Annotated in this window: 51 protein-coding genes, 2 tRNA genes and 2 pseudogenes (1 of these 55 only partly in view); 31 read left to right on the forward strand and 24 right to left on the reverse strand. The window is 58.3% G+C overall.

The genetic code is table 11. The features are described 5' to 3' along the window. Window positions 1–156: pseudogene (locus ACQZ5G_RS09780) on the forward strand (dihydrodipicolinate synthase family protein); the annotation flags it as partial. A 197-nt stretch (window positions 157–353) separates the two neighbouring features. Beyond that, window positions 354–443 (forward strand) — tRNA-Ser (locus ACQZ5G_RS09785). Between the two features lie 153 nt (window positions 444–596). Here the strand turns inward: ACQZ5G_RS09785 and ACQZ5G_RS09790 are convergent. Next, the gene (locus ACQZ5G_RS09790; protein ID WP_209089756.1) at window positions 597–1,295 is read right to left on the reverse strand and encodes a hypothetical protein; all 699 of its coding nucleotides are present in this window, start codon (window positions 1,293–1,295) and stop codon (window positions 597–599) included. Window positions 1,296–1,932: 637 nt separating this feature from the next. Between ACQZ5G_RS09790 and ACQZ5G_RS09795 the strand changes: the two genes are divergently transcribed. From ACQZ5G_RS09795 to ACQZ5G_RS09805, 3 genes and pseudogenes are all read left to right on the forward strand, one after another. Continuing rightward, entirely contained in the window at window positions 1,933–2,850 is a 918-nt protein-coding gene (locus ACQZ5G_RS09795; RefSeq protein ID WP_448737807.1) for a retron St85 family effector protein, read from the forward strand. Further along, window positions 2,847–3,794 (forward strand): retron St85 family RNA-directed DNA polymerase, encoded by a 948-nt coding sequence (locus ACQZ5G_RS09800; RefSeq protein WP_448737806.1) that lies wholly within the window; start codon window positions 2,847–2,849, stop codon window positions 3,792–3,794. The genes ACQZ5G_RS09795 and ACQZ5G_RS09800 overlap by 4 nt, the downstream gene beginning before the upstream one ends. A gap of 147 nt (window positions 3,795–3,941) precedes the next feature. Next, a pseudogene (locus tag ACQZ5G_RS09805) lies at window positions 3,942–4,136 on the forward strand (site-specific integrase); the annotation flags it as partial. A gap of 352 nt (window positions 4,137–4,488) precedes the next feature. On the opposite strand, the gene ACQZ5G_RS09810 reads toward ACQZ5G_RS09805, so the two are convergent. After that, entirely contained in the window at window positions 4,489–5,265 is a 777-nt protein-coding gene (locus tag ACQZ5G_RS09810) for a DUF3800 domain-containing protein (protein WP_448737805.1), read from the reverse strand. Between the two features lie 154 nt (window positions 5,266–5,419). Between ACQZ5G_RS09810 and ACQZ5G_RS09815 the strand changes: the two genes are divergently transcribed. After that, window positions 5,420–6,412 carry a tyrosine-type recombinase/integrase gene (locus ACQZ5G_RS09815; protein ID WP_448737804.1) on the forward strand — a complete coding sequence of 331 codons (993 nt, stop codon included), beginning with the start codon at window positions 5,420–5,422 and terminating at the stop codon, window positions 6,410–6,412. Window positions 6,413–7,010: 598 nt separating this feature from the next. Continuing rightward, window positions 7,011–8,231, forward strand: coding sequence for a hypothetical protein (locus ACQZ5G_RS09820; RefSeq protein WP_448737898.1), 1,221 nt, complete (start codon window positions 7,011–7,013; stop codon window positions 8,229–8,231). A gap of 322 nt (window positions 8,232–8,553) precedes the next feature. Here ACQZ5G_RS09820 and ACQZ5G_RS09825 read toward each other — a convergent pair whose 3' ends face one another. Next, window positions 8,554–9,126, reverse strand: a complete 573-nt coding sequence (locus tag ACQZ5G_RS09825) for a recombinase family protein (protein WP_448737803.1) — start codon at window positions 9,124–9,126, stop codon at window positions 8,554–8,556. 222 nt (window positions 9,127–9,348) lie between these two features. Between ACQZ5G_RS09825 and ACQZ5G_RS09830 the strand changes: the two genes are divergently transcribed. Beyond that, a complete protein-coding gene (locus ACQZ5G_RS09830; RefSeq protein WP_448737802.1) occupies window positions 9,349–9,777 on the forward strand; it encodes a hypothetical protein in 429 nt (142 codons plus the stop codon). A gap of 821 nt (window positions 9,778–10,598) precedes the next feature. Here ACQZ5G_RS09830 and ACQZ5G_RS09835 read toward each other — a convergent pair. From ACQZ5G_RS09835 to ACQZ5G_RS09855, 5 genes are read right to left on the reverse strand one after another with little or no spacing between them, the layout of a single operon-like run. Continuing rightward, window positions 10,599–11,366: a DUF429 domain-containing protein gene (locus tag ACQZ5G_RS09835; RefSeq protein WP_448737801.1), complete on the reverse strand. Its 768-nt coding sequence runs from the start codon at window positions 11,364–11,366 to the stop codon at window positions 10,599–10,601. Between the two features lie 37 nt (window positions 11,367–11,403). Continuing rightward, window positions 11,404–12,147: a M48 family metallopeptidase gene (locus ACQZ5G_RS09840; protein ID WP_448737800.1), complete on the reverse strand. Its 744-nt coding sequence runs from the start codon at window positions 12,145–12,147 to the stop codon at window positions 11,404–11,406. A 1-nt stretch (window position 12,148) separates the two neighbouring features. Continuing rightward, the gene (locus ACQZ5G_RS09845; protein WP_448737799.1) at window positions 12,149–15,163 is read right to left on the reverse strand and encodes a type I restriction endonuclease subunit R; all 3,015 of its coding nucleotides are present in this window, start codon (window positions 15,161–15,163) and stop codon (window positions 12,149–12,151) included. 7 nt (window positions 15,164–15,170) lie between these two features. Then, entirely contained in the window at window positions 15,171–16,406 is a 1,236-nt protein-coding gene (locus tag ACQZ5G_RS09850; RefSeq protein WP_448737798.1) for a restriction endonuclease subunit S, read from the reverse strand. Further along, on the reverse strand, window positions 16,396–17,886 hold the full coding sequence (locus ACQZ5G_RS09855) for a type I restriction-modification system subunit M (protein ID WP_448737797.1): 1,491 nt from the start codon (window positions 17,884–17,886) through the stop codon (window positions 16,396–16,398). The genes ACQZ5G_RS09850 and ACQZ5G_RS09855 overlap by 11 nt, the downstream gene beginning before the upstream one ends. Window positions 17,887–18,014: 128 nt before the next feature. On the opposite strand from ACQZ5G_RS09855, the gene ACQZ5G_RS09860 reads away from it, so the two are divergent. Both ACQZ5G_RS09860 and ACQZ5G_RS09865 read left to right on the forward strand, forming a co-directional pair. Beyond that, window positions 18,015–18,965 (forward strand): DUF5655 domain-containing protein, encoded by a 951-nt coding sequence (locus ACQZ5G_RS09860; RefSeq protein WP_448737796.1) that lies wholly within the window; start codon window positions 18,015–18,017, stop codon window positions 18,963–18,965. Window positions 18,966–19,109: 144 nt separating this feature from the next. Beyond that, window positions 19,110–19,199: transfer RNA gene (locus ACQZ5G_RS09865), tRNA-Ser, on the forward strand. 110 nt (window positions 19,200–19,309) lie between these two features. Here ACQZ5G_RS09865 and ACQZ5G_RS09870 read toward each other — a convergent pair. The 7 genes from ACQZ5G_RS09870 to ACQZ5G_RS09900 all read right to left on the reverse strand — a co-directional run bounded on the left by ACQZ5G_RS09870 (window position 19,310) and on the right by ACQZ5G_RS09900 (window position 26,405). Beyond that, complete coding sequence (locus ACQZ5G_RS09870; protein ID WP_448737795.1) at window positions 19,310–20,239, reverse strand: sugar phosphate isomerase/epimerase family protein; 930 nt, start codon at window positions 20,237–20,239, stop codon at window positions 19,310–19,312. Window positions 20,240–20,294: 55 nt separating this feature from the next. Further along, complete coding sequence (locus ACQZ5G_RS09875; RefSeq protein ID WP_448737794.1) at window positions 20,295–21,236, reverse strand: sugar phosphate isomerase/epimerase family protein; 942 nt, start codon at window positions 21,234–21,236, stop codon at window positions 20,295–20,297. Window positions 21,237–21,317: 81 nt separating this feature from the next. Beyond that, complete coding sequence (locus ACQZ5G_RS09880; protein ID WP_448737793.1) at window positions 21,318–22,490, reverse strand: Gfo/Idh/MocA family protein; 1,173 nt, start codon at window positions 22,488–22,490, stop codon at window positions 21,318–21,320. 82 nt (window positions 22,491–22,572) lie between these two features. Beyond that, window positions 22,573–23,475: a sugar phosphate isomerase/epimerase family protein gene (locus ACQZ5G_RS09885; RefSeq protein ID WP_448737792.1), complete on the reverse strand. Its 903-nt coding sequence runs from the start codon at window positions 23,473–23,475 to the stop codon at window positions 22,573–22,575. 23 nt (window positions 23,476–23,498) lie between these two features. After that, entirely contained in the window at window positions 23,499–24,320 is an 822-nt protein-coding gene (locus tag ACQZ5G_RS09890; RefSeq protein ID WP_448737791.1) for an ATP-binding cassette domain-containing protein, read from the reverse strand. 9 nt (window positions 24,321–24,329) lie between these two features. After that, window positions 24,330–25,334, reverse strand: coding sequence for an ABC transporter permease (locus tag ACQZ5G_RS09895; protein ID WP_448737790.1), 1,005 nt, complete (start codon window positions 25,332–25,334; stop codon window positions 24,330–24,332). Between the two features lie 105 nt (window positions 25,335–25,439). Next, the gene (locus ACQZ5G_RS09900; RefSeq protein WP_448737789.1) at window positions 25,440–26,405 is read right to left on the reverse strand and encodes a substrate-binding domain-containing protein; all 966 of its coding nucleotides are present in this window, start codon (window positions 26,403–26,405) and stop codon (window positions 25,440–25,442) included. A 148-nt stretch (window positions 26,406–26,553) separates the two neighbouring features. Here ACQZ5G_RS09900 and ACQZ5G_RS09905 point away from each other — a divergent pair, with 148 nt between their 5' ends. Continuing rightward, the gene (locus ACQZ5G_RS09905) at window positions 26,554–27,594 is read left to right on the forward strand and encodes a LacI family DNA-binding transcriptional regulator (RefSeq protein ID WP_448737788.1); all 1,041 of its coding nucleotides are present in this window, start codon (window positions 26,554–26,556) and stop codon (window positions 27,592–27,594) included. Window positions 27,595–27,604: 10 nt separating this feature from the next. Here the strand turns inward: ACQZ5G_RS09905 and soxG are convergent, their stop codons facing one another. The 4 genes from soxG to ACQZ5G_RS09925 all read right to left on the reverse strand — a co-directional run bounded on the left by soxG (window position 27,605) and on the right by ACQZ5G_RS09925 (window position 32,705). Then, on the reverse strand, window positions 27,605–28,153 hold the full coding sequence (soxG, locus tag ACQZ5G_RS09910; protein ID WP_448737787.1) for a sarcosine oxidase subunit gamma family protein: 549 nt from the start codon (window positions 28,151–28,153) through the stop codon (window positions 27,605–27,607). Continuing rightward, window positions 28,146–31,109 (reverse strand): sarcosine oxidase subunit alpha, encoded by a 2,964-nt coding sequence (locus tag ACQZ5G_RS09915; protein ID WP_448737786.1) that lies wholly within the window; start codon window positions 31,107–31,109, stop codon window positions 28,146–28,148. The genes soxG and ACQZ5G_RS09915 overlap by 8 nt, the downstream gene beginning before the upstream one ends. Next, complete coding sequence (locus ACQZ5G_RS09920) at window positions 31,106–31,381, reverse strand: sarcosine oxidase subunit delta family protein (RefSeq protein ID WP_065656564.1); 276 nt, start codon at window positions 31,379–31,381, stop codon at window positions 31,106–31,108. Before ACQZ5G_RS09920 ends, ACQZ5G_RS09915 begins: the two co-directional genes overlap by 4 nt. Window positions 31,382–31,454: 73 nt before the next feature. Continuing rightward, the gene (locus ACQZ5G_RS09925) at window positions 31,455–32,705 is read right to left on the reverse strand and encodes a sarcosine oxidase subunit beta family protein (protein ID WP_196378509.1); all 1,251 of its coding nucleotides are present in this window, start codon (window positions 32,703–32,705) and stop codon (window positions 31,455–31,457) included. Between the two features lie 89 nt (window positions 32,706–32,794). Here ACQZ5G_RS09925 and ACQZ5G_RS09930 point away from each other — a divergent pair, with 89 nt between their 5' ends. The 8 genes from ACQZ5G_RS09930 (at window position 32,795) to ACQZ5G_RS09965 (ending at window position 40,869) form a co-directional block, all read left to right on the forward strand. After that, the gene (locus ACQZ5G_RS09930; protein WP_448737785.1) at window positions 32,795–33,769 is read left to right on the forward strand and encodes a GlxA family transcriptional regulator; all 975 of its coding nucleotides are present in this window, start codon (window positions 32,795–32,797) and stop codon (window positions 33,767–33,769) included. A 34-nt stretch (window positions 33,770–33,803) separates the two neighbouring features. Beyond that, window positions 33,804–34,484 (forward strand): helix-turn-helix domain-containing protein, encoded by a 681-nt coding sequence (locus tag ACQZ5G_RS09935; protein ID WP_003519605.1) that lies wholly within the window; start codon window positions 33,804–33,806, stop codon window positions 34,482–34,484. A 96-nt stretch (window positions 34,485–34,580) separates the two neighbouring features. Further along, a complete protein-coding gene (locus tag ACQZ5G_RS09940; RefSeq protein ID WP_448737784.1) occupies window positions 34,581–35,486 on the forward strand; it encodes a class II glutamine amidotransferase in 906 nt (301 codons plus the stop codon). Between the two features lie 37 nt (window positions 35,487–35,523). Continuing rightward, on the forward strand, window positions 35,524–36,210 hold the full coding sequence (locus ACQZ5G_RS09945) for a GltB/FmdC/FwdC-like GXGXG domain-containing protein (protein ID WP_142856368.1): 687 nt from the start codon (window positions 35,524–35,526) through the stop codon (window positions 36,208–36,210). Between the two features lie 16 nt (window positions 36,211–36,226). Next, window positions 36,227–37,555, forward strand: coding sequence for an FMN-binding glutamate synthase family protein (locus ACQZ5G_RS09950; RefSeq protein WP_078052083.1), 1,329 nt, complete (start codon window positions 36,227–36,229; stop codon window positions 37,553–37,555). An 86-nt stretch (window positions 37,556–37,641) separates the two neighbouring features. Continuing rightward, window positions 37,642–38,949, forward strand: a complete 1,308-nt coding sequence (gene glnT / locus ACQZ5G_RS09955; protein ID WP_149743296.1) for a type III glutamate--ammonia ligase — start codon at window positions 37,642–37,644, stop codon at window positions 38,947–38,949. Window positions 38,950–39,142: 193 nt separating this feature from the next. Then, window positions 39,143–40,027, forward strand: coding sequence for a formyltetrahydrofolate deformylase (purU, locus tag ACQZ5G_RS09960; protein ID WP_448737783.1), 885 nt, complete (start codon window positions 39,143–39,145; stop codon window positions 40,025–40,027). A 143-nt stretch (window positions 40,028–40,170) separates the two neighbouring features. Then, window positions 40,171–40,869, forward strand: coding sequence for a GntR family transcriptional regulator (locus tag ACQZ5G_RS09965; RefSeq protein ID WP_448737782.1), 699 nt, complete (start codon window positions 40,171–40,173; stop codon window positions 40,867–40,869). A 42-nt stretch (window positions 40,870–40,911) separates the two neighbouring features. Here ACQZ5G_RS09965 and ACQZ5G_RS09970 read toward each other — a convergent pair whose 3' ends face one another. The 5 genes from ACQZ5G_RS09970 to ACQZ5G_RS09990 all read right to left on the reverse strand — a co-directional run bounded on the left by ACQZ5G_RS09970 (window position 40,912) and on the right by ACQZ5G_RS09990 (window position 45,669). Next, window positions 40,912–42,420 (reverse strand): HAL/PAL/TAL family ammonia-lyase, encoded by a 1,509-nt coding sequence (locus ACQZ5G_RS09970; RefSeq protein WP_448737781.1) that lies wholly within the window; start codon window positions 42,418–42,420, stop codon window positions 40,912–40,914. Then, window positions 42,413–43,243: a quaternary amine ABC transporter ATP-binding protein gene (locus ACQZ5G_RS09975; protein ID WP_448737780.1), complete on the reverse strand. Its 831-nt coding sequence runs from the start codon at window positions 43,241–43,243 to the stop codon at window positions 42,413–42,415. Before ACQZ5G_RS09975 ends, ACQZ5G_RS09970 begins: the two co-directional genes overlap by 8 nt. Further along, entirely contained in the window at window positions 43,236–44,093 is an 858-nt protein-coding gene (locus ACQZ5G_RS09980; RefSeq protein ID WP_448737779.1) for an ABC transporter permease, read from the reverse strand. The genes ACQZ5G_RS09975 and ACQZ5G_RS09980 overlap by 8 nt, the downstream gene beginning before the upstream one ends. A 95-nt stretch (window positions 44,094–44,188) precedes the next feature. After that, window positions 44,189–45,226, reverse strand: coding sequence for an ABC transporter substrate-binding protein (locus tag ACQZ5G_RS09985; protein WP_078052080.1), 1,038 nt, complete (start codon window positions 45,224–45,226; stop codon window positions 44,189–44,191). 101 nt (window positions 45,227–45,327) lie between these two features. Further along, window positions 45,328–45,669: a hypothetical protein gene (locus ACQZ5G_RS09990; RefSeq protein WP_448737778.1), complete on the reverse strand. Its 342-nt coding sequence runs from the start codon at window positions 45,667–45,669 to the stop codon at window positions 45,328–45,330. 130 nt (window positions 45,670–45,799) lie between these two features. On the opposite strand from ACQZ5G_RS09990, the gene hutC reads away from it, so the two are divergent. From hutC to ACQZ5G_RS10050, 12 genes are all read left to right on the forward strand, one after another. Continuing rightward, window positions 45,800–46,540 carry a histidine utilization repressor gene (gene hutC, locus ACQZ5G_RS09995; RefSeq protein WP_003519590.1) on the forward strand — a complete coding sequence of 247 codons (741 nt, stop codon included), beginning with the start codon at window positions 45,800–45,802 and terminating at the stop codon, window positions 46,538–46,540. Window positions 46,541–46,817: 277 nt separating this feature from the next. Then, window positions 46,818–47,420 (forward strand): amino acid synthesis family protein, encoded by a 603-nt coding sequence (locus tag ACQZ5G_RS10000; RefSeq protein WP_003519589.1) that lies wholly within the window; start codon window positions 46,818–46,820, stop codon window positions 47,418–47,420. An 11-nt stretch (window positions 47,421–47,431) separates the two neighbouring features. Then, window positions 47,432–48,277 carry an alpha/beta fold hydrolase gene (locus tag ACQZ5G_RS10005; RefSeq protein WP_448737777.1) on the forward strand — a complete coding sequence of 282 codons (846 nt, stop codon included), beginning with the start codon at window positions 47,432–47,434 and terminating at the stop codon, window positions 48,275–48,277. Next, complete coding sequence (locus ACQZ5G_RS10010; RefSeq protein ID WP_448737776.1) at window positions 48,274–49,212, forward strand: flavin reductase; 939 nt, start codon at window positions 48,274–48,276, stop codon at window positions 49,210–49,212. The genes ACQZ5G_RS10005 and ACQZ5G_RS10010 overlap by 4 nt, the downstream gene beginning before the upstream one ends. After that, complete coding sequence (locus ACQZ5G_RS10015) at window positions 49,209–50,249, forward strand: LLM class flavin-dependent oxidoreductase (RefSeq protein WP_448737775.1); 1,041 nt, start codon at window positions 49,209–49,211, stop codon at window positions 50,247–50,249. Before ACQZ5G_RS10010 ends, ACQZ5G_RS10015 begins: the two co-directional genes overlap by 4 nt. Window positions 50,250–50,253: 4 nt before the next feature. Further along, window positions 50,254–51,720, forward strand: coding sequence for an aldehyde dehydrogenase (locus ACQZ5G_RS10020; RefSeq protein WP_448737774.1), 1,467 nt, complete (start codon window positions 50,254–50,256; stop codon window positions 51,718–51,720). Window positions 51,721–51,724: 4 nt separating this feature from the next. Continuing rightward, complete coding sequence (locus tag ACQZ5G_RS10025; RefSeq protein WP_020813480.1) at window positions 51,725–52,039, forward strand: NIPSNAP family protein; 315 nt, start codon at window positions 51,725–51,727, stop codon at window positions 52,037–52,039. 57 nt (window positions 52,040–52,096) lie between these two features. Further along, complete coding sequence (locus ACQZ5G_RS10030) at window positions 52,097–53,107, forward strand: ABC transporter substrate-binding protein (RefSeq protein ID WP_003519582.1); 1,011 nt, start codon at window positions 52,097–52,099, stop codon at window positions 53,105–53,107. 109 nt (window positions 53,108–53,216) lie between these two features. Next, window positions 53,217–54,044 carry an ABC transporter permease gene (locus ACQZ5G_RS10035; protein WP_425646577.1) on the forward strand — a complete coding sequence of 276 codons (828 nt, stop codon included), beginning with the start codon at window positions 53,217–53,219 and terminating at the stop codon, window positions 54,042–54,044. Window position 54,045: 1 nt separating this feature from the next. Beyond that, a complete protein-coding gene (locus ACQZ5G_RS10040; protein WP_448737773.1) occupies window positions 54,046–54,846 on the forward strand; it encodes an ABC transporter permease in 801 nt (266 codons plus the stop codon). Then, window positions 54,843–55,925 carry an ABC transporter ATP-binding protein gene (locus ACQZ5G_RS10045; RefSeq protein WP_448737772.1) on the forward strand — a complete coding sequence of 361 codons (1,083 nt, stop codon included), beginning with the start codon at window positions 54,843–54,845 and terminating at the stop codon, window positions 55,923–55,925. Before ACQZ5G_RS10040 ends, ACQZ5G_RS10045 begins: the two co-directional genes overlap by 4 nt. Before the next feature lie 10 nt (window positions 55,926–55,935). Continuing rightward, window positions 55,936–57,318 carry the 5' portion of an NAD-dependent succinate-semialdehyde dehydrogenase gene (locus ACQZ5G_RS10050; RefSeq protein WP_448737771.1) on the forward strand. The gene runs 72 nt beyond the window's last position, so the window shows 1,383 of its 1,455 coding nt (coding positions 1–1,383); the start codon lies at window positions 55,936–55,938; the stop codon falls past the right edge of the window.

The raw sequence follows: 57,318 nt of genomic DNA on the forward strand, positions 1-57,318 counted from the left end.
GATCTCTACACCCTCGGTTTCGCACCGGCCATGGTCAAACGCTCGCTTTATCTCCAGGACTCTTCCGTCGGCGCCAGCCGCCAACCGGCCCTTCTGCCCGATAGGGAGCAGGATGAAAAAATCCTGGAAATCTTGCGGCGTTATCAACGGATCTGACGCTGCTATCGAATGTGACGCGCACCCCTGCGGATCGTGCGCGTCACCTTAAAAATATCTGCGAAAACGGCCAGAAGCCGATGCATTTCCCGAGCCTCAGCCATGACGAATAATTTGTGACACAAACACGAAATTCCCCTTGTCAGCCCGGCCATTGATGTTTAAGAGGAGCGCGCAACGCAAGCGTTCGCGCATGCGGAGAGGTGGCAGAGTGGTCGAATGCACCGCACTCGAAATGCGGCATACCTGCAAGGGTATCGTGGGTTCGAATCCCACCCTCTCCGCCATAAAACTCTGGGACCGTAGTGGCTTTCCCACATATCTTTTTGATTAACTGGATGTCATATAGTGCAATCTAAGACGCCGTGGGCCACACTTCAGGCACATCTACACTAAATTTTTCTGAGACAAGGCTAGTGGCGTGGTTGTGACGATTGCATTTAAGCCTTGGTGGTCAGTTTTGATCTGAACTTTTCCCGGCTTGTCAGAAGAGTGGCTTCATATCTGGAATAGCTTTCATTAAGTAGTGACCGCTTCGCGTTTTCCAGTTTAACATAATGACTCTCGAAATCTCGTTCAAAAGCAACTGGGCTCACAATCAAATCATGGATCAAACTCGATAGGTGTTTGATCATATCTTGCTTGAACTGAAGAGACATTAAATTCTCTTTGTTGATTAGAGTGTATTTTTTACTCTCAATTTTCGTGCCGTCATTGCTGAGCGGAAAATGCCATTGGCCGTGTGCTAACTTATTTCGTATTTCAATGATAATCCGTAGATCGGATTCAATTATTTCATGAATCACATCCCGTCGAGCTGATCCAGCAACGCCTAGTGTAGAACGATTTAGCTTCGCTCTGGGCTTTCCGATGTTCTTTCGGAAAGCGACATCGACAGCCTTTTTCCATCGCTCGATTTGCGCGTCTTCTTCAAGTATTTTATCTCGTTGAGCATCGGAAAAGCCGAATTCTTCATGGAGTAGTTTATTAAGTCTTGTTTCAGCCCATGCGCCTGTGAGGAAGGCTAGCAATCGCACGAGTGAATTCAGTGAATGCTCCGGGTCTTTACGGGCTATTGCGGATCGTGCTTGCCGCCGCACAACTGCAATGGCTATATCAAGCTCTTTGAGGTTGGCCACGTGGGCTTTGTAAAGCTTGCTCGGATTGTATGCCAAAAATTCCTACCACCAAAAAACATAAGCTCATGTCTTTTGGTGGTAGGAATTCGAATCCTACAAATCCTCTCCGAAGAGCGTGCTTCCCCTTACACCATCACCCAGTTTTTCGGATAGCACACGCATTCAGAGGATGGCAAGTGGGCGTGTAACGATGCTGGCCCAACTGTCCTCTTGTAATTATCGCCCTTAACAGCACAAATTGATGTCACCATTGAGCGCGGGATATGCCCTTGCCCCATCTTCAGGGCATTCTACGCATGATCGACAATAAACGTTGGAGGTCACATGGTGACTATCGGAAAGCTCAGGGGAACGCTGGGAAAAATTTAAGCGCGTCGCCCGAGGATATGGCGCTCATCGCATGCAAGCCACATTGACATTTCGCTTCGTCCGGCTATCGTTACTCGGCTTACGTGTATTGAGTGCGTCGTTTAGCACTTGGTCTAGCGTTTCGCTGGACCTCATTATATTGCGGAATTTTGGTGCCCTGTAAGGTAGTGATTGAACATCGCCCTTCGGGACGCTCCGCTCGATAATCAATCCCTACCTTACAGGGCTTTAAGGGTAAGCTATGTTGCTATTCGCAGAGGAGATGGATGTGGACAAAATCCATGTCCAGTCTCCTTCTGCGGTGGTGTTCCTTTGCGGGGGGCCATACTCAAACATCGACGAGCCAGTTGCGCTTTCGTTGCGCGATGGATTTCTCAAGATACTCGATAATCCTGCGATCAAAGGAAAGGCGATAATCCAGGCGGAAGATATTACAAAGCTTCATGTCTTCGCTGATGCATACGAGGATGTCCTCCAGTTTGAGACCGATTTGGCGGAAATATCCGATCTCGTTCTGCTTTTCTGTGAGAGCGAAGGGAGCATGGCGGAGCTCGGAGCATTTTGCGTAATCCAAGAGATCGCTTCAAGGCTCCTTGTCGTAGTTCGAGATAGACACTGGCGGGGAAAAGGCGAAACCTCTTTTATTCGGCTTGGTCCGCTGCGCTCTCTGGAACGCAAGCACGGGAATACTTCAATCTTCGTAATTGATGATGCCGACGTCGGTGACGTGAGTGCGCCTGGGGGCATAAAAATCGGGGTCCTGAAAGACCAACTGCAGGCGCCATTAAAATTGAGATTGGCCACCACGCGGGATCCTACAACTTTCAACGTTGACCGGCCAGGGCACATCATAAAACTAATTGTTGGCTTGATACAAGAATACGGCGCGCTGACTTTCAGTGAAATAGACGAATTGCTTTTGACTGTGGGGGTCTATGTTTCCACTTCGGACTTGAAGAGATATCTTCTATGCGCCGAGTCTGTTGAATGGATCGTTCGACGTAAAAAGGGTCTTGACGAGTTTTTCATTGCGACCCCACTTCCTGATGCCGCTGTCATCACAACCAAAGCAGGTAGATCCCTTCAAAACAAGGGCCGGCGTCGCTTCGCAATACGCGAACATTGGAAAGACCATGAGCCACTCCGCTACAGCGTTATTACCCAATTTTACGGCAGCGTCGCATGAGTGAGATTTTAAGAGCACTGTCCGAGGCTACAGGTCTAAGTGACTGGGACCTCCGCGCGATTATAGGCAACGCACCGGATAGATATAAAGTTTATCACATCGACAAGCGCCGGGGGGGTCGGCGAGAAATAGCGCAGCCAGCTCGCGAGCTAAAGGTTCTGCAGCGAGCCCTGCACGATATTTTTCTCGCTAGACTGCCGGTGCACCCGGCTGCGATGGCTTATCGTCCTGGCATCGGCCTGAGACAGAATGCTCTGGCCCACTCCCACAATGGTCCGATCCTGAAGTTTGACTTTCAAGATTTTTTTCCATCACTTCGGGCTGAGGACTGGGAGGAATATTGCCATCGACATGATGTTTTTAACAATAAAGAGGATGTAGCGTTAAGCTCAAAAATAATCTTCAGAAGAAAAAACCGTCATTCATCCGTTTTACGGTTGGCTATAGGGGCTCCATCATCGCCGCATGTATCTAATATACTTATGTTTGAGTTCGACGATGCGATTCAAACTTATTGTGCGTCCCAGAAGGTGACTTATACAAGATATGCAGATGACTTAACCTTTTCAGCGCAAAGAACTGGTTTTCTTACAGGTGTTCCGAAAGCGTTAGAGCGCATAGTAAAGGATCTAACGTCTCCGCGACTTAAAATTAACTATGAAAAAACTGTCCTTGCGACTAAAAAGTATAAGCGTATGGTGACTGGGTTAATATTAACAAACGATGGGAGTGTTTCTTTGGGACAGCTTAGAAAGCGAAACCTCAGAGCTGGCGTTCATCGGTGGATGTTGGGGGTGCTGTCCAATGCAGACACCTGCCGGTTAGCAGGTCAGTTGTCATTTGCCGAGGATATCGAGCCTGATTTTGTTGCCCGTCTCGCTAGCAAGTATGGAGCGCAGGCTATAGCTGACATAAAAAAAGCTTACCGCCAGCACGGCTCTTAGTAGTTACAAAGTCTATAAAGCTTCAACCTGACATGGTGGTCCTCGCCGTGGGGGCAATATTGGCTTGGCTTGACTGCTGCCGGGATAATCCTTGGCACCCCGCAGCGGGCGTCCTACGCATGACCTTCAAAAACCATTGGAGTTCAGATGGCAAAGATCCGGGAGCTCAGAGGACGCTGGCAAGCCCACGTGCGTCGGTGTGGAATGAAGCCCCGCTGGAAGCCTTTCGATAGCAAGCTCGAAGCCGAAAAGTCAGCACGCGACCTGGAGGCTCAGGTCGATAGGTTCGGAGCCGCAGCGGACACGAAAGTCCTAGAAAGCACGACGTCGGATAGATTCTTGAACTATACCTGCCCGATGCCCTTCGTGAAAAGATGCATTGCATACGCGAGCATCACGACAGCTTCGCTCACATGGTGCTCGTTGCCGCCTTCAGCTTTCGCCAGCCGTTTCCTCGATCAGGATTAGATTTTGCAGGTGCGAGAAACTCACCGATATGCCTTCGTGTTTGTAGCGATATCTGCTTGTAGGGTAGACAAAAAATATCGGAGTCTTTACATGCACTTAGCAGAAAGTTTGGCAAACAATTGAATCTACTTGATATTTTCCAAACAGCCACTATATTTAGTCTAAATGGATTGGGGTTCGTTCCTGGTCGGCGTTGTGGCCTCGGTTTACCGGGGCCTTTCGCTTTTCATGGGAAGACTTTGAGACCGAACGACTGGTTTCTGCCATGAGGCCCTTTCCAGAATTTTTGACTTATGACTTCGAAGGCTCGATTGGGCTGATCGCCCTTAAGTATGCGAAGACCTATTGGTCGAGCGATTAGATCAGCTATTTGCAGACCCGTAGAATTTGCCAATTTCGATGCAAAGACGATATCGAAACACGGCATTTTAGCCTCCTCCCTTCCTCCCTGGAGGAAGTGATCACCAGCCGCGATGCGTCGGAATTCCAGCTCAAGTGCTGCGTCCTCTTTCCCTTGTCCCACCTTCTCTCTTGGGCTTCGCGATTCACACACTATGTGGCATTGGTGTTCATGATTTCCATTGTGTTTGATGTATGCATGGGTCATTTCCATGCAAAACAACAGGCCTAGTTGATATGGGTTTTCTGGGCGCGCGTATCTCCGTCTAAGCGCATCCTTTCGGATCACAGACGAAACAACAGTCATCGGCATCCCCGCGATGACATCGGTCAGATCCGTCAAAAAGCGTTCTCTCAACTTGTCGTATTGAAGAAAGTGAAAGGGGCCGCGACGCTTCACGATGTCTGATTCATGCATAACTATTGTGTCGTGACCGAACCATCGGAATTTAAAGTCTTGCATGGCGGGAACTGCAGTCTGAACATATTCAGATTTCTTGAATACACAGAAAGCCAACGAGAAGATTGGATAGTTTTCATCTATGGAGGTCATGCTGTGGTCGCCGCTTTCGTCCACATACACAATATAGTCGCCAAACTGCACTGACTTTCCTTCGAATCAAATTCAGCTGCACCTTTATATCACGCTGAAGATTGTAGAGTCCCGATGAGTAACTGAAGTGCTCGTGCCGGGATAATCCTTGGCCCCCTCGTCGGGGCATCCTACGCATTGTTGACAACAAACGTTGGAGATCACCATGGCGACAATCAGAAAACTCAGAGGTCGCTGGCAAGCGCAGGTTCGTCGTCGTGGCATGAAGCCCCGGTGCAAATCATTCGACACGAAGATCGAAGCAGAGAAGTGGGCGCGTGATCTCGAAGCGCAGGTCGATAGGTTCGGCGCTGCCCCGGACACGAAAATCCTTGAAAGCACGACGCTCGGGCAGCTTCTCGAACGTTACCAACGCGAAGTGTCGCCTCTGAAGCGCGGGTCCGTCCAAGAGATACAGCGGATCGACGTGCTTCGTCGCCACGAACTCGCATACAGGACGATGATCGGACTGAGCCAGCAGGATATAGCATCCTTCCGTGACGAGCGGCTTCAATCCGTAGCTCCTTCTACTACAGTTAGAGAGCTTGCTATCCTCAGCCATGTCCTCGAGGTCGCAATCCGCGATTGGGGTCTGCCGCTGGCGAAGAACGTCGTGAAGCTGGTTCGTCGTCCGGTGATAAGAAATGAGCGGAGCCGCCGCTTGACCGGCGACGAGGAGCAATGGCTGCTCGATGCTTGCGATACCGGGAAGATACCTTTCCTACGCACGCTGCTGATAGTCGCGATCGAGACCGGGATGCGCCGTGGTGAGCTTCTCGGACTGAAGTGGACAGATTTTTCGCACAATCGCCGGGTGCTCTCGCTCGCTCTTACCAAAAATGGTTCCGATCGTGAGGTTCCCTTGTCACAGCGGGCATTCGATACGCTGATAGCTTGGAAAGAACACCCGACCGTGGATCGGTCTATGATTTTTCCGATGCGTGCCGGGACGCTGGAACAGGCATGGAGAAGGTTGCTGACGCGTGCCGGGGTAAAGGGGCTGCGCTTCCATGATTTGCGCCACGAGGGCGTCAGCCGTCTGTTCGAGCGTGGTTTGAACGTCATTGAGGTCAGCAGCATCAGCGGACACAAGGAACTGCGCATGTTGAAAAGATACACGCACCTCGCTGCTGACGATCTCGTGGCGCGCCTTGGGTAAGGTGATCCACGAACTGTTCGCGCTGTTGTTCTGCGCAGGAGGACAGCAAAGTCCTAGAAAAACTCGCTATAGCCGTAGGGGATGCCTTGGGTTGCCACCGAGTTTCGAAATCCAAACCACCTCTCCTGCGAGCAGACGGGATTTACTTTTTGACAAATCGACTGTCTTGGACGCGCGATAACCGTCCGAAAACGACCGGAATTAGAGGCGGGGCTGGCAACGGGTTTCTTACGAGCAATAAGAAACTCATTTCCACTATTTTTACGCTAAGTTGACGCTAAACCGGCGATTTCGCAATTTTTTCCCTGAATCCACGCGATTTTGTCTCCTAATCTATCCAACTCTTCTGAGAACGCTAAAATCATTCTGCGTGAGGTGATGTTCGCTTTGATTAAACCACCAGTATTCTGACTATATGAAACAAATCTGCGAGCTTCTTCTGCGCTGGTCTCCAGTTCGCTCTGGGTTGCTCTAGGGAGGCGCACGGACAGAAGTCGGTGGAAGTAGCTATTTTGCGCTTGTGCGAGCCCTTGGCAATCCATGTTCAAATGAGGATATGGTGAGTGCAGACGCACTGATTTGAAAGCTGTTGTTGAAAATGAAGCCAAGGTTGCCGGGAATGCTCATCCCGTTGATTGCTGCGAAATCCAAATCCCTTGTCGGCTATCTCGATTACCGCCGAGAGGATTTGTCGAATACGCAAGCCCGCCTTTCCGGTAGATATTCTATTCGACCAGTATTAGATCTCGAACGGTTCAAGGCTCGTGCTGTCATCGATTGGATCACGCTCGACCGCAACACTCAATTTCAATGGTTGCAACGAGAAATCGAACCAATTGGTGGCCGGCGGAGCTATGTGGAGAATGTTGACGGCGACAACACAGCCTCCTCGAACTGTTTCGATATCAGATTTCAAGAGCCGGAGATTGCCACTGTTCTAAAATCAATTGCTGCCGTCCGAGCCAAATTTGGCTTGGCGCTCGAACCTTCAGTCCGCGCCATTGAGATTAGCGTGGATTTTATTCCCAAGACACCCGATGATCTCCTACGCGCTCGTATGGTCCGGGTGTTGATGAACCATCTTCAAGTGCGCCCAGATGTAACGACAAATATCCGGGATAGGCCGAGGACGGTTTGGGGCAGAGGCCCTGATTTCACCCAGCGCTTGCTTTACGACTCTAGGCATTTGACGCCCGCTGAGAATGAGCAATTTTTGCTGGAAACGGACAGAGATCGCGCGCCCAATGTAGACGGAACCTTGGAAGTGGGCGAGAAGGAGGCCTCTGTCCGGTGGCGCGTTATGGACAAGGTAATTGATACGCAAAACATTTCCGCCGGAACATTTGTCCTACTCGATGAGAAGTCAAAAAGAGCTAGGGTCGAAGTCACGTTGGCTCATCCGGAAACAGAGAATATTGGCATTGGCTCGTTGAATGATCTCAGGACGTTCAGCTTCACAAAGCTTCAAGGAAAGTATTTCCAGTTCGCTCTTCCCACGTTTGTTGCTGAACCGGTAAGGGCTTCAAAGAGGCAAGCGCTAGCTGCTGCGAGTAATCCAGAGCGAGCGGCGAAATTCTCGAAGACTGGAGTAATTGGCCTGAAGGCTATGGATGCGACGAGAGATGACGCTAGGCGGAATTTGCGACGCAGAGTAATGCACCACATTCATGCAAGTGGTCTCCGGATGAGCGTCTTGAACAGAAATGCGCAGGGAGCGGCCAGCACCTTCGTGGCTTTTGAGGATTTGAATGAACGGGTCAGGGTCGCTTTAAGAAACCTTGGTAAACGTGTTGGCGACGGATTTTCATCTGCTCCGTAGTGAGTGAAGAGTGAATAGGTTTCCTGTGTAGATATATGCATTAACCCATATAGAAGTTATTAGGCCGGCGGAATCGACCACTCCCCGTCCGCCCAAGCGTCACAATGCTTCTCTTCAAACCGCATCAATAGGCGAGCAATCTTTTTTAGTCAGAAAAACTTGCAAAAATGGGAAAGCAGGCCTTCTGATCTCGTGTGCCAATTTCAATCAAGCTGAAGTTCACCTTAGCGCTTTTTCAACCGCGAGTCACCTGAGCGCGTTTGTATTCAGACGAACAATTCCTCGTCGGGTGGGAGAAAGCCAGTCAGCGAGCTCCCCTGAGTCAATGAGAGGTATCCAGACGCTCGGCGTCGACCTTCAGAGTTCGAAGCAATGTCCGGGGGTGAATTCCATGCTGTTTCGCGATGGCTTCGGCGGTGGCTGAGCCATTCGCCAAAGCCTGCCGAGCGTCCCGGCGCTGATCGTCTGTCATCGCCGGGCGCCGACCGAGACGGCTGCCGCGAGCCCGAGCAGCAGCCATGCCTGCGCGCGTCCTCTCGCTAATCAGCGATCGCTCAAACTCAGCCATTGATGCGAGGACGTGCAGCAGGAGCCGTCCGGCTGGCGTGCCAGTGTCCAAGCTTTCACTCAACGACCGGAACTCTACCCCGCGCTCACGAACGAGTTTAAGCAATTCGAAGAGAGATCGACCCAAACGGTCGAGGCGCCAGACAACGATGGTATCTCCGCGCCGAAGCTTTCGAAGCAGGCGCGCCAGGCCCGGTCTTGTAAAGTCTGCGCCGGAATATCCTTCATCAGTAAGGACATCGGTGCATCCCGCCGACCTCAGCGCCGACATTTGTAAGTCGAGGCTTTGTTCCACGGTGCTGACGCGAGCATATCCCAAGGTGTTCATTCTGCCTGCCGCCTAAATTTTGGTGCAATTTATCCGTGCATGATACCCGGCAAGCCCTTGATTAAAAGGAACCTTTTCGTGCGGTGCGGCTTTTCTGTTGACCGAGAAAGCGTCTCCGAAGGATTTCAATACGTTATCTTCGCACGCCATATCGTCGGTTCGTTATGACGGAACCCTTCCCTTTTGTGCGGTGACAATCGACATTTCAGCGCCGGAGGTTTCATGCGCAAGTTTGCTCAGATAGATAAATCTGCTATCATTCAGGTTGTTCGGGCGCTGAAAATCGCTACCGTCTTGCCGTTGATACTTTCCGGCACTCCTGCCTTTGCTGGCCCTGTGGAGACAGGGTTCTTCAACGCGACCATTCCATATGTGGTTCTCAAGCGTGGTTCCGTTGAATGCGGAAAGCCAGATGGGGACCATATTGCTTATAAGCAACGTCTGTTAATGATGCTGGCACGCATTCCCAATGCTGATTTGATCGTAGCTGACCGGCAGATGGAACGCGCATTCGAGTTCGAAGTAATGAAATACAACCCAACGTGTTCGGATGCCCTGCTTGAGAGATACGAATACACGATGACAGAGGGGGCGGAACGTTCGCTCAAATCATTCTCGGACACGGTGACGGACCAGCTCTATAAGAGGTAGCCCGTCGAACGGCGAAAATAAGACGTGTTGATTTGATCGAGCCACTTTTCAAGTGCAGATAGGACAGTCAGCCGTAGTTGGCTGTCATTTCTGATCGCGTTCCCAACCGAGGCGTTGAGTGGTTTCAGACCGACTTGGATATTGCACGGCAGTGGTAGATGACCGTTCTCAGACCGCCTCATTGTTCTTTAGCCAAATCTCCAATTCTGCTAAAACGCTATTCGATAGCTTTTTGTCATTCACAAGCGAATTGCCGAGTGACGAATCTCGTCGATTTAAACCCAACTCAACCATCACATCGCCTACCCTAAGGTCTCGTTTTGCCATCACAGTTTTAATTCGGGATTTAACCCAAGGCAGCAGGTGGTTGCGGACCGCTAGGGGAGTTTCAGGTGTCGCTATCCTAGGCGTCTCCCCCGCTGACGCAGCTTGCGCCGCGATCCAACTTTCGAATTCATATCTCTCGTGTTCGTTAGCTCTAAGCCAAGCGCTTTTTAGTTCCTGAATCGCCATAGTCCCTACGCTTTCTGCATAATCTCGCGCAGCGCAATTATTCCGTTTATTCTATCAATGCAAATCTTCTATCATACATCGAAACGGTGCATCCATTTTACTGTTGTAAGCTATATCGGACGCCTTCCACAGAATTAGATATTTCATTGAAATAGCTGGCGCGTTGGAATAGCTTCCGTTAGCTATCCAACGCCACTGAACCAGTTTTTTCAACGATGAGATGAACAGAACGTTCCGCGCATCCAGATATATAAGGCGACGTCCAGCAGCGCCGAGCCAGCCAGCGAGCTTCCCTGAGTCAAATAGCGCTACGCCAGAGCCAGCCTGTTCTTCTTAAGCGTTTCCCGCGCCCATCCTGCCCATTGATCCTGGGGTGGCAGCCAAAACCAGCCGCCTGTATCGTCGCCCACGACTTGAGCTTCATTAGTTGCGGCACACGCCGCAGTGAGCAGGCAGATCCATGCAGCTCGCTTTTCGTGGTCGCGCTCGCCAAGAACTGCGGTCAACAGCTGAGGATTATGCCAGCCAATCTTTTGAAACAGGTCTGAAAGAACGCCGCTATCGACGGCATGCTCATACAGCCAATCAAACTTCTTGCGTTTACCCGCCTTCGGCAGGACAAACCGTGCCTCTGGCAGCAGAACCCCCAAAAAGGCGTTCGGAAAGGCTTCAATTATGAAAGTGTCCTGCAGGATCGCCCTCGATGCGCCTGTGTTATGCTCAGCCAGGTGGACCACCTGATTTGCCGTCTCAGCAGCAGCCCGTCGCAGACCCTTGCCATAACCATGATTACTCAAACCAGGCTTGCATCGCGTCTGAAATGCGCCGCGAATGAACAGGCGTTCACAGAGACGGTCCAAGCTGTCATCGGAGCCGACCGGGACTAACGGTCCGTCGATGGCTATCACCGAGAACTGAGTAGACGCAGGTATGTGCTGACTGCGACGTTCCCAATCAGAGTGCGTCCTGGCCGCTCCAAACTCGCCGTTCTTGCTCCAGGCGATGCCAGTGGTTGGTCTGGATGTCGAAAAGCCCACATCGATGCCGAGGAGCGCTGTCTCGTTGAGATTGATCATATGACACACTCCCCAAGATCCCCAAAAAACAGTCTGATTATCTCACCGCCTCCACTTTCTCCCATCCCAGCATGTGCTCGTTCTTGTCGAGCCAAGCCTTTCGCTCCTGCCAGTCCGGCAGCACACGCCCCACGAGGTCCCAGAACTCCGGTTCATGGTTGCGGTGCTTAAGATGGCATATCTCGTGGACCACGGCGTATTCCAGGACGGGCTTCGGCGCGAAGATCAGGTGCCAGTTCAGATTGATTTGCCGGTCCTGACCGCAGCTGCCCCACATGTGTTTCTGGTCCTTGATCTGCACGCCACGCGGTTTCAGCCCATGGCGCTCACCATGCTGGTGAACAAAATCGCGAGCGTCGTCGCGCACGCGGCGTTTCAGCCAGAGCCGGAGAGCGCTCTCGATGATGGTGTCGGATGACTCCGGCGACAGTTCGGCGGGCTTGCGGATCTTGAAACCGTTGCGGAAACTGACCTCGACCAGGGAGCCATCGAAGGGCTCGATGGTGAGCCGCGCCATCCGTCCACGATAGGGGATCTTGGCGCCGGTCACGAACTGGTAGACGCGGGTCTGGGCCTTTGCGCGTTCAGCCATATGCTGAACCGTCTCAATGATCCAGGCACGCCGGCGGTCCAGCACGGCACTGATCTGCTCGTCGGTCGCACTCTCCGGGACCAGGAGCTCGAAGGATTTCGGCGTGACACTCAGGCTCGCCTTGCGCGCCCTCGGCGATCGCCGCAGGGTGTATTCGATCTCTTGCGCGCCGATGCGATAGACGGCCATGTCACGGCCCCGCGAAATGCTTGAGCGCGTAGGCCTCGACCTCTTCCGGGATCTCCCTCAGCTGCGTCAGGCCCGCCAGATGTGCCATGGAGCGCACCTGCTGGCGCAGGCTCTTGCGAAGCCCGTCCTTCTCCCACCAGCCTGATGGAGCGGTGACGGGGTCGGTGTAGAGCCCCTCCAGGCGGATCGCCAGAGCCGCTCCCTCCGGCGCGGAGGTGAAGCCGTTGAGGATCTGCAGAATGCCATAGGCGCCGGGCGTCAGACCCGCTTCGACATGGGCAGCGTCCTCAGCCGTAATGTCCTTCGCCAGCTCTTCGGCTGCCTTCAGCTTCTCGCCCCAAGAGAGCTGCGCGCTTTCCAGCTTTTCCAGCAGCTGGCGAAGGCGCTCGGAAAATTTACCGTATTGATGCGGACTGTCGTCGATCCGCTCGGTCACGGTCTTGCGCAGCTCCGTCGTCTTGCGGATCGCTGCCGTCATCAGGTCTTCCTCGGTCTTGCCATTAGGATCGAAATCGTCCCAGAACTCCGGATCGGTGATGTGGCGCAGCTTGACGGTGACGCTGAGACCCGTCGCTTCCAGATGCTTCTCCAGCATCTCGCGGATCTTCTCACTGTAATTCATCTGGTCGAAGGCCTGGCGCTTCTCAAAGTGCTGCGTGCCATAGAGCACGAAGTTGGCAACCCATTTCAGATCGGCGGTGAACTCCAGAACGCTCGGGTCCGGGCTCAGCGTTTCATAGAGGACGATGAAGCTGCGCGCCTTGGCCTTGAAGTCGAACCACTTGTCCTCAGTGCCGAGCAGCTTGACGAAGGCATCATATTCCGCCTTCAGCGCGTCTTTGTCGCTCGCATCGCGTTTCAGCGGCTTCATCAACGCGGCGACGGCAGAGCGGGCTGCCCGTAGCTGGTTGCGCAGATCGTCGAGATCACGCATGGCGTTTTTCACGTCATCGGCGCGGTAGGAGGAAAGCGCTTCTTCGAGGTGTCCTGAAACGCCGATATAGTCGACAATCAGTCCGTTGCGCTTCCTGGCGTCAGATACGCGGTTGGTGCGGGCAATCGCCTGCAACAACCCGTGCTCCTTCAGCGGCTTGTCGAGATACATGACGCTTTCGATCGGGCAGTCGAAGCCGGTCAAGAGCTTGTCGCAGACGATCAGGAACTGCGGGTCGTCGCCCTTGCGACCGAATGCCTTCTTCGCCAGTTTCTCGGCTTCGGCATCCAGATAATGCGCCTTCAGCTCAGTGCGGATCGCCTGCTTGTGCGCATCCTCGCTCGGCTTGCTGTCTTCCTGGTTGATCGAATAGACGCAGGCCGACATGGCATTGGCGCGGGCTAGCGCCTCGGCAGGCTCCATGCCCTCGGCCTTCAGATCCTCGGCAATGACCTTTGTCAGCGCCTGCTTGTAGAGGATTACGGCCTCGCGATCGATGGCGACGATCTGCGCCTTGAAGCCATCAGGCCGGGCATATTGCTTGAAATGCGTCCAGATATCATAGGCGATCAGTTCGATACGGCGTGGATGCTTGACCAGATCCTCGATCTGCACCCCGCGCTTCTTGATCTCGTTGAGCTTGTCGTCATCAACCTCGGCAAACCAGGTGTCGAACAGGATGTCGATCTTCGCCTCATCGATATGCCAGTCGGTCTTGCGGCCGGTGTAATAGATCGGCACGGTCGCGCCATCGGCGACGGCGTCGTCGATGCCGTATTTGTCCAGATAGCCTTCTCCCGGCACACCGAAGTTTTCATAGGTGTTCTTGTCGTCCTTCTTCACCGGCGTGCCGGTGAAACCGAAGAAGCGCGCGTTGGGCAGTGTCGCGCGAAGATAGGCGCCGAGATCCTTTTCCTGGGTGCGGTGGGCCTCGTCCACCATCACGATCCAGTTTTCCGAATTGGCAATCGCCTCCTTCGAGCCCTGGAACTTGAAAATGGTGGAAAGCGCGGTGTGCCCATCCTTGCCGCTGCGGATCAGCGCGTGCAGATCCTTGATGCTCTCGATCGCCGTCGGGTTCGGCAAGCCGCAGGCGACAAAGGTGCCGCTGATCTGGCTGTGCAGGTCCACCCTGTCGGTCAGCACCAGAATGTTCGGGTTCGTCAGCGCCTTGGACTGGATCGTCCGATGCGTCTTCAGCTTCAGCGCGGCAAACACCATGGTCAGCGATTTGCCGCTGCCTTGCGTGTGCCAGATCAGCCCCTGCCGGTGGTTGCTCTCGATCACGCGCTCAACAATGCGGTTGACGGCGCGGAACTGCTGGTAGCGGCAGATTTTCTTGATCGTGCCGGTCTCGGTCTTCTCGAACACCACGTAATGCGCGATCAGGTCCAGCAGACGGCTTGGCTCCAGCAGACACCAGAGACCTTTGGCGAGCGTGTCAGAGAAATCACCCTCCAGCTTCGGCCAGGGATCACGCCACTCGGCATAGTATTTGGAGCCGGAGCCGGTCGCGCCATAGAGCACCAAGGCGCCATCGGTGACGATGTTGAAGACATTGGAGAAGAACAGGCGCGGAATGTCCCGCTCATATTGCCGAATCTGCTCGAAGGCCTCTCCGGTCTTGTCCTTCACGTTCAGCGGGCTCTTCGCCTCGATGACAACAAGCGGAATGCCGTTCACATAGACCATGACATCGGGCTTTCGCGTGTTCTCCGCCTTCACCCGCAGCTGATGTGTCACGGAAAACAGGTTATTGTCGGGGTCGAGAAAATCGATCACCCGCAGCGTCTGGCGCGTTTCCTGGCCGGTTACCTTGCGGGCATAATCGCCACGCAGCACCTTCAGCCAGGCCTCGTTGTCGCTGATTGCCGCAAGCTCTCCATAGGCGGCCTCGGCAGAGGCGCGGTCGATCCCATTGATGCGCATCAGCGCGTCGATGAGCTGCGGGCGAAACAGAACCTGGTTCTCGCCCTCGCGCAAACTTGCATGCTCCGCCGGTGCCACGAATCCATAGCCCATGGTCTTCAGATGCTCGATCGTCGGGCGCTCGGCAAAATGCCATTCGGGGCCGTTGCTCATGGGGCGCTCATTCCGCTGCCATGGGAAGCGCGTCGGTGACACGCTTTCGGCCGGTGAGGAGGTCTGACATGAGGGCGGCTTTGAAGGCAACCAAAGCGCCAAAATGGCTATGCTCGCGTTCAAAGCTCAACTCAACCAAGTCGATATTGCGCACAATCTCTTCCTGCTCATTTAGCGGGGGAAGCTGCAGGACTGTTTCCGCCAATTTCGATATGTAAATGTGCTTGATGGTGGAGCCGCCCGCCTCCGCAAGTATCCTCGTTTGAACAGATGGAGACTGCAAAAGCCAGTAAAGGAATCTTGGCAGAATCCTCCATTCGATAGGCGTAACTGCAGCAACCGACTGGTTGATGCAAAGATCGCCTTTGTCTACGATCGCCACGCGACCCAGCGTGCCGTCTTTCGTGATCAAGACCGTGTTTTCGGCCGGTTTGCTTTTCTCGGAAAGAAGTGTCTCGAACTCTATGCGATCCGTTTTGCGCGCCGTTTTATAGTTAATCTTTCCCTCGAGGATGTTTGCAGCTGTAATCATCCAAGGTCCGTCTTCAACGGTCGACATAGGATTCGTAAATCCATAGGTCGTCCTTTCGGCGATGTGATTGAGGCGAACGATCTCCCACCCCTCGGGGATCTCCCCGATCCCGGTCTGCTTGAAGCGCGTGTGGCCGATGCCTTTGGTGAGCAGGCGTTCCAGCACGCCCTGCTTGACCTTTCTGGTCTGCTCCATCACCGACCGCGTTGATGCAATGGCCTCATCGACGCTGGACAGGATGTCTGCGATGCGACGTTGTTCGTGGAGTGGGGGGAGAGCAAATCGAAACTCGGCAAGATGGTCAAAATAGATTCGAATACGGACGCCACCGTCACCGGCATTTCCCACATAAGCTTCCCATTCCGCCGAGCGGCGTAGATGCTCCAGATATGAACCATCCAACATGCGTTCATTTGCAGAAAAGACTACGTAGTCTGGGCTAACCATCACGGCGTCAGCATGTGACGATCTCGCGATGGATCCAATGTTTATTCTCATGGGGTTATAGGCAAACGAACCAGGTTGAACGATCTTGCATCGATCAACGCTTACGCCCTTTACCCTCTCCCGCATCGGTATCATGCCGTCGTTCTTGAAAACTCCGACCAGTCGCTCACTCGGAATCTTTCCATCTGAATTGCGACTGCGATCTTCGCGCGCCACCTCACCAAGTCGAACCGATCGCCACCCGCCGGGCACATCACGCGACATAACCCAGCTCCCGCATAAAGTCCATCATTCGCGCTTCCGCCGCATCCCGCTCGGCTTGAAGCTCGATCAGCTTTTCCACTTCAGCCGCGACATCGACCTCCGCCGCTTCCTCGCCCAGATGCACATAGCGGCTGATGTTGAGGTTGAAGTCATTCGCCTCGATCTCCCTTGTTGGCACCACCCGCGCCAACCGCTTGGCATCGGCAAAATCGCCAAAAGCCCTGGCCAGCGTGGCGACATTGGCCTCAGACAAATGATTTTGCGCCTTACCTTCAATAAAATGCTCGGCACCGTTGACGACGAGGATCTGACCCTTGCGTGCCGCAGGCTTTTGCTTGCGCAGGATGAGGATGCAGGCCGGAATGCCCGCGCCATAAAACAGGTTCGGCGCAAGGCCGATAACGGCTTCGATCAGATCATCCCGGATCAGCCCCTCGCGGATCTTGCCTTCCGCGCCGCCGCGAAACAGCACACCATGCGGCAGCACCACGCCGCATACGCCGTCCTCCTTCAGGCTCGCCACCATATGCTGCACGAAAGCGAGGTCGCCGTAAGATTTCGGCGGGCAGCCGTAGCGGTCACGGCCATAGACGTCGCCCTTCGACCAGATATCATGGCCCCAGCTTTTCAGCGAAAACGGCGGATTGGCCAGCACTCGATCAAAAGTGCGGATGGCCTTCACGCTGTCGCCCGTTAGATGTTTCGGCTCCAACAGCGTGTCCCCACGCGCTACCTGTGCATCGTCGATATCATGCAGGAACAGGTTCATCTGGCAGATGGCCCAGGTGTTGAGGTTCCGCTCCTGGCCGAAAAGCGAAAGGCTTTTCGGGTTCTTGCCCTGACGCTCCAGATGATGCACGGCCTCCAAGAGCATGCCGCCCGAGCCGCAGGTTGGGTCATAGATCGACATGCCTTCTTCCGGCTTCAGGCACTCAACGATCAGCCGCACGACCATCTTCGGCGTGTAGAACTCGCCACCCTTCTTACCGGCATCATCGGCAAACTGGGCGATCAGATATTCATAGGCCTGGCCCAGCACATCCGGCTCGACATCGGAATTGCGCAGGCGATAGGTCTCGAAATGCTGCAGCAGCTTTTCCAGCATGGCATCCGGAAAGCGCTCCTTGTTGTTGAAATCGACATCCTGGAAGACGCCGCGCAGCTTCATGTTCGCGTCTTCAATGGCGCGGAAGGCTGCGTTCAGATGGGTGCCGATGTCGGTCGTGTGCTTGCGCACATGTTTCCAGAAATGGCCCCTTGGAATATCGAAGCGGTGCTCATCTGGATCGGCCGCCAGATCGGCATCATGGTAGCGCGCCAGCCGTTCCTCATACTCCTCCTCCCAGACATCCGAGAGGCGCTTGAAGAACAGAAGACCGAAAATGTAGTGCTTGTAATCGCCGGAATCGATCGATCCCCGCAAGATATCCGCCGCCCGCCAGAGATGGTTTTCCAGCTGCGAAAGGCTCAAAGTCGTCACGTTACATATTCCCCGTCATGCTCAGCGCTCACAATATCAAATCGGAGCCGCGTGGCAATTTATCTGGACAACGGCGTTAAGGCGAATAGAACTTTGTGTGCAATTTCTGATCCTTATCGGAGTAAATTTTGAGCGATATCAAGCTGTTTCATTTCAATGGTGGCCAAGTGACGGAGCTTGCCGGTGCTGCCGTCCAGGTCGAGAAATCGCTCCAGAAGTTATTCGAGGCAAACCTGGAAGCTCTCCTTGGAATTCGATTTCTCGCCAGCGAACATTCAACTGGTGCAGTCCACGGCGGCAGGATTGATACGCTCGGTGTGGATGAAGACAATTCACCCGTCATCATCGAATATAAGCGTTCGGTCAATGAGAATGTCATCAATCAAGGGCTCTTCTACCTCGATTGGTTGCTCGATCATCGCAAGGAGTTTCAATGGCTGGTGATGGAGCGCCTGGGGCCGGAGGTAGCCAAAGCCGTAGACTGGACCTCGCCGCGTCTGCTTTGTATTGCCGGCGATTTTACGCGATATGACGAGCACGCAGTCAAGCAGATTGCACGAAACATCGAGCTTATTCGTTACCGTAAGTTTGGTGATGACCTGTTGATGATCGAGCTTGTGCATGCGCCCAAGTCCGCACGGTTGAGCGTGACAAAGGCATCGGCTGAGCCGCAAGTTGCGGATCACACGACGGAGGTAGGACAGGCCAACGATCCCTATCTCAGCAACCGGATGAGCTATCGCCTGTCCCAGTCATCGTCAGAGCTTCGTGACATCTACGATGCAGTATACCAATTCCTTGTGGGGCTCGGTGATGACGTCCAGGTCAAGGAGCTCAAGCTCTACACAGCATTTAAGCGATTAAAGAATTTCGTGTGCATGGAAATCTATCCGCAAGCTCGGACTGTAATGCTTTTTCTCAAATTAAATCCTGCGGAGCTGGATCTCGAAGAAGGCTTTACGCGTGATTTTCGAAATATAGGCCATTACGGCAGCGGCGACCTGCAGGTGATACTGAGATCAATGGCAGATTTCGAGAAAGCGCAGACTCTCCTAAGGCAGGCTTACGAGGCAGGATGAGAGGACGCGCATTGCTGCCCATTTGCGCAACGTGCCAATCAAATGATAGAGAAGTGATTACCGGCACGAACCGGCCACTCTCATGTATGTCAGCCCGGCCATTGATGTTTATGAGGAGCGCGCAACGCAAGCGTTCGCGCATGCGGAGAGGTGGCAGAGTGGTCGAATGCACCGCACTCGAAATGCGGCATACCTGCAAGGGTATCGTGGGTTCGAATCCCACCCTCTCCGCCATAACTTTCGTTCCGAAGCTCTTTCACTCAGAAGTTGAGTATCTCCGTCATTTTCACTTCGCCGTGCCGGGCCAGTCCATGGAACGATGCACTTGCCTATCTTGTGCCCGCTCAGAACCCACACTCAGCGAGAAATGCCCTGCTGGCGGCCAGATCATCCAGAATGCCGCCGGCATTGCGCGGGTCGCGCTCCTGTTCGATGGTGATATAGCCGCCGTAGCCAAGTTCCGTCAGAAGGCTGCGGATGGCTGGATAGTCGATTGAGCCGCGACCGATCGGGCACATGACGCCTTTGGCGCAGGCGTCGAAGAAGCGGATGCGTTCTGCCATCACCTCCTCGAAAACCGTGGCGTCGATATCCTTGAAATGAATATAGTCGACACGATCCCAATAGCGGCGAAGCGTGGTGACGGGATCCATGCCGGAATAGGCCATATGGCCGGTATCGAGGCACAGACCCGCCAGATCGGCAGGAATGTCCTCGACGATCTGCTGCAACTCATCGGCAAATTCGATGTAGCCGCCAGCATGGGGGTGGATGGTGGCACGCACGCCATATTTGTCGCGGGCGAGCGTTGCGATGGCGCGGATGTTTTCGACCATGCCTTTCCATGCGCCGCCATCGAGGCGCGGCGCGCGGTCGGAATGGCCGGCGGCATAGTCCCGCTCGTCATGTCCCCAGTCCATCACCGTCAGATAGGGGGCGGAAAAGCGTTGGCCGGCATGGGTTTCCGGCTTCGGCAGGCGGGTGATCAGCGCGCAGATTTCGTCGGTCTGGCGCAGCAGATTGTTGCGGTTCTCCGGTGAGACCAGATCGTCGAAGATCGTGCCGGCGACGATCTTCAGGTCGCGCTCATTGAGCGCCTGCGAAACACGCCCGAGGTTGAGCGGCAGATAACCGTAGGGGCCGAGTTCCAGACCGCCGAAACAAGCGGCCTTCGCCTCGTCCAGCACCTTTTCCCAGTGGGGGAGATGGGGATTTTTGACGTCGTCGACGCCCCAGCAGCAGGGAGCGGTGGTGATGGTGATCCGGTTGGTCATGACATCCTCGTGGCGCAATTGACGCCGGGCCGCCTTGTGCGGCCCGGAGCAGGTCTCAGCGGCTGATGGTGGCTTGCAGGGCGTCGATGGAGGACTGGATGCCCGCCTCGGTGGACATGGTGAAATCTTCCATTTCCAGACTGACCCAGCCATTGTAACCGGCCATGCGCACCACGGAGAAAAATTCCTTCCACCATTGCAGATCATGGCCGGCGCCCACCGCCACATAGTTCCAGCTGCGGTTGGCGACATCCGTCACCTCTTTCAGCTCCAGCAGGCCGTTCACATCGGCCAGTCCGCGTTCGACGCGGGTGTCCTTGCCGTGGCAATGGTGGATCGCGCTGCCGAGTGCACGGGCGGACGCGATGGGATCGGCCCCCATCCACATCAGGTGCGACGGGTCGAGGTTCATGCCGACCGTCGGGCCGACTTCATTGCGCAGGCGGAACAGGGTCTCCGGGTTCCAGACGAGCATGGCCGAGAAATTCTCGAGCGCATATTTTTCGACGCCCGCTTCCCTGGCGAGCTTCACAAGCCCGTGCCAGAGCGGAAAGGCGCGATCTTCCCATTGGTAACGGTCGCGCTCCGGCATCTCGTTCGGCCAGCTCTTGGTGTAGACGAGCCAGTTCGGCACGGTGTCGCCCGGCGCTGCTTCCGGCAGGCCGGACATGGTGACGATCTTCGTCACGCCGATTTCGCCCGCCAGCCGGACGGTGTCCTTAATCTCCTTCAGGTGGCGCTTGCCCATATCGCCGGGATCGAGCGGATTGGCGGAGCAATTCAGCGCAGCGATTTCGAGGCCACGGGCCTCGATTTCCTTGAGCCTGGATTTGAGCAGACCCTTATCCGCCAGAAGTTCGTCGGCCCTGAAATGCGGGCCGCTGGACCAGCCGCCGCCGGTCATCTCGATGCCCTCGACACCGAGCGCGACGCATTTGTCGAGCATATCGGTGAAAGGCAGGCTTGCCATGACGTCAGTACAAATTGCGAGTTTCATCGTTCATCTTTCCGAGGAGGTATGGGGACGCGCCTGAAGAGGAGGAGGACGGGAGAGTTGTCCGGCGCGCGCCCAAGCTGGTTAAGCGAAATCGACCCAGGCGGCGCCGGCATCGGCCGAACGGACGCAGTTTTCCAGCCAGCGAACGCCTTCGGTGCCGGCCGTGATGCCGGGATAATGGTGGGTTTTCAGGAAAGCCCTGTCACCGCGATTTGCCGCGTCGATCGCCTGGGCGATCCAGAGATAAATGTTCGACCAGCTATCGCCGAGACCTTCGGTATGCAGCGCGCCCATGCGGTCGATGGCGAGGCTTTCCTGTTCCAGATAGGACATGCCGTGGTGCAGGATGCGGCCGGGTTCGCCCTGAACCTCGTAGATCAGCTGATCGGGATGGGAATCCGACCATTCGAGCGACGCCTTGGAGCCGACGAAACGGTAACGCTGCGATCCCATATTGCCGGCATTGACGGAGGAGACCCAGAGGCGGCCGCGTGCGCCATTGTCGTAATGCATCAGAACGGTGGCGTGGTCTTCCAGCGGCGCGCGCGTGGGAATGAAGGCCTTGCGGTCGCAGAGCAGGCGTTCCACCTTCATATGCGACAGCACGACTTCCGAGAGATAATAAAGATGCGTGCCGATATCGCCCAGCACGAAGGTCGGGCCGGCGGTGCGGGGATTGGTGCGCCATTTGACGGCCTCGCCCGCGCCCACATCGTCACCGGCATTGAAACCATGGGTATATTGCAGGTCGACGATGCGGATGTCGCCCAGCATTCCCTTTTTGACCATGGCCGCCATCTGGTGGACGAGCGGATGCCCGGTAAAGCCATAGGTGACGCCGACGATCAGGCCCTTCTGCTCGGCCAGCCGCGCCACCTCGTCGCATTCGGCCACGGTGAAGAATAGCGGCTTTTCGCAGATGACGTGCAGCCCGGCCTCAAGGCAGGCCTTGGTGATCTCGTAATGGGTGAAATTGGGGGTGGCGATGGATACGACGTCCACACCGTCTTCGCGCGCCGTCTCGCCGGCAATCAGCGCCCTGTAATCCGCATAGCAGCGTTCCGCCGCCACGCCGAGATTGACGCCGAAATCTCTGCCTCTTTCGGCATCGAGGTCGAAGGCGCCCGCGACGAGCTGGTAGTTGCCGTCGCGCAATGCGCCGGTGCGATGCTTGTAACCCACCTGTCCCGTGCGTCCGCCGCCCACCATGGCCCAGCGCAGCGGGCGTGAAATTAGTCTTTCTCCGTTGATCATGTCAGTCGTCTTTCCATTTGATGTTGCGAATGGCCGCGGCGGGAGGCGGGGTCCGCCTCGGGCTCAGCGCCGGTTTGCCGCGTCATTTCTTGAAATAGAGGTCGATATAGTCCTGCATCTTGGTGCGCATGAACCGGCCCGATTCATCGGCCCTGTCCTCCCAGGCGAAGACGCAGGAGGTCATGATGCCGTCGAAGCCGATTTCGGAAAGCGTGCCGAAGAAGTCGTCCCACGGCACTTCGCCCTGGCCGATATTGAGATGCTGGTGCACCCGCGCCTGCGTGCCCGGCGGATTGAGAATGTAGCGAAGCCCGGAGCTGGCCTTGTGGTTGAAGGTATCGCCCACATGCACATGGGCGAGCACATCCTTGGCTTCGCGCAGCATCGCCTTGGTGTCGTCGCCGAAATAGAACGTATGCGGCGCGCAATAGAGGAACTTCACATTCTTAGAATTGACGGTGCGGATGATGTCGAGCGCTGGCTGCAATGTCTCGCACCAGTCTTCCGGATGCGGCTCGACATGCAGGTTGATGTTTTCGCGCTCGAAGATCGGCACCAGCTCTTCCATCGAGCGCCACCAGGCATCCTCGCAGGCCTCGATCATAGAGCCGGTATGGCAGCAGTAGCAGGAACCCTTGTCGGGATGCGGTCCGCGGCCGAATTCGGAGTTCATCGTGTCGACCTCCAGTTCGATGGCGATCTCGATGGCGCGTTTCCAGTGTTTGACCGCCGCCTGCCGTTCGGTCTCGTCATTGGAGGCCCAGCGATACATCGGCAGCAGCGAGGCGATGCCGACATCGGCGTCTTTCAGCGCCTTCTTGAAGGACCCGATCCGCTCGGGAAAGACGCGCGGCGCCTTGAACCATTCGAGGAAATCGGCGCGCGGGCTGAGTTCGATCCAGTCGTAGCCGAGTTCCTTCACCTTGGCGGGCAACTCATCGAGGCTGGTGAAACGGTGCATGTGGGGGTCGATGGCGATTTTCATCGGTCTTGATCCTTCTCTATGTCTTAATTCGATGGCGGCTGCGGCGGATGGCCGTCATGGCTGGCCATGTAATTTTCCACCTCTGCGCCGAGATTGGCGAGCGCCTCACCGCCGGCCATCAGATCGGTGATTTCCTCGCGGGATTTTTCGCCCTTGCGGAAATTGGCGGCGACCGCGCCGCGGATGAGCACGGCGAAATGGTCGCCGACCGCGATGGCATGGGTGACCTGATGGGTGATGAAGATCACCGCGATCCCCCGCTTGCGGGCTTCCAGCACGATGCGCAGGACATGGGACGCCTGTTTCACGCCCAGCGCCGCGGTCGGTTCATCGAGGATCAGAACGCGTGCGCCAAAATGCACCGCGCGGGCGATGGCGAGCGATTGCCGTTCGCCGCCGGAAAGCCCGCCGATCAGGCGGTCGCCGTCATCGATGCGGGTGATGCCGAATTCCTGCACCGCCTTGACGGCGATTTCGTTGGCTTTTTTGCGGTCGTAGATTCGGAAGGGCCAGAAGCCTTTGGTGGGTTCTGCACCGATGAAGAAGGAGCGGCCGATGCTCATCAGCGGAAAGGTTCCGCCGAACTGATGCACGGTGGAAATGCCCATGCGCTGCGCATCGCGCGGCCCGTCGAAATCGACCGGCTGTCCATCCATCAGCACTTCGCCGGAACTCGGCTGGTAGACGCCGGCCAGCGTCTTGATCAGCGTGGATTTTCCAGCGCCATTGTCTCCCAGCAGGCAGAGCACCTCGCCTGCCCGTACCTTCAGCGAGATATCGTGCAGAACATCGATCGGGCCGAAGGATTTGTTGACGTTCTTAAGTTCGAGAATGGGTGTCGACATCGTCTTGCCTCACTTCTTCTTCGGCGAATAGGTGAGCGCCATGACACGGAAAGTGTTGTTCATCAGCACGGCCAGCAGCAGCATGACGCCGATGATGAGGCTCGACCAGTTGCGATCAAAGGCAGTGAAATAAATGCCCTGATTGACGATGGCGAAGGTGATGGTGCCGAGAAAAATACCGATCACCGAACCGAAACCGCCCGTTAGCAGCACCCCGCCCACGACGACCGCGATGATGGAGTTGAAGATGAAGGTCATGCCGGCTGAAACCTGGGCGACATTGAACAGGATCGCCTGACAGACACCGACGAAGGAGGCGCTGACGGAAGAAAGGACGAAAAGCGTCACCGTCAGCTTGTCAGTGGGAATACCGGCGTTGCGGGCGCTCACGCGGTCGCCGCCCATGGCGAAAATCCAGTTTCCGAAGGGCGAATAATGGACATAGAAGATATAGATCGCCGTCAGCAGCAGCCACCAGACGATGCTGACCTGAAAGCTGCCGCCGATGAACTGTCCGAACAGGAATTTGGCGATGGGGCCGGATTGCGCCGGGCTCAGCGCCACGCTGGTCGTGCCGGTCAGCAGCACGGAAAAGCCGAGGATCAGCCCCTGCACCGCAAACAGCGTGCCGAGCGTGACGATCAGTGAGGGCACCACGGTCCGTATCACCAGAAAGCCGTTGATCAGCCCGACAAGCACCCCAAGACCAAGCGCGCCGATAATGCCGAGCCAGATCGGCATGCCGTAATAACCGGTGATGATGGCGACTGTCAGCGCGCCGGCTGGGATCATCGCGCCGATGGAAATATCGAGCTCGCCGGAAATCATCAGCAGCCCGACGGGAATGGCGACGATGCCGAGATTGGCCGCGACATTCAGCCAGCTTGCGGCGCCGGCGGGTTTCAGGAAATCGATGCTGCCGAAGATGACGAAGAAGGCAAGAACGAAAACAAGGCCGAGAAAGGCGCCGGATTCCGGGCGGCGCAAAAGGTCGCCCAAAGAGAGATTTTTCACGTCGTTCACTCCAATATTGGCCCTAAGTGCCGTGGGGATATCCTTTTGCCGTCAAACCCCGACCCCCGGTTTCGTTGGGGATCGGAGGCGGGTATGGATAACCGCTCAGCGCGCTCCCTTGGCGACGCCGGCAAGCGTGGTCTGGATGTTGGATTTGTCGACGATGTTCGGTCCCGTCAGCAGCGGGGCGGTCGGCAGATCGGTGCCGAAATCGATGGCCGAGGCCAGAAGTGTTACCGCCAGCAGTGACTGCAGATAGGGCTGCTGGTCGATTGCAAAACCCTGTGTCCCGTCCTTGATGCGGTCGAGGCCGGACTGGTTGAGGTCGAAGGTGCCGAGCAGGGCCGTTTCGGTTTTGCCGGCCTGCATGACGCCGATGGCGGCCGAATCCGCGTCACCGGCGGAAATGGTGAGAACACCGTCGATCTTGCCGTCCTGAAGCAGCGTCGCCTTGATTGCTTCGGCCACGGCGCTGGCGTCGCCGAAGCTGGTGGCCGGAAGCGGCAGCTGCTTGCCGGTGCCGCCGGCCTTGGTGATGCCGTCCAGGACACCCTTGCATCGCGCTTCGAGATTGGCCGCGCCCGGAACGGTGTTGACACAGATGACGTTGCTTTTGCCCTGTTTGGCGAAATATTCGCCGCCGGCCACACCTGCCAGATATTCGTCGGAGCCGACATAATTGATCGCACCGAGTTCTTTCGCCTTTTCATGTCCCCCGGCATTCATGAGAATGACCTTGATGCCGGCCTTGATGGCTTCGCGTATCGCCGGATCCTCGCCTTCGGGCACCCAGTTCGGGATCACGAGACCATCGACCTTCTGGCTGATGGCGGTCTGGATCAGCTGCACCACATCGGGCGCAAAATTGTCGTAGGTTTGCAGGCGAAGATAATTGACCTTGCCGCCATTTGCCTCGACCACGAGGCGTGCGTCATCAAGACCCTTTTTGATGAGGTTCCAGAACGCATCGTCATTCTTGCCACCCACAACGGCAATATTGGCTGCAGATGCCCCGGATGCCATCACCAGCGATGCAGCACCCGCGATGAGAAGTTTCTTGAAATATGCCATTGTTTCCTCCCTGCCCATTCTCCCGATGGGCCAAAATGACAGGATGGTTTATATCTTTCATTTTCTTGAGAATGGAATTTATATTTCATTTAATGTTGCATTTCGTATCATTCCATGTCATTCATAGATGATACGATTGTGAGGTGCCATGAACCGCCCGACCATTACCGATCTCGCCAAGGCAGCCGGTGTCAGCATCTCCACGGTCAACCGGTTGCTGCACGGTTCGACCGCCGTGCGTCAGGATACGATCGACCAGATTCTCAAGGCCGCGGAAGAGATTGGTTTTTATGGTCTCGGCACCATCAAGGACCGCCGTCGTGAGGCCATGCCCCATTACAGGCTCGGTTTTCTGCTGCAACAATCCCATCGGCCGCTCTACCGGTTGTGGGCGGAGGGAATCCTTACCGCTGCACGCCAGAGGCCGGACAGCGTCATCGAGCCGGATGTTGTGTTCGAGGACGACCTCTCACCGGAGGCCGTTTCCGCCAATCTCCTGAAGATGGGGCAATCCTGCAGCGCGATCGCGGTGGTGACGGCCGATCATCCACTCGTCAGCCAGACAATCGACGAGCTGCGGGGCAGGGGCGTTCCCGTGGTAACCTACGTGTCTGATCTGTCGGCGGCGAGCCGCGCGGGTTTCGTCGGAACCGACAGCTGGAAACGCGGTCGGACTGCGGCCTGGTTCCTCAGCCAGACGGTAAAGGGCGAGGGGGTGGTCGTGCCGCTGATCGGCAGCAACCGCTATCAATGTCAGGATGTTTCGGATGCCAGCTTCCGCTCCTATATCCGCGAGAACACACCTGAATTGCAGGTCGCGGAAACGCTGCTGACCTTTGAAGAGCCTGAAAATGCCTATGTCATCATCCGCGACATGATCGCTTCCGAACCCGGCCTCAAGGGGATTTATGTCAATGGCGGTGGCATATCCGGCGTTCTGCGGGCACTTCGGGAGCTGCCCACGGAAAAGCAGCGCGGCATAAAGATCGTTTGCAACGATATCGGCCCGGAAACGCGCAAGGGCCTGAATGAGGGGCTGATTACCGCCTCGCTGCCGCTTCCCCTCGACAGAATGCCGCAGCAATTGATCGACGTGATGTTACGGCGCGTCGAGAATGGCGACACATCCTCCGTCGAACAGCGGATCGTTCCCTTTGAAATCCTGACGCCCGAAAGCATCTGGACCTAGGCCGATAAGATCACTGGAATTCAAGGCTCATCCGGGCAAGATCGTCCCACAGGCTTTCGGCGAAACCGCGTAAAACAATGACTTCGAACACCTGCCCATCAAGCCGGGTGAGATGCGCGGCGATGTGGCCGATCAGCGTCGTCGCGGAGCGTCCCGCCGGAAAAGCCGCGATGGAAAGATCGACCGCCGTTCCTTTTGCCAGCACCCGCTCGGCCATCCTGCCTTCGATACGAATACGCACGCGTCCCTGGCTCTGGTCCACTCCCGTCGCCTGCGGCTCAAGCGCCGCAAGAAACGCATTCATCTCCGCGTGGGACAGCGGCTCTTCGCCGACGATGAACCATTGGCCGGGAGAGACCGCCCGCACATCGCCTTTTGCGAAGCTGCGCAGACGGACTTCCATATCCGCTGCGCCGGGCGCGGCCAGCACATGGATGATCGCGCCTTCCGGCAGGGGAGAGAGCTTGATGGCGGTTGAAGCAATCGCTCTCTTTTTGCCCAGCACCGGGCGGAGCGTCGGTCGGAAACCAGATTTGAAATCGGGCTTGAAATCAGACATGGAGCTTCTCGTTCTCAGGGTCGAAGAAAACCGGATGGCACAGGCGGGCGGCGGTGAATTCATTGCGCAGACCGTTCCAGACCATGACTTCCTCACCATGCCGCGCGGGGCCATTCTTGACGAGGGCGAGGCCGATGGTCGAACCGAGATGGGGTGAAAACGCGCTTGAGGTCACATAACCCTGATCGTTTTCCAGCGTTGCCGCCGCATCCCTTTCGAGAATATGCGAACCGGTGCGGAATGACTGGTTTTTATCCAGCGGCACGACGCCGACAAGGCTCGAACGGTCCGCTGCCGAAAGACCCTCGCGCTCCAGCATCCGCCGGCCGATGAAATCGGCCTTGGTGGCGGAGACCAATTTGCCGAAGCCGAGATCGGCCGGCACCACCGTGCCGTTTATTTCGTTGTGAGTGACATGGCCCTTTTCGATGCGCAGCACGCCAAGCGCCTCAACACCATAAGGCATGATATTCTCCGACTCGCCGGCTTCCATCAGCGCATCGGCGACGCTCTCGCCGTAACCGGCCGGGACGGCAAGCTCGTAGGCCAGTTCGCCGGAGAAGGAAATCCGGAACAGGCGTCCATGCAGTTGCCCGCCAAACAGGGAGACTTCCCGGGCTGCGAGGAAGGGAAAGGCTTCATCGGAAATATCTTCATCGACGATTCTTTGCAGAATGGCGCGTGCCTTCGGCCCGGCAATCGCTATCTGCGCCCATTGATCGGTGACGGAGGCAAGCCGCACGTCGAGATCCGGCCAGAGCGCCTGCGCGCAGAATTCCAGATGGTTCATGACGCCCGCCGCATAGGCGGTGGTGGTCGTCATGAAGAAGCGGTTTTCCTCCAGCCGGCTGGTGGTGCCGTCGTCATAGATCATGCCGTCCTCACGCAGCATCAGGCCATAACGCGCCTTGCCGACCGGCAGTTTGAGGAAAGCGTTGCAATAAACCCGGTTCAGGAATTCGGCGGCGTCCTTGCCACAGATTTCGATCTTGCCGAGCATCGACACATCGCAGAGCCCGGCATTCTTGCGCACATTCAGAACCTCACGATCGACGCTTTGCCGCCAGCCGTTTTCGCCTTCGCGCGGAAACCAGGAGGAGCGATACCAGAGACCGGTTTCGACGAACACGGCCCCGTTTTTCTCGGCCCAGCCATGCAGCGGCGATTTGCGTACCGGTTGGAAATGCTGGCCATGATAGGCTCCGGTCAGTGCGCCGAAGGAGACGGGCGTATAAAACGGCCGGAACGTCGTGGTGCCGACATCCGCCGGGGAAACGCCGCGCGCTTCGGCCAGCAGCCCGATGGCGTTGACATTCGAAAGCTTGCCCTGATCCGTCGCCATGCCGTTGGTGGTGTAGCGTTTGGCCAGTTCGACATGGCCATAACCTTCACGGATGGCGAGACCGAGATCCTTGCGGTGAACGTCGTTCTGGTAATCGACAAAGGCTTTCGCCCTGATGCCGGGGATGGACCAGAGCGGTTTTGTGGGCGGGGCCACGATATCGTTTTCCACCGTGCCGAATATCGGTGCGGTTGATGCAAAGCCGAGCTCTTGCGCCAGCGCTGCGCCCTTCTGCGCGCCATCCTCAAGGCAGGCGGCGATACCGTTTATTGCGGAAACCGCGCCGGCGAGTTCCAGCCCCTTGAGATTGCCGGGCGCCACAAAAGCGGCATCGTCTTCCGACCAGACCGGCTTGCCGCCGCGATGGCAGGCGAGATGGATGATGGGGCTGAAGCCGCCCGACATGGCCAGCGCATCGACATTCAGGCTCTCCGCGCGGCCATTCGCATAAACCTCGATGGCGGAAAGCGCCTTGCCGCCCTTGGCATTGGAGACGACGCCACCCTTGATGACGCGCGCCTTGCCTTCGTAGCCCGGATTGCCCTGCTCGCGGCTGTCGATGATGGCGGCAAGGGTGACACCCTGTGCTTCCAGATCGCGGGCAAGCGCATAACCGCTGTCATTGGTGGTGAAAATTGCCGTCGCCATGCCGGGGCTTACGGCATAACGGTTGAGATAGCTGCGCATGGCGCTGGCCATCATCACGCCGGGAATATCATTGCCACCGAAGACCAGCGGCCGCTCTTCCGCGCCGGTGGCAAGCAGCGCCCGCTTGGCGACGATGCGCCACAGGCGCTCCACGGGCACATGGGCTTTCGGATCGGGCAGATGTTTCTGCACCTGCTCCACCGCGCCGAAGACATTACCGTCATACCAGCCGAAAGCCGTGGTTCGCGTCAGCACCGTCACATTCGGCAGGGCTTCGAGTTCGGCAACGCATTGCGCCGCGAAATCCGGAGCGCTCTGGCCGCCGATGGCTGCCGTTTCGGAAAGAAGTCCACCGCCTGCCACGGAATGTTCATCGACAATGATGATGCGCGCGCCGGCGCGTCCTGCGGCAAGCGCTGCTGCCAGACCCGCCGCGCCGGAGCCGATCACCAGCAGGTCGCAATGTGCCCAGCATTTGTCATAGGCATCCGGGTCCGCCTCGTAGCTCGCCTTGCCGAGGCCGGCGGCTTTGCGGATGAAGGGCTCGTAGACCTTTTCCCAGAAGGCGGCAGGCCACATGAAGGTCTTGTAGTAGAACCCCGCCCCGAGGAAGGGAGACAGAAGGCCGGTCAAGGCGCCGATATCGAAATCGAGAGAGGGCCAGCGGTTCTGGCTGCTGGCTTCCAGCCCGGCATAAAGCTCCTGCATGGTGGCGCGCGTGTTCGGCTCCGTGCGCCCGCCGCGGCCGATGGTCATCAGCGCGTTCGGCTCGGCTGCACCCGCCGTCAATATGCCGCGCGGGCGGTGGTATTTGAAACTGCGACCGACAAGTTTCTGGCCGTTGGCAAGCAGGGCTGAGGCGAGGCTGTCGCCCTCAAAGCCTGACATCGGCTTGCCGTCGAAGGTGAAGGAAAGCGGTTTGGAACGGTCGATCAGACCGCCGATCTTCAGGCGGTTGGCACTCATGCGTTTGTCACTTTCGTCTTGTCGGCGGCGTCGCGGCAGGCGGATATCTCATGGGTGGCGGTATCGCGGGCGACGACCAGCCAGCGGCGGCAGCCGGATGTGTGGTGCCAATATTCCTCATAGGCTCCGCGCGGATTGTCGCGCAGATAGACATAATCGAACCACTCCTCCGCGCCGGCATCGGCGGCGGGCCTTTGAAGGGCTGCGCCCTTGATGGTGAATTCTTCCCTGGGTCTTGGCCCGCAATGCGGGCAGGGCACGAGACTTGCCATTTCAGATGTCCTTGATCCGCCAGATAGCGGGATGGCGAAAAGTGCGAGCGGTTTTCGTCATCCCGCTACAAATTTAGTGAAGGTTAGGCTGGGCGCCCTGGCCCTTTTCATCGATGAGATAACCGCGCCGGAAGCGGTCCAGCCGGAAGGCCGTTGCCGTTTCCTGCGGTGCGCCGCGCGCCAGAAGATGGGCGAAGCAGAAACCGGAGGCGGGCGTCGCCTTGAAGCCGCCATAACACCAGCCGGCATTGAGATAGAGATTGTCGATAGGGGTCTGGTCGATGATCGGCGAACCATCCATCGACATATCCATGATGCCGCCCCAGGAGCGCAGGACCCGGACGCGCGAGAGCGCCGGTATCATCGCCTTGCCAGCTTCGGCGACATGTTCGACCGTCGCCAGATTGCCGCGCTGGGCATAGGAGTTGTAACCGTCTATATCGCCGCCGAAGACGAGGCCGCCCTTGTCCGATTGCGAGACGTAAAAATGGCCGGCCCCGAAGGTGACGACGCCATCGATGAAGGGCTTCAGACCCTCCGACACGAAAGCCTGCAACACATGGCTTTCGATCGGCAGTTTCAGCCCGGCCATGGCGGCCACCTGCGAGGAATTGCCGGCTGCCGCCAGCGCCAGCTTGCCGCAGCCGATGAAGCCCTTGGCGGTCTCCACACCCACGACCCTGCCGTTTTCGCGGCGAATGCCGGTTACCTCGCAGCCCTGAATGATATCGACGCCGCGGCTGTCCGCGCCGCGCGCATAACCCCAGGCGACGGCATCGTGACGCACGGTGCCGCCGCGTCTTTGCAGCAGGCCGCCCTGCACCGGAAAGCGGGCATTGTCGAAATCGAGAAACGGCAGCATCGCCTTGACTGCGGCGCGGTCCAGCAATTCGGCATCGACGCCGTGCAGCCGCATGGCGTTGCCGCGCCTCGTATAGGCGTCGCGCTGCGCATCCGAATGATAGAGGTTCAGCACGCCGCGCTGGGAAACCATGGCGTTGAAATTGAAATCCTGCTCCAGCCCTTCCCACAGTTTCATCGAAAGTTCGTAGAAAGGATTGTTACCCGGCAGCAGATAATTGGAGCGAATGATCGTGGTGTTACGGCCGACATTACCGGAGCCGATATAATTCTTTTCCAGCACCGCCACATTGGTGACGCCGAATTCTTTCGCAAGATAATAGGCCGTCGCCAGGCCGTGCCCACCGCCACCAACGATGATGACGTCATAATGCGGTTTCGGAGACACCTCCCGCCAGGCGGGTTTCCACGCTTTGTTGCCGAAAAGGCCGTTTTTGAAAATGGAAAAGGCGGAATAGCGCATCTGCGTACCTCGAACGATATGGCGCAAGCTTACCGGCGTCGTTCGAAAGGGAATTGCAAGTAAAGGACATAATGATTTAAAAAAAAGACATGACGATCATTGAGCAGAAGAATGTCCAGCGCATTGGTTTCATCCTGGTTCCGAATTTCGCGCTGATGTCCTACGCCTCGGCGGCAGAGCCGCTGCGGGCCGCCAATCTGATCGCCGGAACCGATCTTTACGATGTGGTTCCCCTGGCTTTCGATGGCGAGGCCGTCAGAAGTTCTTCCGGCATCGTTGTCGGCTGCGAGGCACTCGCCACCGCAGGCGAGAGATGCCACACGATCTTCGTCTGCGCGGGGGGCGGGCCGCAGGACTGGACCGTTGCGGAAAATTCTTACGGGACGTTAAGGCGGCTGGCGCGGCAGGGTGTCCGGATCGGGGGCATTTCCAGCGGCGCTTATGTGCTGGCGGCGGCGGGATTGCTGGAAAACCGCGATTTCACCATTCACTGGGAGCATGCGCCGGTGCTGAAAGAGGCCTTCGGCCATCTCACGCCCCGGCAGGCGCGGTTCGTTTTCGATGGAGACCGCATCACCTGCGCCGGCGGCGTCGCGCCCCTCGACATGATGCATGCGATGATTTCGCAACGAATGGGCGCGCATTTCGCACGGCGTGTCAGCGACTGGTATCTGCACACGGCCGTGGCCGAACCCGGCGCGCCGCAAAGGGGTTCCGCCGCCGAGCGCCATGGCACCAACCATCCGGCCCTGCTGGCAGTGCTGGAAAAAATGGAGACGACCATCGAAAGCCCGCTCGACCGGCAGACCATGGCGAAACTGGTGGGAACCAGCGCGCGTCACCTCGACCGGCTTTTTGCAACCCATCTGAAAACGACGTTTCTGGAAACATACCGCGCGATCCGCCTCGATCACGCCCGGCGGTTGCTGGAGCAAAGCCCGCTCTCCATTGCCGAAGTGGCCTTCGCCACCGGCTTCTCAAGCGCCGGGCATTTTTCGGGGAGCTTCAAGGCCCGGTTCGGCCATACCCCAAATACAATGCGGCAAAGATTTCCTCCGAATTAAAATAGTTTTCCTGTAAGGAAGGGAAAACACGATAATGCCGGAGGACACCATGGCGAAGGATACCACCAAGACCGAAACTGCGCAGTTCCTGTCGCAGGATCCCCATGCCATCCGCGAGCCAAGGGTCAATAATCTGGAAATGGCGATTGGCCATGAGGTGCGCGCCTATCGCAAGAAACTCGGCATCACGGTCACCGATCTTGCATCGGCCACCGGCGTTTCCGTGGGCATGCTCTCCAAGATCGAAAACGGCAATATCTCGCCGTCGCTCACCACGCTGCAGACGCTTTCAAAGGCGCTGGGCGTGCCGATCACGGCCTTCTTTCGCGGTTTCGAGGAACCGCGCAGCGCCACCTTCGTCAAGGCGGGGCAGGGCGTGAATATCGAGCGCAGGGGCACTCGCGCCGGTCATCAATACAGCCTGCTCGGCCATATCGACAACAATACCAGCGGCGTCACCGTTGAGCCCTATCTCATTACGCTGACCAAGGATTCGGACGTGTTCCCGACCTTCCAGCATGAGGGAATGGAGTTTCTATACATGCTGGAAGGCGAGGTGGTTTACCGCCACGGCGAGCAGCTTTTCACCATGCAGGCCGGCGACAGCCTGTTTTTCGACGCCGACGCGCCGCACGGGCCGGAGGAATTGGTGAAGCTTCCCGCGCGTTATCTGTCGATCATTTCCTATCCGCAGAGGCGACTGGGCAACGATTGATAATTTGCCTTAGAAGAAAAAAATATTCCTGATAGTTGACGGAATGGAATTCCATATGTTAGCCCTTCATTCAGAAACGAATGGAGGTGCCTGTCGATGTGCGGCATTGTTGGACTATTCCTGAAAGACAAAAGCCTTGAACCGCAGCTGGGTCAGCTGCTTTCGGACATGCTCGTCACCATGACCGATCGTGGCCCGGATTCGGCCGGCATCGCGATCTACGGAAGCGCTGCCAATGGCCGCGCGAAAGTGACGATCCAGTCGGCCGATCCCGCCGTCGATTTTTCCGGCCTCGCCGAAGCGCTGAAGGAAAGCGGCGTCGATGCCGTGGTCACGGTGAAAAGTACTCATGCTGTTCTCGATATTCCCGCCGAAAAACTGGATGGTATCCGTCCGGTTCTTTCCGTAATCCGCCCGAATGTGCGCGTGATGGGTTCCGGCGACAGCGTCGAAATCTACAAGGAAACCGGCCTGCCGAAGGATGTCGTCACCCGTTTTGACGTGCGCTCCATGGCGGGCACCCATGGCATCGGCCACACCCGCATGGCGACGGAATCGGCGGTGACGACGCTTGGCGCGCATCCCTTTTCCACCGGCGCAGACCAGTGCCTTGTGCATAACGGCTCGCTTTCCAACCACAATAATCTGCGCCGCGAACTGGTGCGCGAAGGCATGGTCTTCGAGACACAGAACGACTCGGAAGTCGCCGCCGCCTATCTCACGGCGGAAATGGCCAAGGGCAAGGATCTGGGCGAGGCGCTGACCGGTGCGCTCGATGATCTCGATGGTTTCTTCACTTTCGTCGTCGGCACCAAATCCGGTTTCGGCGTGGTGCGTGATCCCATCGCCTGCAAGCCTGCTGTCATGGCCGAGACCGACCAATATGTCGCTTTCGGCTCTGAGTATCGCGCGCTGGTCAATCTGCCCGGCATTGAAAATGCCCGCGTCTGGGAGCCGGAACCGGCGACCGTCTATTTCTGGGACCATGAAAAGGCTGCCTGAGACCCGTCATCGGCGCCTGTTTTGAAAGTCATAATCCATGCCAGTTTTCGATCTCTCCCACACGCCGTTGCGTGAACTCAATAGTGCTCTCCACGGCCTTTCCTCTGGAGCCAACGACACCGAATTCGAAGTGGTCAATCCGCGCGGCCATCATGCCGTGGCGGTCGGCATCGACAGTCCTGTGACCGTCGATGTACGCGGCTCCGTCGGTTATTATTGTGCGGGCATGAATGATGGCGGCACCGTCACCGTGCACGGTTCGGCCGGGCCGGGCGTTGCGGAAAATATGATGTCCGGCACCGTCGTCATCGAGGGCGACGCTTCGCAATATGCCGGCGCCACCGGTCGCGGCGGACTTCTGGTCATCAGGGGCAATGCCGCCTCCCGCTGCGGCATTTCCATGAAGGGCATCGATATCGTCGTGAAGGGTAATATCGGCCATATGTCCGCCTTCATGGGCCAGTCCGGCCATCTCGTCGTCTGCGGCGATGCGGGCGATGCGCTGGGCGACAGCCTTTATGAGGCGAAGCTCTTTGTGCGCGGTTCGGTGAAGAGCCTCGGTGCTGATTGCATCGAAAAGGAGATGCGCCCGGAACATCTCGAAAAGCTCGCCGAACTCCTCGAAAAGGCCGGCGTCACCGATGTCAGCCCCGGTGAGTTCAAGCGCTACGGCTCCGCCCGCACGCTCTACAATTTCAACATCGACAACGCCGACGCGTATTGAGGCGAGGGATATTCCGATGAGCTATCACAACCCTTTCACCCCGCCGCGCAAATCCGCAACCTTTGACGACCATACGCTGGCGGAAATCCGCCGCGCGGCTGCGACCGGCATCTATGACATTCGCGGTGCGGGCACCAAGCGCAAGGTGCCGCATTTCGACGATCTCCTGTTTCTCGGCGCGTCCATCTCGCGTTATCCGCTCGAGGGTTATCGCGAGAAATGCGATACGACCGTGACCCTCGGCACGCGCTTCGCGAAGAAGCCGATCACGCTGAAAACGCCGATCACCATTGCCGGCATGAGCTTCGGCGCTCTCTCAGGCAACGCCAAGGAAGCGCTCGGCCGTGGTGCGACAATCGCCGGCACTTCCACCACGACGGGCGATGGCGGCATGACGGATGAGGAGCGCGGCCACAGCCAGACGCTGGTTTATCAGTACCTGCCCTCCCGTTACGGCATGAACCCGAAGGATCTGCGCCGCGCGGACGCCATCGAGGTCGTCGTCGGCCAGGGCGCGAAACCGGGCGGCGGCGGCATGTTGCTCGGCCAGAAGATTTCCGATCGCGTCGCCAATATGCGCAACCTGCCGAAGGGTATCGACCAGCGTTCCGCCTGCCGTCACCCTGATTGGACCGGTCCGGATGATCTGGAAATCAAGATCCTCGAACTGCGTGAAATTACCGACTGGGAAAAGCCGATCTATATCAAGGTCGGCGGCGCGCGGCCCTATTACGACACGGCACTGGCGGTGAAGGCCGGTGCGGATGTGGTGGTGCTGGATGGCATGCAGGGCGGCACGGCGGCCACGCAGGATGTCTTCATCGAAAATGTCGGCATGCCCACGCTTGCCTGCATTCGCCCCGCAGTTCAGGCGCTTCAGGATCTCGGTATGCACCGCAAGGTGCAGCTCATCGTCTCCGGCGGCATCCGTTCGGGTGCCGATGTCGCCAAGGCGCTGGCGCTGGGTGCCGATGCGGTCGCGATCGGCACGGCGGCGCTGGTGGCGCTTGGCGACAATGATCCGAAGTGGGAAGACGAGTACCAGAAACTCGGCACCACGGCCGGCGCTTACGATGACTGGCACGAGGGCAAAGACCCTGCCGGCATCACCACGCAGGATCCGGAGCTTGCCGCGCGCCTCGATCCCGTTGCCGCCGGCCGCCGTCTTGCCAATTACCTGAAGGTCATGACGCTCGAGGCGCAGACCATCGCGCGTGCCTGCGGCAAGAACCATCTCCACAATCTGGAGCCGGAAGATTTGGTGGCGCTGACGATGGAGGCTGCCGCCATGGCGCAGGTTCCGCTGGCGGGAACGAACTGGTTCCCGGGCAAAGGCAGCTTTTAAGCCATAAAGAACGGACGGGCGCATTTGGGAGGATGTGCCCGTCTTTTTTCGATGAAGTGTCTGATATTCAAAAAAAGGGGAATGACGTGACACTGGACCTCTCCAAATTTGCTGCCGAAAAGGGCATCAAATATTTCATGATCAGTTATACCGATCTCTTCGGCGGCCAGCGTGCCAAGCTGGTTCCCGCAGAAGCGATTGCCGATATGCAGAAGGATGGCGCGGGTTTTGCGGGCTTCGCCACCTGGTTCGATCTGACGCCCGCCCATCCCGATCTATTCGCCGTGCCAGACGCCTCTTCGGTCATCCAGCTTCCATGGAAAAAGGATGTCGCCTGGGTCGCCGCCGATTGCGTGATGGAAGACCAGCCGGTGGAGCAGGCGCCGCGCGTGGTGCTGAAAAAGCTCATCGCTGAAGCGGCTGGCGAAGGGCTCAGGGTCAAGACCGGCGTGGAGCCGGAATTTTTCCTGATTTCGCCGGACGGTGCAAAAATCTCCGACGAATACGACACGGCGGAAAAGCCCTGCTACGACCAGCAGGCGGTGATGCGCCGTTACGATGTGATCGCCGAGATTTGCGATTACATGCTGGAGCTGGGCTGGAAGCCCTATCAGAACGACCATGAGGATGCGAACGGCCAGTTCGAGATGAACTGGGAATATGACGACGCGCTGCAGACCGCGGACAAACATTCCTTCTTCAAATTCATGGTCAAATCCGTCGCCGAAAAACACGGGCTGCGCGCCACCTTCATGCCGAAGCCTTTCAAGGGCCTGACCGGCAATGGCTGCCATGCCCATATTTCGGTCTGGGACCTCGACGGCAAGGTCAACGCCTTTGCCGACAGGGAAATGCCGTTCGGTCTGTCGGCCAAGGGCAAGACGTTTCTCGGCGGCATCATGAAACATGCGTCGGCGCTTGCGGCCGTCACCAATCCGACGGTCAATTCCTACAAGCGTATCAACGCGCCGCGCACCATTTCCGGCGCGACCTGGGCGCCGAATACGGTGACCTGGACCGGCAATAACCGCACCCACATGGTGCGCGTGCCGGGGCCGGGACGGTTCGAACTGCGCCTGCCGGATGGCGCCGTGAACCCCTATCTTCTGCAGGCCATCATCATCGCCGCCGGCCTTTCCGGTGTCCGTTCCAAGGCCGATCCCGGTCCGCACTACGATATCGACATGTACCGCGAGGGCCACAAGGTCACGGATGCACCGAAGCTGCCGCTCAACCTTCTCGATGCGCTACGCGAATATGAGAAGGATGCGGAATTGCAGCAGGCGCTTGGCACGGAATTCTCCAAGGCCTATCTGAAGCTCAAGCAGGGTGAGTGGAACAGCTATTGCTCGCAATTCACCGCATGGGAGCATCAGACCACTCTCGACGTCTGAGCCCGGTTTTCCCCGCCGCCCTTGCGGCTTTTCCCCGCGCTGATCAAGAGCGCGGGGTTTTTCGCTAAAGCGCGTCGCGTCCAATCTGATTCATGCCATGCGCTTTAGATCTTTGTTTTTAAGTATGTCTTGGTCCCAAAACCGCTGCACCCTTTTGGGGGACATGCTTTATCGATGACAGAAAGAGTGCCAGATGACGAACTTCGTCCTGACCGTGACATGCAAATCCACCCGCGGCATCGTCGCCGCCCTTTCAGGCTTTCTCGCTGAGAAGGGGTGCAACATCGTCGATAGTTCGCAATTCGACGATCTCGGCACCGGCCGTTTTTTCATACGCGTGGGTTTCATTTCCGAGGAGGGTGCGACACGCGACGCATTGATGGCCGGGCTGGCGCCCATCTCGGAAAAGTTCGGCATGGAGGTGGCGCTGCACGACCAGGCAGAGCGGATGAAGGTTCTTTTGATGGTGTCGCGCTTCGGCCATTGCCTCAATGACCTGCTCTACCGCTGGCGCATCGGGGCGCTGCCGATCGATATTGTCGGCGTCGTCTCCAACCATTTCGATTATCAGAAGGTCGTGGTCAATCACGACATTCCGTTCCACCACATTCCGGCGACGAAAGAGAACAAACCGCAGGCCGAAGCCCGGATCATGGAGATCGTGGAAAGCTCGGCTACGGAACTCATCGTGCTGGCGCGTTACATGCAGGTGCTTTCCGACAGGATGTGCGAGGCGATGTCAGGCAGGATCATCAATATCCACCACTCCTTCCTGCCTTCCTTCAAGGGGGCCAACCCTTACAAGCAGGCCTATCAGCGCGGTGTGAAGCTGATCGGCGCGACGGCGCATTATGTGACTGCCGATCTGGATGAGGGACCGATCATCGAGCAGGATACCGTGCGCATCACCCATGCCCAGTCGGCCGAGGATTATGTGTCGCTTGGCCGCGACGTGGAGGCGCAGGTGCTGGCGCGTGCCATCCACGCCCATATTCACCGTCGCGTATTCCTGAACGGCAGCCGAACCGTGGTGTTTCCCCCAGGTCCCGGCTCTTACGCTTCGGAAAGAATGGGATGAGCATTCTGCGTGAGCCGTGCTGATGTTGCCATAAAGAGAGCGCGGCGCTAAATAAGTTGGTACGCCATAATACAAAAGCCATTTCTCGCTCTTGTTCGTAACCGCGTTGCGACGAAACGGGAGGTGTCAAACGAGGTGATACCATGACAGATGCTTCGCACGGAACTGCCATTCGCGTTGAGCGCCCGACAAAGACGCTGAGGGAACTCGCTCTCGACAAGGTCCGCGACGCCATCGTGAACGGTTATTTCCGCCCGGGCGACCGTCTGGTGGAGCGCGATCTCTGCGCCCAGCTCGGCGTTTCCCGCACCATCGTTCGTGAGGTCCTGCGGCATCTGGAATCCGAGGGGCTGGTGGCGAATTTGCCGAACAAGGGCCCGATGGTCGCGATGCTGGATCTCGATGAGGCGAAGCAGATTTATGAAATTCGCGGTGCGCTGGAGGGAATGGCGGCGCGCCTTTGTGCGGAGCGCCGCGATCCTGCCATCGTGGAAGCGCTCGAAGCGTCCCTCAGTCATATCCGCGAAAGCTATATCGAAAAGGATATGCCGGGCGTTCTGGCGCATACCTCGTCCTTTTATCAGACGCTGTTCAGCAAGATCGACCGTCATGTCGCCTGGGGCGTCGTCAACCTGCTGACGGTGCGGATCAACCATCTTCGTTCGATGACGATCAAGACGAAAAGCCGCGATACCGAAGGCCCGGCGCAAATGGAAAAGATCGTCGAAGCCATTCGGCAGGGGGATGGAGACGCCGCTTACAAGGCGGCTCTGGATCATGTCGCGAGCGCAAGCGCGATTGCGGAAGCCGTTCTCATCGCCCAGAAGACCGGCAAAGAGTGACCTCTTCCGCATCGTGTGCGGCTAAAATCTCCGGCGCAGTATCTAGCCTGCGTCGGCACCTATTCCCGCAAGCGTGGTTTGCAGCATTTCCCGAACGGCAGCTACCAGATCGTTGAGCGGCTGGTCGTCACGGTAAAACGGCGCCGCCGTCCGGACACGCCGGTAGAGCGTATCGGTGCCGGGCGCACGGCCGGCTTCGTCTGGCTGCATGTCGTAGGCTTGCGCGGCGCTCATGATCTCTATTGCGAGAATGGTTTCCAGATTGCCGATAATCGAAAGCGTCTTGTCGGCGGCGGCGGTGGCGTGAGTCAATATATCCTCCTGCAAGGCGGAGGTGATGCCGCCATCGAGGCTGGCGGGGGCGGCGAGGCGGCGGTTTTCTGCGGCAAGCGCTGCGGCCGTGTACTGGATGATCATAAAACCGGAACAGACACCATCGCTTTCCGCCAGAAAGGCGGGCAGCCCGCTGACAAGCGGGTTGACGAGGCGGTCGATACGCCGCTCGGAAATCGCCGCAAGTTCGGCTGCGGCCGTCGCCAGCCCATCCATGGCAAGCCCGAGCGCCGCACCGACGGCATGGGCCTGGGAATGGACCTCGGGCGCCTGCGGCGTGCCGCCGACGACCGGGTTGTCCGTGACGCTTGCGAGTTCGCGGTCTACGACGTCGGCGATCTGCGCGACGCTGTCGCGAACGGCGCCATGCACCTGTGGCACGGCGCGCAGGCTGAGCGGATCCTGCGTGCGGGATCCGGCCGACCGGGCAAGAAGCGGGCTTGCCGCCAGAAGCTGGCGCAGGTTTGCGCCGACGGTCTGGATGCCTGGCGAGCTGCGCAGTGCCAGCGGCCCTGCGGCGAAGGGATCGGCCTGCGCACCAAGGTTTTCATAGCTCATTGCCGCTGCCGCATCGGCCCAGTCAAGGAGCGAAGTCGTGCGGGCGAGCGCGAGGCTGGCGAGGCCGGTGGCGCAGGGTGTGCCGTTGACGAGGCTGAGCCCTTCCTTCGCCTGCAGAACCATGGGTTCGAGGCCGAGCTTTTCGAGCCCCTGCCTGCCGCTGATGAGTTCGCCGCCGTGGCGGGCCCGGCCTTCGCCGATCAGCACCAGCCCTATGGCCGCGGCATGGGTGAGGTAACCCACCGAGCCCTTTGACGGAATGAGGGGAAGAATATCGCCATTCAGCAGGGCGAGCAGCGCTTCGACCGTTTTGACCTGCACGCCGGAATAACCATGCGCGAAGTTGTTGATCTGGGCGGCCATAATGGCGCGCGTTTCTTCGCGTCCGAGCGGTTCTCCGACGCCGCAGGAGTGGCTGAGTAGAATATTGCGGGAGAGAGCCTGCTGCTGCGGGATGTTGACGATCACATCGCAGAGTGCGCCGACACCCGTATTGATGCCGTAACCGCGCACCCGTTTTTCGACGAGCGCATCGACGATGGCGCGGGCTTCGGCAATGCGCCGCCACGCTTTATCCGACAGTGAAAGCGTGGCGCCCTTTGCAACAGCGGCGATCTCTTGCCAGGTGAGGGGACGATCGATGGTGATCGTATCAGACATGCTGGCCTTCTCCCGCACCCGTGCGGCGCTCCACGAAACGGGCGACATAGTCGTTTGCGGGGCTGTTGAGGATCTGGTCCGGCGTTCCCACCTGCACCAGTTTGCCATCCTTCAGGATCGCGATCTGCGCGCCGATGCGGAGCGCCTCGTCGAGATCGTGGGTGATGAAAACGATGGTCTTGTGCAGGTTCTTTTCGAGCTGCAGCAACTGATCCTGCATGTCGGCGCGGATCAACGGGTCGAGCGCCGAAAAGGCCTCGTCCATCAGGATGACGTCGGTATCGGCGGCCAGCGCGCGGGCCAGACCGACGCGCTGCTTCATGCCGCCGGAAAGCTGGTGCGGAAACTTATCCTCATAGCCAGAAAGGCCGACGGTCTCGATCCACTTCATGCCGATGGGCCGCGCATCGGCCTTGGTCAACCCGCGCACGCGCTGGCCATAAACGACGTTCTGCAACACGGTGCGGTGCGGCATCAGGCCGAAATTCTGGAACACCATGCTGACGCGCCGGTTGCGGAAGTCGCGCAGGTCCTTCGGTTTCAGCGCGAGAACATTGTCGTCGCCGACGAGAATCTCGCCGGTTGTCGGTTCGATAAGGCGGTTGATGTGGCGCACGAGGGTCGATTTGCCGGAGCCGGAGAGGCCCATGATCACGAAAATGCGGCCGCCCGCTATATCGAGGCTGACATTGTCGAGGCCGACGCTGCATCCCGTCTTTGCCAGGATGTCGCTCTTTTCCGCGCCCTGCTGCGCCATGGCGAGCGCAGCCTTCCAGTTGCCGCCGAAGATCTTGGACACGTTGCGGATATGGATATCAGTCATTGCCCATTTCCTTCCGGCTGGATCGGCCAAAACCCTGGGTGATACGATCGAGCACGATTGCGAGAATAACGATGCCGAGACCCGCTTCGAGGCCCTTGCCGACATCGAGCGTCTGGATGCCGTTCAGCACCTGCTCACCGAGGCCGCGCGCGCCGATCATCGAGGCGACGACGACCATGGAGAGCGCCATCATGATCGTCTGGTTGAGGCCGGCCATGATCGTGGGCGTGGCGAGCGGCAATTCGACGCCGAAGAGGATTTGTCGCGGGCTGCCGCCAAAGGCGGTCGCCGCCTCCACCACTTCACGGTCCACCTGCCGGATGCCGAGATCGGTCAGGCGGATCAGCGGCGGGACGGCATAAACGATGGTCGCCAGCACGGCCGGAACCTTGCCGAGGCCGAAAAGCATGATGGCGGGAATGAGATAGACGAAGCTCGGCATGGTCTGCATGACGTCGAGCACCGGCAGGGTGATGCGCCTTGCCCACTCGCTTTTGGCAAGCAGGATGCCCATGGGCACGCCGATGACGATGGAGATGAGGCTGGCAATCAGCATCAGCGCCAGCGTCTGCATCGTCAGGTCCCAGAGACCGAGCGCGCCGACGATGAAAAGCATCACCGCCACCATGATGACGAGCGAAATCTTCTTCGCCGCGAACCAGGCGAGCACCAGGAAGACCAGAAAAATGACCCACCACGGCAGACCGCGCAGCACCCATTCCACGAAGAGGATCGCCTGCAGGATCGTCTGCGAGATCGCCTTGAAAACGGAGCCGTAATTCACCACCAGCGAACGCACGATATCATTGATCGGGCCTCGGATGGAAATATGGAAAACTTCAGGAAACATTGGTGTCGTCCTCGCGCCTGCCGACCCCATGTCCGGGAGCCGGCCCCTGTCCTGACGGGAAAATGCGCGCCGGAAGCCCGGCGCGCCTGCGATGTTTACTTGACGGCGGCTTCGATACGCGCCTTGGCCTCCGCAGAAACCCAGCTGCCCCAGATATCGGCCTTGGTCTGAAGGAAGGTCTTGGCGGCGGCTGTCGCATCGACCTGCTTGTCGGTCATATAGGCGAGGCTGGAGTTGATCTCGGTCAGCGGGAATGTCGCCTTTTCAAGGATCGCGATGATGTCCGGCGCTTCCTTCGCAAAGGTGCTGTTCACGCCATAGGCCACCTCGACGGAGGGGAAGGCGCAACCGGCGTCGCGCTTTCCATCGGCGCTCGTCAGTTCCTTCCAGCAGGCGTCGCTATAGGCCGGCTCCTGCAACTGGATGAGCTTGTATTTGCCCATGATTGCCGTCGGGCTCCAGTAATAGAACAGCATCGGCTCGCCCTGGAGGTAGGCAGCGGCAATTGCGGCATCGAGAGCGGTGCCGGTGCCGGGGCGGAAGTTCACATAGTTTGCTTCCAGCTTGTAGGCTTGCAGCTTGGCGGTGTTGACGCCTTCGCAGGTCCAGCCCGATGGGCAATTGAGGAAGCGGCCCTTGGTGGGCTCTTCCGGATCTTTGAACAGTTCGACGATCTTCGGGTCGGAAAGCTGGTCGACGCTCTTCAGGTCCGGAGCCTTGGCTTCGATGCCTTTTGCCGGGTCGCCCTTGACCAGATATTCCGGTACGAACCAGCCTTCGGCGGCGCCAACGAAGGTCTTGCCGACCGATGTTACCTGACCGGCTTCCGCAGCCTTGTTCCAGACGTCGGAGCGGCCGATCCATTCTTCAGCGAAGATCTGCACGTCGTTATTGGCGGTCGCCTGTTCCAGCGTCACGGAGTTGCCGGGAATGGAATCGACCTTGCAATCATAGCCCTTGGAGAGGATTTCCTTCATGACTTCGGTGATGAAAGCACCGCTTTCCCAGTCGATGCCGGCGAAGGTGATGGTCTTTCCAGCGGCGCAATAGCCTTCCGCTCTCGCGGACCCGGCATAGGCTCCCATGATGAGCGCGGTGGTGGCCAGCGCGATTTTCAGCTTTGAATTCAGCATTGCATTCCCCTTTTGGTTTGATGATTGGCAAGTTGCTGGCATGCGTTTTGTGGTTTCGGCCGTGCGTGCCCTGGGTAGATGTCTATCCCTGAGCCCGGCGGTCATTGGTGCATTTCATGTCCCGTCGAAATCGGCGGCCGGGCACTCGTCGAATCAATATGGAATTCGATGTTCACCCTGGAGCGGTGTGTCAGAAGTTCACTATACAACTTTGAGAAATTCATATGCTTCACGCGCATTGGCCATGTCGGGTCGAAGGCGTATGCGGTTGGCGGCGTCTGGCAAGGGGGGGCTTTCAGCGCATATTGCCCGGCCGAGCCGTCAAACATGGCTTCGGCATCGGTATGGCAGCTCCTGCCGTTGCGCTGGGCGGGCATTCGAATATCGCCCCGACCATCGGCGGGAGACTTGCGGCCGCTGGAGATCGAGTCTTCGCTTGCCATTATTTTCCCCTCAAGTTGTATATGTAACTTCACACATTTGCGAAAGACAAGCAAGATAGGATGTGATAATTTTGTGCTTGCGCGGATTCTGGCTGCGTTTTGTGCAGTCGCCCGATTTTTAGGAGTTTCAATGCTGCCCGTCACCGAAAACGAGTTTCCTGTCTCGGGCGATCGCTCCTCCCTGCCGCTGTATGAGCGGGTGAAAGAACAGATCAAGGAAAAGATCGCCAGCGGCGAGTGGTTGACCAACCACAGGATACCCTCCGAAAACGAGATCGTCGACATGCTGGGTGTCAGTCGCATGACGGCAAACCGCGCCCTGCGGGAGCTGGCAACCGAGGGGGTGATCGTTCGCGTGCAGGGGCGCGGGTCTTTTGTCGCCCCGAAGAAGCGAAGCGCCGGCATGATGGGCGTGCGCAACATCGCCGACGAGATCAAGGAGCGCGGTTCGACGCATCGACCGAGCCTGATCCTCGCCCAGACGGAAGTTTGCGGTCCCGATCTCGCAACGGCACTGGAGATCGCCGTGGGAGCGAAGGTTTTTCACTCCATCATCGTGCACCACGAAGACGATGTGCCGATCCAGCTCGAAGATCGCTTCGTTAATGCGGAGATCGCTCCGGATTATCTGATGCAGGATTTCAATACGCTCACCCCGAATGCCTATCTAACGGCGGCAGCACCAATTTCGCGGACCGAGCAATTCATCGAGGCGGCATCGCCCCAGCCCTGGGAATGCAAATTGATGGCCATCAGCCGAAACGAGCCCTGCCTTCTCGTGCGCCGCAGAACCTGGTCGTCGAGCCGTGCCGTCACGTCCGTACGGCTGCTTTATCCCGGTTCCCGATATCGGCTTGAAAGTCAGGAATAGAGGCCGCCGGCCTCGGTTGCCCCGATCTTCCGGGACATTATCGCCATATCGGGCGGCCACTTGCGCATCCAGCCCGGCTGATGACGCCCCGGTCAAATCTGCCCCATTTTCCCGCCTCCAATCGTTGCTTGCCAAGTGCAATCGGTTGCCCATAGCGCTCGACTTATCGGCGACGACAATCCTCAAAATTCAACTGCTCGCCCTTGCGGGATTACGGTACTTGACAGTCATATATTATGGCATACCATAAGCCATCATATTTACGGAGAGAGCGCTGATGTCCATCCAGATCCGCAAGACCCTGCTGCAGGTCGAAACGACGTTGATTGAGGGGGGCAAGGCTGCCGCAGCGCCGTTGAAGCTGTTCGCCGCCATTGCGGTCGTTAAAAATCCGTGGGCGGGCAAAGGTTTCGTGGCCGATCTGAAGCCGGAAATTCACGCAGGCGCGCCGGTGCTTGGCGAGTTGCTGACGAAGATGATCCTTGACGCCGTCGGTTCCGGCGAGGCGGTGGAGGCCTATGGCAAGGCGGCCGTCGTGGGGCTGGATGGTGAGATCGAACATGCCTCCGCGCTCATCCATACGCTGCGTTTCGGCAATCACTATCGTCAGGCGGTCGGCGCCAAATCCTATCTCGCCTTCTGCAACACGCGCGGCCCCGGCAATGCGCCGATCATGATCCCGCTGATGGACAAGAATGATGAAGGCCGCCGTTCGCATTATCTGACGATCCAGACGGCCATTCCCGATGCTCCGGCTGCGGACGAGATTGTGGTCGCGCTCGGTGCTTCCGTTGGCGGCCGGCCGCATCACCGCATCGGCGACCGTTATCAGGATCTGAAGGATCTCGGCCAGGATGTCGCCAATCCGGCCGGCGTTTGAGGCGAACGCCAATGCAAAGGGTCGCCGACACGTCACGGGTCAATGGTGCAAAGGCAGGCGCCGCCACGCTCCCCCGGAAAACGACCGGAGGCGGGGCCGCCTATTTCGAAGCCGGCGCGGGCGAGAATCTGATCCTCATCCACGGTGTTGGAATGCGGCTCGAAGCCTGGACGCCGCAGATCGAGGTGTTTTCGAGGACGCACCGCGTCATCGCGGTCGATATGCCCGGCCACGGCGGCAGCGAACGTCTTGCGGCCGGCAGCACTCTTGAGGATTTCGTCGGCTGGTTCGGCCGGTTTCTCGACGACATGCGGATAGAGCGCGCCAATGTCGCCGGGCATTCCATGGGGGCGCTGATTTCCGGCGGGGCAGCCGCGACCCTTGGAGATCGCATAGCGCGTGTCGGATATCTGAACGGTGTTTATCGCCGCGACCCCGTTGCGAAGGCGGCGGTGCTTGCGCGTGCGGCGGCGATCCGCACCACGGGCGTGGACAAGGAAGGCCCATTGCTGCGCTGGTTCGGCGATGATCTGAAAAGCCGGCACGCCCGGGAATTGACGAGAGGCTGGCTGGAAATGGTCGATCCGGAAGGTTACGCGGTCGCCTATACCGCTTTTGCGGGCGGGGACGAGACCTATGCCGACCGCTGGCCTTCTGTCACCTGCCCGGCGCTTTTTCTGACCGGTTCGGACGATCCGAACTCCACGCCCCTGATGGCGGAGCAGATGGCGGCGATCACGCCGCGCGGTTATGCCCGTATCGTTGAGGCGCACCGGCATATGGTCAATCTGACCGCACCCGAAACCGTCAATGCACTGATGGCCGAATGGCTGGCTTTAGAGGAGGAGCCGCAATGACCGTTGCAACCCTTGACCCGCGCGCCCTGCGCGACGCATTCGGCGCCTTCGTGACGGGGGTGACGATCGTTACCACCCGCGACGAAGCCGGAAAGCCGGTGGGTTTCACCGCAAATTCCTTCACCTCGGTCTCGCTCGATCCGCCGCTGCTGCTGATCTGCCTTGCCCGCACCTCGCGCAATTTCGCGACGATGACGGGTGCGAAAAATTTCGCCGTCAATATTCTGTCGGAAGGCCAGAAGGATCTGTCCAATACGTTCGCCCGGCCGGTGGAAGATCGTTTTGCCGCCGCCATCTGGTCGGATGCGCCGGCAGGCTCACCGGTCTTTGCCGATGTTGCAGCCTGGTTCGAATGTTCGATGCAGGAGGTTATCGAGGCCGGAGACCACGTCATTCTGCTCGGTCGCATCGACGCTTTCGAGAATAGCGGTCTGAACGGCCTCGGTTATGCGCGCGGCGGTTACTTCACGCCGATGCTGGCCGCAAAGGCGCTTTCGGCTGCGGCAGAGGGTGAAATCGCTGTCGGCGCGGTTCTTGAGCGGCGCGGCGAGATTTACCTCGTCGGGGAGGATGTGCTGTCGCTGCCCGGCTGCGTCGTGGCGGGCGGCGATCCGGTCGCGGCGCTGACGGCGCGGCTGGAAGAGCTCACCGGACTGACGGTCAGGACGGGTTTTCTTTACTCGGTTTATGAAAACAAGGCGGATGGGCGTCAGCACATCGTCTACCACGCGCTTGCAGATGGGGACGATGCGCCGCGCCAGGGCCGTTTTCTGTTGCCCGGCGCGCTGGCTTCGGCAAAGTTCGACTCCGGCGCGACGGCGGACATTGTCAACCGGTTCGCGCTGGAAAGTTCAATCGGCAACTTCGGTGTCTATGTCGGTAACGAGACTGCCGGCAGGGTCCATCCCATCTCGATGAAGGCGGCAAACCCATGAAATTCTCCCTCTTTGTCCATATGGAACGGCTGGACGCCTCGCAGGATCACAAGACGCTCTACGAGGAGTTCGTGACGCTTTGCGAAATCGCCGATCGCGGCGGGATGCATGCCATCTGGACCGGTGAACATCACGGCATGGATTTCACCATTGCCCCGAACCCCTTCGTGACGATCGCCGATCTGGCCCGGCGCACCAGGACGGCGCGTCTCGGTACGGGAACGGTGATCGCGCCCTTCTGGCATCCGATCAAGCTTGCCGGCGAAGCCGCGATGACCGACCTCATCTGCGACGGCCGTCTCGATATCGGCATCGCCCGCGGTGCTTACTCGTTTGAATATGAGCGGCTGCTTCCGGGCCTCGATGCCTGGGGCGCCGGCCAGCGCATGCGCGAGCTGATCCCGGCCGTCAGAGGTGTGTGGGCGGGCGACTATGCCCATGACGGCGAGTTCTACAAATTTCCGGCCACCACCTCTGCTCCCAAGCCTTTGCAGCAGCCCTTCCCGCCGATCTGGGTGGCGGCGCGCGATCCGAATTCGCATGAATTCGCCGTCGCCAATGATTGCAACGTGCAGGTGACGCCACTCTGGCAGGGCGATGACGAGGTGGAAACCCTGATGGGCCGCTTCAACGATGCCTGCGCCAAGAACCCGGAAAAACAGCGCCCGAAAATCATGTTGCTTCGCCACACCTATGTCGGTTCCGATGAAGCCGATATCGCCCAGGCGGCGCATGAGATGAGCGTCTATTACAATTACTTCTTCGCCTGGTTCAAAAACGAAAAACCGATCCATCAGGGGCTGATCGAGCGTATTGCGCCCGAAGACATCGCCGCCAACGCGATGCTTTCCACCGATGTCATGCGAAAGAACAATGTCGTCGGCAATGCCGATGATGTGATTACCCGGCTTAAAGCTTACGAGGCCATGGGCTATGACGAATATTCCTTCTGGATCGATACGGGCATGAGCTTCGAGCGCAAGAAGGCCTCGCTGGAGCGCTTCCTTTCCGATGTCATGCCGGCTTTCGGGGAGTAACGCGATGCGCAGTTTCCAGTGCTATATCGACGGACGTTTCGAAGATGGCGAGGCGCGTTTCGCAAGTCTCGATCCCGCAAGCGGCACGGCATGGGCCGAAATGCCGGAAAGCCGCGAGGCGGATGTCAGCCGTGCGGTCGAAGCCGCGCATCGGGCGCTTTACGAAGATGCAGGCTGGTCGAAACTGACGGCGACACAGCGTGGCAAGCTGCTCTACCGGCTCGCCGATCTGGTCAGTGAGAATGCGAAGACGCTCGCCGAACTCGAAACCCGCGATACCGGCAAGATCATCCGGGAAACCTCCGCGCAGATTGCCTATGTCGCGGATTATTATCGTTATTATGCGGGTCTGGCCGACAAGATCGAGGGCGCCTATCTGCCGATCGACAAGCCGGATATGGATGTCTGGCTGCGGCGTGAACCCGTGGGCGTCGTGGCGGCCATCGTGCCGTGGAACAGCCAGCTGTTTCTCGCCGCCGTCAAGATCGGCCCGGCACTCGCGGCCGGCTGCACCATTGTCGTCAAGGCCTCGGAAGATGGGCCGGCACCCCTTCTGGAATTTGCCCGGCTGGTGCATGAGGCGGGTTTTCCCGCCGGCGTCGTCAATATCGTCTCCGGCTTCGGCGCATCCTGCGGCACGGCGCTCACCGCCCATCCGAAAGTGGCCCATATCGCCTTTACCGGCGGTCCGGAAACGGCGCGTCATATCGTGCGTAATTCGGCTGAAAACCTCGCTTCCACCTCGCTGGAACTCGGCGGCAAATCGCCGATCCTTGTTTTTGCCGATGCCGATCTCGAGAGCGCCGCCAATGCGCAGGTTGCTGGCATTTTCGCCGCGACCGGCCAGAGCTGCGTCGCCGGCTCGCGGCTGATCATCGAAAGAGGCGTCAAGGATCGGTTCCTCCATATTCTGAAGGCGAAAGCTGAGGCGATCCGCATCGGCTCGCCGCTGGATATGGCGACGGAAGTAGGCCCGCTGGCGACGGAGCGTCAAAGGAAGCATATCGTTTCTCTGGTTTCCGCCTCCGTGGACGCGGGCGCCAAGGTTCTCACAGGCGGTGCGCCGGTAGACGGCGACGGTTATTTCTATCGGCCAACCATTCTCGATTGCGACGGCATTCGTTCCCCATCGATGGAGAAAGAGTTCTTCGGCCCCGTCCTCTCGGTCGTTTCCTTTGAAACCGAAGCGGAAGCCATCGCGCTGGCCAATGACACGGTCTATGGCCTCGCCTCCGGTGTCTTCACGCAGAATCTGACCCGCGCCCACCGTCTGATGAAGGTGATCCGTGCCGGCATCGTCTGGGTGAATACCTATCGTGCGGTCTCGCCGATTGCGCCTTTCGGCGGATTCGGCCTGTCGGGCGACGGACGCGAGGGCGGGCTTGCGGCGGCGCTCGATTACACGCGCACCAAGACCATATGGTTGCGCACCTCCGATGATCCTATCCCCGATCCCTTCGTGATGCGGTGAGCCCATGTTTTACGAAATCCGCACCTACCGGCTGAAGAACGGCGCCATTCCCGCCTACCTCAAGGTGGTCGAGGAGGAGGGTATCGAAATCCAGAAAAGCCATCTCGGCGAGCTGGTGGGTTACTTCTTTTCCGAGATCGGCCCGATCAATGAGATCGTCCATATCTGGGCCTTTTCGAGCCTGGATGACCGCGAGGAACGGCGCGCACGGCTGATGGCCGATCCCCGCTGGTTGTCCTTCCTTCCGAAAATCCGCGACCTCATCGAAGTAGCCGAAAACAAGATCATGAAACCGGCGCGGTTTTCACCGCTTGGGTGAAATGCGCCGTTCGCGACGTGCATACCAACAAGAAGCTCTAATACGGAGTAAGGGAACATGAAATTGAAACTGGTATTGACGACATGCGCCGCTCTTTTTGCCCTTGGTGCATCCGCCGAGGCGAATGATCTGGTTTTCTCCAGCTGGGGAGGAACCACGCAGGACGCCCAGAAGGCGGCCTGGGCTGAAAAATTCATGGTGTCGACCGGCATTAACGTGGTGCAGGACGGCCCGACGGACTACGGCAAATTGAAAGCCATGGTCGAGGCGAACGGCGTGACCTGGGATGTGGTCGATGTCGAGGGCGATTATGCCGCGCAGGCTGGCCCGAAGGGCCTGTTAGAGAAGCTCGATTTTGCCGTCATCGACAAGACCAAGCTCGATCCGCGTTTCGTGACGGACTACTCCGTCGGCAGTTTTTATTATTCCTTCGTCATCGGCTGCAATGTCGATGCCGTGGCCGCTTGCCCGAAGAGCTGGGCGGATCTGTTCGACACCGCGAAATTTCCGGGAAAACGCACCTTCTATAAATGGTCTGCTCCGGGCGTGATCGAAGCCGCCCTTCTGGCCGATGGCGTGGCCGCCGACAAGCTTTACCCGCTTGATCTCGACCGCGCTTTCAAGAAGCTCGATACGATCAAATCCGATATCATCTGGTGGTCCGGCGGCGCTCAGTCGCAGCAGTTGATTGCATCTGCCGAAGCGCCTTTCGGCAGCGTCTGGAACGGCCGCATGACGGCGCTTGAAAAAAGCGGCGTGAAGGTGGAGACCTCCTGGCAGCAGAACATCACCGCGGCGGATTCCCTCGTCGTTCCGAAGGGAACGAAGAACAGGGATGCGGCGATGAAGTTCATCGCGCTCGCCACCTCTGCGCAGGCGCAGGCGGATATGGCGACCGCGACGGGTTATGCGCCGGTCAATATCGAATCCGCCAAGCTGATGGATCCGGAAACCGCCAAGACCCTGCCGGACCAGCAGACGGCAAGTCAGGTCAATGCCGATATGAACTACTGGGCGCAGCATCGCGACGAGATCGGCGAGCGCTGGTACGCCTGGCAGGCGAAGTAAGATAACGGCGCGGGCCGCGACAGGCGCCCGCGCGATTTTTCCACGTCCGGGAGGTTTGGGCATGGTCTCGCTTACCGATGAAACAGTCAGCCAGAAAGCAAAGGTGCGGATGCCTTTCCGGCCCGGCAACTTTACGGCTACCCTGCCGGCGCTTGTCCTGCTTGTCCTGTTTTTCGTCGTTCCGGTTCTGATCCTGCTGTCGCGCAGCGTCACCGAACCCGTTTTCGGATTGGGCAACTATGCCGCCCTGCTGGGAAGTTCCACCTATCTGAAGATTTTCTTCAATACCTTCGCGGTGTCGGCGCTGGTAACGGTCGTGTCGCTGGCAATCGGCTTTCCCGTCGCCTGGGCGCTCGCCATCATGCCGGCACGGCTCGCTTCCATCGTCTTTGCCATATTGCTCCTGTCGATGTGGACCAATCTTCTGGCGCGCACCTATGCGTGGATGGTGCTGTTGCAGCGCACGGGCGTGGTGAACAAGACGCTGATGGGGCTCGGCATCATCGATCAGCCTCTGGCGCTAGTCAACAACCTCACCGGGGTTACGATAGGCATGACCTATATCATGCTGCCCTTCATCATCATTCCGCTCTATGGCGTTATCCGCAAGATCGATCCGGCCATTCTTCAGGCGGCGGCCTTGTGTGGGGCGACACGCTTTCAGGCGCTGACCCGCATCCTCATTCCGCTGGCAGCGCCCGGCATGATTTCCGGCGCGCTGATGGTCTTCGTCATGTCGCTCGGGTATTTCGTCACCCCGGCGCTGCTCGGCGGCACGGCGAACATGATGCTGGCCGAACTCATAGCGCAATTCGTCCAGTCGCTCGTCAACTGGGGCATGGGCGGGGCGGCCGCACTGGTGCTGTTGGTGGTGACGCTGACGCTTTACGCCATCCAGCTCAAATTTTTCGGCGCGGCCGGGGCAGGGGGGCGCTGACATGCTTTTGAACTATAACAGCCTCGGCCTCTGGAAATGGCTGCTCCTTCTGATCACGGTGCTGACGACGGCGTTTCTCATCCTGCCCATCGTTTTCATCGCAGCGCTGTCCTTCGGCTCGTCGCAATGGCTGATCTTTCCGCCGCCCGGCTGGACATTGAAATGGTATGCGGATTTCTTCGCCGATCCGCGATGGCTGGAGGCCGCCTGGACCAGCCTGCGCATCGCCCTCATGGTCACGGTGCTGTCCGTGCTGATCGGTCTTGTCGCCTCCTTCGGGCTGGTGCGCGGCCGTTTCATTGGGCGTAACACGCTTCGCGCGCTGTTCATGACGCCGATGATCCTGCCTGTCGTGGTGCTGGCGGTGGCGCTTTACGCCTTTTTTCTGAAACTGGGCCTTGCCGGCACGACTGCCGGCTTCGTCATTGCCCATCTCGTCGTGGCGCTGCCTTTTTCCATTCTGGCGTTGACCGGCGCGCTCGAGGGTTTCGACAAATCGATTGAGGATGCGGCGGTGCTGTGCGGCGCAAGCCCGTTGCAGGCGAAAATCCGCATCACGCTTCCTGGGATCAGCCACGGCCTGTTTTCGGCGGCGATCTTTTCCTTCCTAACCTCCTGGGATGAGGTGGTGCTGGCGATCTTCATGGCAAGCCCGACATTGCAGACGCTGCCGGTGAAGATCTGGGCAACCCTGCGTCAGGATTTGACGCCGGTGATTGCGGCCGCCTCCACGCTTCTCATCGCGGTGACCATCATTCTGATGCTGCTTGTCGCGGCTGTGCGAAAAGGACTGAAAACATGACCAAACCGCTCCTGCAGATTCGCGGCATCCGCAAGCAATACGGACCGGTCGTCGCCGTTCAGGACGTCAATCTCGACGTGCAGCCGGGCGAGTTCATGACATTTCTCGGGCCGTCCGGTTCGGGCAAGAGCACGACGCTTTATATCCTTGCCGGTTTCGAGCAGCCGACATCGGGCGATATTCTGCTGAACGGCGAAAGCCTGCTGTCGACACCGTCGCACAAGCGCAATATCGGCATGGTCTTCCAGCGCTACACCCTGTTTCCGCATCTGTCGGTCGGCGAGAACATCGCCTTTCCGCTGAAGGTCCGCCGCAAGAGCAAGGCGGAAATCGATGCGAAGGTGAAGGAAATGTTGCGGCTTGTCCGTCTCGAAGGTTTCGAGGACAGAAAGCCGGCGCAGATGTCGGGCGGCCAGCAGCAACGCGTGGCGCTGGCGAGGGCGCTTGCCTACGACCCGCCGGTGCTATTGATGGATGAGCCGCTGTCGGCGCTCGACAAGAAGCTGCGCGAAGAAATCCAGTTCGAAATCCGCCGTATTCACCAGCAGACGGAAGTGACGATCCTCTATGTCACCCACGATCAGGAAGAAGCCTTGCGTCTTTCCGACCGGATCGCCGTGTTTTCCAAGGGGGTTATCGACCAGATCGGCACGGGACCGGAGCTTTACGCCCACCCGGCTACCCGTTTCGTGGCTGAATTCATCGGGGACAGCGACTTCATCGCCTGCGATCTCCTCGCCGCCTCGGGCGGCAGGGCGACGGTGTCGCTCGGTCGGGATATCGTTTTCGATCATATTCCGATGCATGGCGAAGCCACGCCGGGAAAGAAGGCGGCGCTGATGCTGCGCCCGGAGCGGCTGCAGCTGAGCCGCAACCGGCCGGTCGCCGCCGCCGGTTTCCAGGCGACGGTCAGCGACATCACATTCCTCGGCAACAATGTCCATGTGGTGGCCAATACAGGCTCGGGTGAGCCGCTTGCGGTGCGCCTGCCTTTCGGCCATGAGGCGATTTCCGGCCTCAGCCGTGGCGACCTCGTGCATCTCGCCTTCGATCCGGCCTCGGCGCAGGTCTTCTGTTGAGGGATGGGCCATGCATCTGAATGATCCCACACTCTTCGGCGAGAAAGTGCCGGTGGCCGGTCGCTGGATCGGTTGCGATGGCCGTGAAACGGCGGCGATCCGCAATCCCGCGACCGGTGAGATCGTCGGGCGGGTTCCAGAACTCGGTGCGAAGGAAACGAGAGAAGCAATCGCTGCCGCCGTGATCGCCCAGAAGGAATGGGCCCGCCGCACAGCCGGCGAGCGTGCGAATATCCTGAAGGAATGGTTCCGGCTCGTCATGGAAAACCGTGACGATCTCGGCATGATACTGACGTTGGAACAGGGCAAGCCGCTCGCGGAAGCCAAAGGTGAGATCGCCTATGGCGCAAGCTTCATCGAATGGTTTGCCGAGGAGGCGCGGCGAATCCATGGCGAGACAGTTCCCGGCCACCAGCCGGACAAACGCATTCTGGTTCTTCGCCAGCCCGTGGGCGTGGTTGCGGCCATCACGCCATGGAATTTCCCCAATGCCATGATCACTCGCAAAGCCGGCCCGGCCCTGGCCGCCGGCTGTGCGGTGGTGTTGAAACCGGCGCCGCAAACGCCGTTTTCTGCCATCGCCCTTGCCATCCTTGCCGAGCGCGCCGGCCTGCCGCTTGCGCTTTTCAGCATTTTGACGGGGCCAGCCGCAGAGATAGGCGGGGAGATGACGGCAAGCCCGGATATCCGACTTCTGACCTTTACCGGCTCGACGCGTACGGGCGAACATCTTTACCGGCAATGTGCGCCGACGATCAAGAAACTGGGACTGGAACTCGGCGGCAATGCGCCCTTCATCGTCTTCGATGACGCCGATCTCGATGCCGCTGTCGAGGGCGCGATCCTCGCCAAATTCCGCAACAATGGTCAGACCTGCGTTTGCGCCAACCGTCTTTATGTGCAGAGCGGCGTCTATGACGCTTTCGCTGAAAAATTCGCAGGGGCCGTCGCGCAATTGAAGGTCGGTAACGGGTTGGAGGCGGCAAGCATTCTCGGGCCTCTCATCGACGCAAACGCCGTTGCTAAAGTGGAGGCGCATATTGCTGATGCGCTTTCGAAAGGCGCCGAGATCGCCACCGGCGGCAAGAGGCATGTACTGGGCGGCAATTTCTTCGAGCCGACGATCCTGCGCAATGTCGATGCCGGCATGCAGGTGGCGCGTGAGGAAACCTTCGGACCGCTTGCGCCGCTCTTCCGCTTCGAGGATGAGGCGGATGTGATCGTGCAGGCGAACAATACCGATTTTGGCCTCGCCTCCTATTTTTATGCGCGCGATCTCTCACGGGTCTTCCGGGTTGCCGAGGCGCTCGAATATGGCATGGTCGGAGTCAATACAGGGGCTATTTCCACCGCCGAGGCGCCTTTTGGTGGTGTCAAGATGTCGGGTCTCGGC

The organism is Agrobacterium sp. 22-214-1 (genome assembly GCF_053522465.1).

Coding starts and splice junctions, on each gene's coding strand:
- ACQZ5G_RS09800 (WP_448737806.1), top strand. CDS start 2,847: ATGAGTGAGATTTTAAGAGCACTGTCCGAGGCTACAGGTCTAAGTGAC.
- ACQZ5G_RS09815 (WP_448737804.1), top strand. CDS start 5,420: ATGGCGACAATCAGAAAACTCAGAGGTCGCTGGCAAGCGCAGGTTCGT.
- ACQZ5G_RS09820 (WP_448737898.1), top strand. CDS start 7,011: ATGAAGCCAAGGTTGCCGGGAATGCTCATCCCGTTGATTGCTGCGAAA.
- ACQZ5G_RS09825 (WP_448737803.1), bottom strand. CDS start 9,126: ATGAACACCTTGGGATATGCTCGCGTCAGCACCGTGGAACAAAGCCTC.
- ACQZ5G_RS09830 (WP_448737802.1), top strand. CDS start 9,349: ATGCGCAAGTTTGCTCAGATAGATAAATCTGCTATCATTCAGGTTGTT.
- ACQZ5G_RS09835 (WP_448737801.1), bottom strand. CDS start 11,366: ATGATCAATCTCAACGAGACAGCGCTCCTCGGCATCGATGTGGGCTTT.
- ACQZ5G_RS09840 (WP_448737800.1), bottom strand. CDS start 12,147: ATGGCCGTCTATCGCATCGGCGCGCAAGAGATCGAATACACCCTGCGG.
- ACQZ5G_RS09845 (WP_448737799.1), bottom strand. CDS start 15,163: ATGAGCAACGGCCCCGAATGGCATTTTGCCGAGCGCCCGACGATCGAG.
- ACQZ5G_RS09850 (WP_448737798.1), bottom strand. CDS start 16,406: ATGTCGCGTGATGTGCCCGGCGGGTGGCGATCGGTTCGACTTGGTGAG.
- ACQZ5G_RS09870 (WP_448737795.1), bottom strand. CDS start 20,239: ATGACCAACCGGATCACCATCACCACCGCTCCCTGCTGCTGGGGCGTC.
- ACQZ5G_RS09875 (WP_448737794.1), bottom strand. CDS start 21,236: ATGAAACTCGCAATTTGTACTGACGTCATGGCAAGCCTGCCTTTCACC.
- ACQZ5G_RS09880 (WP_448737793.1), bottom strand. CDS start 22,490: ATGATCAACGGAGAAAGACTAATTTCACGCCCGCTGCGCTGGGCCATG.
- ACQZ5G_RS09885 (WP_448737792.1), bottom strand. CDS start 23,475: ATGAAAATCGCCATCGACCCCCACATGCACCGTTTCACCAGCCTCGAT.
- ACQZ5G_RS09890 (WP_448737791.1), bottom strand. CDS start 24,320: ATGTCGACACCCATTCTCGAACTTAAGAACGTCAACAAATCCTTCGGC.
- ACQZ5G_RS09900 (WP_448737789.1), bottom strand. CDS start 26,405: ATGGCATATTTCAAGAAACTTCTCATCGCGGGTGCTGCATCGCTGGTG.
- ACQZ5G_RS09905 (WP_448737788.1), top strand. CDS start 26,554: ATGAACCGCCCGACCATTACCGATCTCGCCAAGGCAGCCGGTGTCAGC.
- soxG (WP_448737787.1), bottom strand. CDS start 28,153: ATGTCTGATTTCAAGCCCGATTTCAAATCTGGTTTCCGACCGACGCTC.
- ACQZ5G_RS09915 (WP_448737786.1), bottom strand. CDS start 31,109: ATGAGTGCCAACCGCCTGAAGATCGGCGGTCTGATCGACCGTTCCAAA.
- ACQZ5G_RS09920 (WP_065656564.1), bottom strand. CDS start 31,381: ATGGCAAGTCTCGTGCCCTGCCCGCATTGCGGGCCAAGACCCAGGGAA.
- ACQZ5G_RS09925 (WP_196378509.1), bottom strand. CDS start 32,705: ATGCGCTATTCCGCCTTTTCCATTTTCAAAAACGGCCTTTTCGGCAAC.
- ACQZ5G_RS09930 (WP_448737785.1), top strand. CDS start 32,795: ATGACGATCATTGAGCAGAAGAATGTCCAGCGCATTGGTTTCATCCTG.
- ACQZ5G_RS09935 (WP_003519605.1), top strand. CDS start 33,804: ATGCCGGAGGACACCATGGCGAAGGATACCACCAAGACCGAAACTGCG.
- ACQZ5G_RS09940 (WP_448737784.1), top strand. CDS start 34,581: ATGTGCGGCATTGTTGGACTATTCCTGAAAGACAAAAGCCTTGAACCG.
- ACQZ5G_RS09945 (WP_142856368.1), top strand. CDS start 35,524: ATGCCAGTTTTCGATCTCTCCCACACGCCGTTGCGTGAACTCAATAGT.
- ACQZ5G_RS09950 (WP_078052083.1), top strand. CDS start 36,227: ATGAGCTATCACAACCCTTTCACCCCGCCGCGCAAATCCGCAACCTTT.
- purU (WP_448737783.1), top strand. CDS start 39,143: ATGACGAACTTCGTCCTGACCGTGACATGCAAATCCACCCGCGGCATC.
- ACQZ5G_RS09965 (WP_448737782.1), top strand. CDS start 40,171: ATGACAGATGCTTCGCACGGAACTGCCATTCGCGTTGAGCGCCCGACA.
- ACQZ5G_RS09970 (WP_448737781.1), bottom strand. CDS start 42,420: ATGTCTGATACGATCACCATCGATCGTCCCCTCACCTGGCAAGAGATC.
- ACQZ5G_RS09975 (WP_448737780.1), bottom strand. CDS start 43,243: ATGACTGATATCCATATCCGCAACGTGTCCAAGATCTTCGGCGGCAAC.
- ACQZ5G_RS09980 (WP_448737779.1), bottom strand. CDS start 44,093: ATGTTTCCTGAAGTTTTCCATATTTCCATCCGAGGCCCGATCAATGAT.
- ACQZ5G_RS09985 (WP_078052080.1), bottom strand. CDS start 45,226: ATGCTGAATTCAAAGCTGAAAATCGCGCTGGCCACCACCGCGCTCATC.
- ACQZ5G_RS09990 (WP_448737778.1), bottom strand. CDS start 45,669: ATGGCAAGCGAAGACTCGATCTCCAGCGGCCGCAAGTCTCCCGCCGAT.
- hutC (WP_003519590.1), top strand. CDS start 45,800: ATGCTGCCCGTCACCGAAAACGAGTTTCCTGTCTCGGGCGATCGCTCC.
- ACQZ5G_RS10000 (WP_003519589.1), top strand. CDS start 46,818: ATGTCCATCCAGATCCGCAAGACCCTGCTGCAGGTCGAAACGACGTTG.
- ACQZ5G_RS10005 (WP_448737777.1), top strand. CDS start 47,432: ATGCAAAGGGTCGCCGACACGTCACGGGTCAATGGTGCAAAGGCAGGC.
- ACQZ5G_RS10010 (WP_448737776.1), top strand. CDS start 48,274: ATGACCGTTGCAACCCTTGACCCGCGCGCCCTGCGCGACGCATTCGGC.
- ACQZ5G_RS10015 (WP_448737775.1), top strand. CDS start 49,209: ATGAAATTCTCCCTCTTTGTCCATATGGAACGGCTGGACGCCTCGCAG.
- ACQZ5G_RS10020 (WP_448737774.1), top strand. CDS start 50,254: ATGCGCAGTTTCCAGTGCTATATCGACGGACGTTTCGAAGATGGCGAG.
- ACQZ5G_RS10025 (WP_020813480.1), top strand. CDS start 51,725: ATGTTTTACGAAATCCGCACCTACCGGCTGAAGAACGGCGCCATTCCC.
- ACQZ5G_RS10030 (WP_003519582.1), top strand. CDS start 52,097: ATGAAATTGAAACTGGTATTGACGACATGCGCCGCTCTTTTTGCCCTT.
- ACQZ5G_RS10035 (WP_425646577.1), top strand. CDS start 53,217: ATGCCTTTCCGGCCCGGCAACTTTACGGCTACCCTGCCGGCGCTTGTC.
- ACQZ5G_RS10040 (WP_448737773.1), top strand. CDS start 54,046: ATGCTTTTGAACTATAACAGCCTCGGCCTCTGGAAATGGCTGCTCCTT.
- ACQZ5G_RS10045 (WP_448737772.1), top strand. CDS start 54,843: ATGACCAAACCGCTCCTGCAGATTCGCGGCATCCGCAAGCAATACGGA.